Origin of the sequence: Rhizobium sp. Root483D2, from assembly GCF_001426685.1 — a bacterium.
In the GTDB taxonomy this organism is placed as follows: domain Bacteria; phylum Pseudomonadota; class Alphaproteobacteria; order Rhizobiales; family Rhizobiaceae; genus Pararhizobium; species Pararhizobium qamdonense.
Genome location: NZ_LMFB01000020.1, coordinates 1 through 57259, shown reverse-complemented (window position 1 = coordinate 57259; position 57259 = coordinate 1). Strand labels below are relative to the sequence as shown.

Here is a 57259-nt window from a genome sequence, read left to right as displayed (position 1 = left end):
GCCGCCGAAATCCTCATCGACATGGCCATTCACGGCAAGCAGCCGCGCCCGATGACCATCAAGGTCGACGGCCCGCTGGTGCGGCGCGGCACCACCGGCAAACCGGCCTAAACGCGGCCTGATCGCAGAAACGACTTCATTTCCCGCTCAATCTCGTGTTGAAGAGACGAGGATACGATGGAGACGGGCAAGGCATGCAAGCGATGAAATCCTGGAAGCGCCGGCTGCGCAAATGGCGCAATCGAATGGCGAAGCGATTTCTCGCCACCCGCATGGGCCGCGACATGCTCGTCAGCGCCGTCAGCCCGAAAATCCTGTCAATGACCGCCGATTGCGGCGATCACCTGATGACCTTCTCCCCGCATGATTACATCGGCCGGAAAATCTACCGCAAGGGCCATTTCCAGCGCGAAAATGTCGACCGCTTGCTTTCCGTTCTGCGCCAGCGGAATTTGCTGGCCAAGGACAAGGTCCTGCTCGAACTCGGCGGCAATATCGGCACGCAGACCATCTATTTCGCGCTGAGCAAGGCCTTTCGCCACATCGTCACGGTGGAGCCGGACCCGCGCAACTTCAAGCTGCTCAGAACCAATATCGACCAAAACAACCTCAACGAAGAGATCACCGCGATCAACATCGCCGCCGGCGAATGCGAAGGCACGCTCGATTTCTTCATGCACCGGGACAATCACGGCAAGAGCAGCGCACTGCGCCAGAGCGACCGCGATATTCAGATCAAGGTTCCGGTTGAACGGGTGACCGCCATGCTGACCGAAGCGGGCGTACCGCCGCAGGATATCGGGCTGGTCTGGATGGATATCGAAGGCTATGAGCCGGTCGCAAGCCGCTCGATGCAGCCTTTGCTGGAACGGCGCGTGCCGCTCTACATGGAATTTTCCCCGGTCTTCTACGGACCGGCAGGATCGCGCGACTTCGTCGCTTATCTCGCCGGCTTCTACGAGGATTGCATCGTCTTTTACGAAGACAGCCAGGCTGCCATGAAGGTCACCGCCCTGCCCATCGGGCAGGACCAGTTCGACGTTCTGCTCCTGCCGTAATACCTTTAGCGCTTGCGGTAGAAATAGGTGCGGCCCGGATCGGCGCCAGTGGGCAGCGGCAAAGGCTCGAGTTCGGGATGGTCGAGAGGCAGACCGCTGGCGGCAATCCCGCCGCTCTTCAGCGCCGCAACGATCGACTGCGGCAGCCAGGTCAGGGTCTTTGCATCCTTTTCCGGATAGGCCGTGCCGATATCGGCATGCGCAAATGCGATGTCCAGTCCGGCAAACTGAGCAATCGTTTCCATGATATCGCCCAGGATCAGGTCTGATTCCGGCGGTGTTGAATGCGGATGCGAACCGACGGCGCGGTCGAAAGCGATGATCCGGTTTTCAGGAAACAGCTCGCGCATATGATCGTAGGTCCGCCCGTTTCCAAGCCCGATTTCCAGGATCACGCCATCCGGCGCAACCATGGACGCCGCCTTGATATGGTTGAGAACAGCGCGCTGCGAGTGCATGCGGGAGATAAAACCATCAAGGCGACTCATCAATATCTATCCATTCGTTCAAATCGTGCTGGCTGCGCTTACCACGAGAAGCAGCGATGGGTCGACCGGGACGGCTGGAATTTTGCACCAGGCGCCACTCTTTGACCGCAACGCGATCATCCGTCCTTTGTTTCAACCCGGCGTCAAACCAGTTCGCCTGCCCCGGCGAATATGTTAGCCTTGACCGCATGAGCAAGCTTTCCAGCGAAACATTTTTCAGTGCGCTTCCTGTTTTCGTCGAGTTCGAAGGCGTTGCCGACAGTGGAAACTACCGGGCTTTGCCGGCCGATTGGGCGTTGGCCACGGCCGATATCGTCGATTCCACCGGCGCGATCGAGGCAGGCCGCTACAAGGCCGTCAACATGGCTGGCGCAAGCGTCATCTCGGCCATCCTGAATGCGCTCGGCAATAACGACCTGCCCTTCGTCTTCGGCGGCGATGGCGCGATGGTTGCGGTTCCGCCGTCGGGCGTAGACAAGGCACGCGACGCGCTCTCGGCCGTGCAGGCCTGGGTGGGCGAGGAGTTGCAGCTGACGTTGCGCGCAGCATTGGTGCCCGTGGCCGATGTCATTGCGGCCGGCCTTTCGGTTGGCGTTGCAAGGTTTCAGGTCAATCCGGAGGTCTCCTACGCGATGTTTGCCGGCGGCGGCTCCAGCTGGGCCGAGGCCCGCATGAAGGAGGGCCAGTTTGCCGTTCCACCCGCGCCATCGGGCACCCGGCCGGATCTGACGGGCCTGTCCTGCCGCTGGAACCCGATACAATCGCGCCATGGCGACATCGTCTCGATTATCGCCGTGCCCGTCGGCGCGGAAAATCTCGCCGCATTCCAGGCGCTGGTTACCGATATCGTGGCTCTCGTCGCCGGCGAGGACCGGGATGGGCATCCGGTGGCAGCCGAAGGTCCACAGATCGGCCTGTCGATGGCAGGGCTTTCGGCGGAAACCCGGACGGCACCGAAGAGCAAGCAGTTCGGACACCGGCTTTTCATTCTGGCGCAATATCTGCTGACCGTCGGGCTTTTCCGCCTCGGGCTGACGCTTGGGCGTTTTGATCCCAAGGCATACCGGCAGGATGTCGCCAGCAACACCGATTTCCGCAAATTCGACGATGGCCTGAAAATGACCATCGACGTGGACAAGGACAGGTTCCGCCAGATCGAGGCCCTGTTGCAGCAGGCCGCAACCGCCGGCATTTGCCGCTTTGGCCTGCACCGCCAGGATTCCGCGCTGATGACCTGCATCGTGCCGACCCCGCTTAGCCGCGATCACATGCATTTCATCGATGGCGCCGCCGGCGGCTACGCCATGGCCGCCAGCCGGATGAAGAGGCATAGCGCCCCCGCCCTGTCAGCAACGCCGTAAGAGCTGTAAAGAAGACCGGTCAGGCCTTCAGGATCGTGCCGCTTTCGATGCCGCGCCGTGCAAAGGCATTGCGCGTATCGACGATCAGCGGCGCCCAGCGGGCGAGTGCTGCATAATCCACCGCATCATGGTCGGTTGCGATCAAAACCGCGTCGAAAGCCCCAACCGATTGCTCGTCTAGCGGCACGGAAGTACGGCCTTTGAGTGCCATATATTCGCGCGTCCTTGGAATTTCAGCGACATGCGGATCGTGATAGGCAGCGCTGCCGCCCCGCTCCTCGATCAGTTCGATCAGCTTCAGCGACGGGCTTTCGCGGATATCCGGCACGTTCTTCTTGTAGGCAAGACCGATGACCAGCACTTTCGAGCGGCTGAGCGCCTTGCCTGAGCGGATATCCAAGGCTTCGGCAAGCCGTCCCACCACATGGCGCGGCATGGCCGAATTGATCTCGCCGGCAAGTTCGATGAAGCGGGTCGGCAATTCGTATTCGCGCGATTTCCAGGTGAGATAGAACGGATCGATCGGGATGCAGTGCCCGCCGAGACCGGGGCCGGGATAGAACGGCATATAGCCGAACGGCTTGGTCTTGGCGGCGTCGATGACTTCCCAGATATCGATCCCCATCGCCTCGTAGACGACCTTCAGTTCGTTGACGAGGGCGATATTGACGGCGCGGAAAATATTCTCGGTCAGCTTCACCGCCTCGGCCGTCGCCGGTGACGATACCGGCACGACCGTGTGGACGACAGCGCCGTAAAAAGCCTTCATCAGGTCCGCAGCCGCCTCGCCGTCACCGGCCACCACCTTCGGGATGCTCGACGTGTGGAAATCGAGATTGCCCGGATCCTCGCGCTCCGGCGAAAAACCGAGGAAGAAATCCTGCGCGGATTTGAGCCCGGTCTTTTCCAGGATCGGCCGGACCACCTCATCGGTCGTGCCGGGATAGGTGGTGGATTCCAGGACGATCAACTGGCCGGGCTTCAGCGTTTCGGCAATGCGGTCGCAGGTGCGGGTGATGAACGACAGATCCGGATCGCGATGTTTCGTCAAAGGCGTCGGAACACAGATGACGATGATATCGCACGCTGCAAGCTGGCTGAAATCGGTGGTGGCGCAAAAGCGGCCCTGCGCCGTCTCCGCGCTCAAAACAGCGTCCGGCACTGCCGCGATATAGGATTGCCCGGCATCGATGGCGACGATCTTTTGCGGATCGATATCGAAACCTGTGACGGAAAAGCCGTTGCGGGCAGCGGTGATCGCCAGCGGCAAGCCGACATAGCCGAGCCCGATCACACCGGCACGGGCGCTGCGGTCTGCGATCTTTGCAAGGAGAGCCTGGCTCACGGAAGAATGGACGGTCAAATGCGTGTTCTCGACTGATCGTGACGCGCTGAAGCGCCTTTTGCGGATGCAGGTCAGTTGAGGATAAAATGTCCTGAAGTCAAGGACCGCACCCGCGACGCCTTCGACCACAGCCGGAACTCTGAAAAGACGCAGCTCCGGCCAAGACCGGACACCGAAGGAGATCACCGGATCAAGAATAGACCATCCCGCTTAAATGATTGATCTTTCCGCTTCCGCCGGCTGGCCGCCACAGCAGGTATATCCCTGCGCACTTTACCAGCCCAAGGTCATGGACACAGGAATTTCCGTGGGATAGTCTCTTTTTCGAGCCACCGGCATTCAATCGGGAAACGCGTCCCGCTTGCGCGCGGACCGTTATGAAACAAGGACACCTGCTGGCATGAAATCAGGCACGGACCTGCTGCGGATCGAGAATTTGAGTATCTCGTTCGCGATGCTCGGCGGTCAACTGGACGCTGTCCGCAATGCCAGCCTGCGCGTCCTGCCGGGCAAGGTGACGGCGCTGGTGGGAGAGTCCGGTTCGGGCAAATCCGTCATCAGCCAGTCGGTGATGGGCATCCTGCCGAAAACCGCGTCCTGCAGCGGCCGTATCCTCTTTTGCGATCCCGCCCATAACGAGCAGCCGGTCGATCTTCTGGCCATGCCGCGCGACGGGCGGGAAATCCGCAACCTGCGTGGCAACCGGATCGGCAAGATCTTTCAGGAGCCGATGACATCGCTGTCGCCGCTGCACACGATCGGCAACCAGATCAGTGAATCCCTGAAAATCCACACCCCCATGTCCACCCGCGAACGGCGCGAACGCACCGAGGAAATGCTCGGTCTCGTCGGCTTTCACAAACCGGCGCGCGCCTTCGACATGTACCCGTTCGAACTGTCTGGCGGCATGCGCCAGCGCGCCATGATCGCCATGGCGCTGATCTGCAATCCGTCGCTCCTGATTGCCGACGAGCCGACGACGGCCCTCGACGTGACCATCCAGGCGCAGATCCTGCAATTGCTGCGCGGGCTGCAGACCAAGCTGAACATGGCGATGCTTCTCATCACCCATGATCTTGGCGTCGTCGCCAATGTCGCAGACGAGGTCGTGGTCATCTATCACGGCGAGATCATGGAGGCCGGCCCGGTCGAAACGATCTTCCGCAATCCCTCGCATCCCTATCTCAAGGGGCTGATGGCCGCCGTTCCCCATTTCGACATGAAGCCCGGCGAACGCCTGAAGGCGCTGCGCGAGGTTCCGGTCGATACCAGCAGCCTGTTGGGAAAAAAGAAGATTATCGCACCGGACACAGCGCTGAAGCCGGAAGTCCTGTTGTCGGTGCGCGATATCAGCAAGACCTTCACCACCCGCAAATCGAGCTGGCTGAACAAGGACACGTCCCCCGCAACCAAGGCTGTCGATGGCGTCAGCTTCGATATCATGCGCGGCGAATGTCTTGGGCTGGTTGGCGAAAGCGGCTGCGGCAAGACCACGCTCAGCAAGATTTTGATGCGCGCGGTGACGCCGGACACGGGCGCGGTGATGCTCAACAGCAGCGATGGCCCGATCGACGTGTTGAATGCACAAGGGTCCGGATTGCAGGAGCTGCGTACCAAGGTGCAGATGGTGTTCCAGGACCCGGTCTCCTCGCTGTCGCCGCGCATGACGGTGCAGAATATTCTGAGCGAACCCCTGGAAATCCATGGCCGTGGCAGCGGCAAATCTCGCATCGAGACGGTGACCGCGCTGCTGAAAGCCATCGGCCTCAACGAACGCCACCTCAACCGCTATCCGCACAGTTTTTCCGGCGGCCAGCGCCAGCGTATCGGGATTGCCAGAGCACTGGCGCTCGGGCCGGACCTGTTGATCTGCGACGAACCGGTCTCGGCCCTCGATGTCTCGGTTCAGGCGCAGATCCTCAACCTGCTCAAGGATCTGCAAAAGGAGCTGGGGCTCACCTATCTCTTCATCTCGCACAATCTGGCCGTCGTCGATTACATGGCCGACCGGATCGCCGTCATGTGCGGCGGCCGGATCGTCGAGATCGCACCGCGCGAGGCGTTGATGGAAACGCCCGTTCATCCCTACACGAAATCGCTGCTCGCCGCCGTGCCCTTTCCAGATCTCGACCGGCCGCTCGATTTCTCGATGCTCAACCCGAGCGGCGCTGCCGACAAGCGCAGCTGGGGCAAGCATTTTTCCGATGATGGCGACGCAACCGTGCTGGGGACGGCGGACCTTGGCAACGGCCATCTTGTTTTGGCGCGAAAGACCGCCGATGTCGGGGAGCTCGTACCATGATCACACGGCGCACCACCCTTGGCCTGCTTGCCAGCGTTCTGATACCAGGCGTCGCCCGGGCCGTTCCGGAACCGCCCTTTCTGCGGCCCAATCTGCGGGCCCAATCCCTGCCCAACCTGCGGGACCGACTTCCGAAGAACCCGAGGCGGATCAATCTTGCCGCCATGGGCCGGCAGCCGGGCCAATATGGCGGCACCGTGCGCATGCTGATCGGCAGCCAGAAAGACATCCGGATGATGACGATCAACGGCTACGCCCGTCTGGTCGGCTACACCGAGGACCTCGAATTCCAGGCCGATATCCTGGAAAGCTTCGACGTGCAGGAAGGCCGGATCTTCACCTTCAAGATCCGTGACGGCCACCGTTGGTCGAACGGCAGCTACCTGACATCAGAGGATTTCCGCTATACCTGGGAAGACGTCATCCTCAACAAGGACCTGCGCAAGGGCGGCATCCAGCGCGAGCTTCTGGCCAATGGCGAAGGACCGGTTTTCGAGGTCATCGACGACCTGACCGTGCGCTATACCTGGAAGGCACCCAATCCGGATTTCCTGCCCGGCCTTGCCGCCGCAAGCCCCGTCGTCATCCTTCTGCCATCCGCCTATATGCGGCACTTCCACGAGAAATATCAGGACGTTTTCCGTCTCTCGGCCCTGATGAAACAGTACCGGGTCAAGAAATGGGCCGATCTGCACATCAAGATGTCGCGCCAGTACCGGCCCGAAAACCCCGACCTGCCGTCGCTGGATCCGTGGGTTGCGCGCACCACCCCTCCGGCCGAACAATTCGTGTTCGAGCGCAATCCCTTCTTCCACCGGGTCGACGAAAACGGTCTGCAGCTGCCCTATATCGACCGCTGGCTGCTCAATATCAGCTCGTCGGAAATCATCGCGGCCAAGACCGGTGCGGGCGAAACCGATCTGCAGACCACCGGTGTCGATTTTGCCGATTACGCCTTCTTCAAGGATGCCGAGAAACGCTATCCGGTGAAGGTCAATCTCTGGAAAAGAACGCAAGGTTCCAAGCTTGCCCTTCTGCCGAACCTCAATTGCGGCGACACGGTCTGGCGCGATCTGTTCTGGGACGTGCGCGTCCGCCGCGCCCTGTCGCTGGCGATCGACCGGCACGAGATCAACATGGTGAGCTTCTATGGCCTCGCCACCGAGAGCGCCGATACCATTCTGCCCGATAGCCCGCTGTTCAAGCCGGAATATGCCGCCGCCTGGGCCAGCCACGATCCCGATCAGGCCAACCGGCTGCTCGACGAGGTCGGCCTTACGCAACGTAACAGCGACGGCATACGGCTCCTGCCAGACGGGCGCGAAGCCCGGATCGTCGTCGAGACCGCCGGCGAAAGCACGCTCGAGACCGACGTCCTGGAACTCGTCAAGGACCATTGGGCGAAGATCGGCTTCTCGCTGTTCATCAAGACCTCGCAGCGCGACGTCTTCCGCAGCCGCACCATGGGCGGCGAAATCATGATGTCCATGTGGTCGGGCATCGAAAACGGCGTGCCGACTGAGGAAATGAACCCCGGCGAGCTGGCCCCTACGCGCGACGACCAGATGCAATGGCCGGTCTGGGGCATGTATTACCTGTCGATCGAACAGAACGGCAAGCCCCCGGAATTGCCGGAAGCGACCCAGCTGGTCAATCTCGTGAAGGAGTGGAAGAGGAGCGTCGAGACCGAAGACAAGACGCGTATCTGGCACGAAATGCTGGATATCTATACCCAGAATGTCTTCTCGATCGGCATCGTCAATGCCACGCTGCAGCCGGTGATGCATTCTGCCCATCTGCGCAACATTCCCGAAAAAGCCCTCTACGGCTTCGACCCGACCTGTTATCTCGGGGTCTATATGCCAGACACGTTCTGGTACAGCGAAGAGGTTAGCTGACCATGTTGCGTTATATTTTCTGGCGTATCCTGGCGATGATCCCGACGCTGGTGATTGTCTCGGCGCTGGTCTTCACCATCATCGAGCTGCCGCCGGGCGATTATTTCGAAAGCTACATTTCCGAGCTTCGAGCCCAGGGCGAGGCCGTGGATATGGCCGAAATCGAGGAATTGCGGGCGCAATACGGTTTCGACAAGCCGCCGGTGCTGCGTTATTTCTATTGGGTCGCGGGTCTCGTCCAAGGCGATTACGGCTATTCGTTCGAATATCAGCTGCCGGTCAACGAGGTGGTCGGAGACCGGCTCTGGCTGACGGTGCTGGTGTCCTTCGTCACCATCATCTTCACCTGGCTGATCGCTTTCCCGATCGGCATCTATTCCGCCACCCATCAATATAGCTGGGGCGATTATGGCCTGACCTTCATGGGCCTGATCGGCATTGCCATTCCCAACTTCATGTTCGCGCTGATCCTGATGTATTTCGCCAATATCTGGTTCGGAACATCGATCGGCCATCTGATGGACCAGAAATACCTGTCCGAGCCGATGAGCTGGGAAAAGGCGAAATCCATTCTCGAACATCTGTGGATACCGGTCCTGATCGTCGGCACGGCGGGCACGGCCGGCATGATCCGACGTCTGCGCGCCAATCTTCTCGACGAACTGCAGAAACAATATGTCGTGACCGCCCGCGCCAAGGGCTTGCACCCGTTCCGCACCCTGATCAAATATCCGCTGCGCATGGCACTCAATTTTTTCATTTCCGATATCGGATCGATCCTGCCGGCCATCATTTCCGGCGCCGAGATCACCGCCATCGTGCTGTCGCTCGAGACGACGGGACCGATGCTGATAAAAGCGTTGCAAAGTCAGGATATGTATCTGGCCGGCTCGTTCCTGATGTTCCTCGCATTCCTGACCGTGATCGGTGTGCTGATCTCAGATATCGCGCTTGCCTTTCTCGACCCGCGTATCAGACTGCAAGGCGGTAGCACCAAGTGACGGTATCCCTTCCCAAATCCGGCGAACCGCTGTCGCATTACGTCTCGACGGCGCCGTTTGATCCGCATTCCGTCGATGTGATGAGCGCGGAACAGTCACAGATCCATCAGGCGTCGCAACTGCGCCTGATGTGGTGGAAATTCAAGAAGCACCGGCTTGCGCTGTTTTCGATGTATTTCCTCGTGATCCTCTACGCAGCGATTGCCATCGTCGAATTCCTGGCGCCCTATAACCTGCACACCCGCAACGTCGATTTCATCCATTCGCCGCCGCAAAGAGTGCATCTCTTCGACAACGGCAATTTCGTCGGCCCCTTCGTCTACGGGCGCACAATGACGCTCGACATGGACACGCTGCGGCGCAACTACACCGAAGATCGTTCAAAGGTGCAGCCGATCCGCTTTTTCTGCAGCGGCGACAATTACCGTTTCTGGGGATTGTTCGAGGCCAACACGCACTTCGCCTGCCCGGCTCAAGGCGGCGAACTCTTTCTGCTCGGGAGCGACCGGCTCGGCCGCGACGTGCTGTCGCGCATCCTTTATGGTGCGCGGATATCGCTGACCATCGGCCTGCTCGGCATCACCATGAGCTTCGTGCTCGGCATCACCATCGGCGGGCTTGCCGGCTATCACGGCGGCGTCTTCGACCTGATCACCCAGCGCATCATCGAGGTACTGCAATCGATCCCGAGCATTCCACTCTGGATGGCTTTGGCGGCGATCATGCCGGTCACCTGGAGCCCGATCCTGATCTATCTCGGCATCACCGCCATTCTCGGCCTGCTCGACTGGACGGGGCTTGCGCGCGCCGTGCGCTCGAAACTGCTTGCCCTGCGCGAAGAGGATTACGTGCTGGCCGCCCAGCTGATGGGCGCCGGTTCCAGCCGCATTATCGGCCGCCATCTCGTTCCCGGCTTCATGTCGCACCTGATCGCCACCGCGACGCTGGCGATCCCCGGCATGATCCTTGGCGAAACGGCGCTCAGCTTCCTTGGCCTTGGGCTTCGTCCGCCGATCACCAGCTGGGGCATTCTCCTGACCGAAGCCCGCAGCGTCAGCGTCATTGCTTTTTATCCCTGGCTGTTGTTTCCAACCATTCCGGTCATTCTCGTGATTCTGGCGTTCAACTTTTTGGGCGACGGATTGCGCGATGCGGCCGATCCGTACAAGTGAAGTGGATACCGATATGCTAAGGACACTCCTTGCGGAGATGGGCAGCGCCATGGGAGATAAGAGGCTCCGCTCATGACGCGCCGGATCGAAGATGCACGCATCCTGATGTACAGCCACGATACGTTCGGGCTTGGTCACCTCAGACGGTGCCGCACGATTGCGCATTCGCTGGTCGAGGATTATCGCGGCGTCAATATCCTGATCATTTCAGGCGCGACCATCGCTGGCGCCTTCGACTACCGCGCCCGCGTCGATTTCGTAAAGATCCCCAGCGTCATCAAGCTTCGCAACGGCGAATATACCTCGATGGACAGGCATATCGACCTGCACGAGACGATGAAGATGCGCCGGTCGATCATCCTGCACACGGCAGAAACCTTCCAGCCGGATATTTTCATCGTCGACAAGGAACCGATGGGCCTGAAGGGCGAAGTCGAGGACACGCTGGCCTACCTGAAGAAACAGGGAACGACACTGGTTCTGGGCCTGCGCGAGGTCATGGATGCCCCGCATCTCCTGGATGCGGAATGGAAGCGCAACGACGTGATGCGCAAGATCGGCCAGTTCTACGATAGCGTCTGGGTCTACGGCCCGCCGGATTTCTATGATCCGCTCGTCGGCCTCGACGTGCCGCAGGCGGTGCGCAACAAGATGGATTTCGTCGGCTTCCTGCAAAGAAGCGTGTCGCAGGACGTCGAATCCGAGCACAAGCCGAAGGGCGACTATATCCTGATCACCACCGGCGGCGGCGGCGATGGCTCCGACCTGATCCACGATGTGATCGATGCCTATCAGGAAGACCCGACGCTGACCCACAAGTCGCTGATCGTGCTGGGTCCCTATATGCCGGTCAAGCAGCGCCACAAGCTCCTGATGAAATGCGCCAAGATCCCCTCTCTCGAGGTGATCGAGTTCGACAATCGCATGGAGGAACTGATCGCCGGCGCCAAGGCCGTGGTGGCGATGGGCGGCTACAATACCTATTGCGAGATCCTGTCCTTCGACAAGCCGGCGCTGATCGTTCCAAGGGTGATGCCACGGGAAGAGCAGCTCATCCGCGCCAGCCGCGCCGCGGAGCTTGGCCTGATCGACATGCTCTTGCCCGAGGAAGCGGCCGATCCCTTGCGCTTTGCCGCAGCACTCAAAGCCTTGCCGGATCGCGATCCCCCCTCCAAGAGCGCCAAGGGCATGACGCTCGAGGGCCTCGCGAACATATCGCAGATCGTCGGAGAATGGCTTGGCCGTCGCGATCACGAACATCTGACGGTCGTGAAAGGGTGACGTTGTTTTGACGGACCGCCGCAAGATCGTCGTGGTGCTGAAGGGATATCCGCGCCTGTCGGAAACCTTCATCGCCCAGGAACTGCTGGGACTGGAACGGGCAGGCTTCGCCCTCGAACTGGTGGCGTTGCGGCGGCCGACCGACAAGAAGCGCCATCCGATCCATGACGAAATCCGCGCACCCGTTCATTATCTGCCGGAATATCTGCACGAGGAGCCGGCACGGGTGGCCCGCGCGCTCATCCGCTGTCTTTCAAAGCCCGGCTTCTGGCGTGCCCTGCCCGCCTTCCTCAGCGACCTCCGGCGCGACCGGACACGCAACCGGGTCCGCCGCTTCGGCCAGGCCATGGTGCTCTCGGCGGAATGGCCTGACGGCGGCGAATGGCTGCATGCGCATTTCATCCACACCCCGGCCTCCGTCGCCCGCTATGCCAGCATGATCACCGGCATTGGCTGGACGTGTTCGGCACATGCCAAGGACATCTGGACATCGCCGGAATGGGAACTGGCCGGCAAGCTTGCAAGCACGCGGTGGACCGTGACCTGCACGCAGACCGGCTATGAGCACCTGCGCCAACTGGCCGGCGGCAAGCCGCATGTACATCTGAGCTATCACGGCCTCGATCTCAGCCGCTTCGGCCCCTTCGAGGGCACGCGGCCTGGGTACGACGGCTCCGATCCCGCCCATCCGGTCACCATCGTCAGCGTCGGCCGCGCGGTCGAGAAAAAGGGCTTCGATATCCTGTTGCGGGCATTGAGCCTTTTACCGGCTAGTCTGCATTGGCGCTTCGTGCATATCGGCGGCGGCGATCTCCTCAAAAATCTGCAGGCGCTGGCGTCCGAACTCGGCATTGCCGGGAAGATCGTCTGGCACGGCTCCCTGTCGCAGACCGAAGTGCTGCAGCACTATCGCACCTCCGATATCTTTGCGCTCGCCTGCCGCATCACCGCCGATGGCGACCGCGATGGCTTGCCGAACGTGATCGTCGAGGCGTCCAGCCAGGCCCTGGTCTGCATCTCGACGGATATTTCCGGCATCCCCGAGCTTTTGACCGATGGCGAAAACGGCTTGGTCGTGCCGCCGGAAAACCCGCAGGCGCTGGCCGCAGCGCTGGAAGAAGCGATCCGCGATCCCGCGTTGCGCCAGCAGCTGGGGCAAGCGGCCGAACGCAAGGTGCGCGGTCACTTCGATCATCAGACCAGCATTCACCAATTGAGCGGCCTGTTTGAGACGGAATGGCGGAATGTGCAATGACCGGTAGCGAGCCAAGAGCCCCCCGCGCCTTTTTCTACGTGCAGCATCTGCTTGGCATCGGCCATCTCGCCCGCGCCAGCCGCATCGCCCGCGCCCTCGCCGCCGACGGTTTCGAGGTCACGGTGGTGACAGGCGGCACGCCGGTCAGCGGCTTTCCAGGGCCGCAGGTCCATCACGTCGCCCTGCCGCCGATCACCGCTGGCGATGCCGGTTTTTCCGGGCTCGCCGATATCGACGGCAATCCGGTCGATGACGCCTTCAAGGACAATCGCCGGGAGCGGCTGCTTGCGTCTTTTCACCAAAGCCAGCCCGATATCGTCATCATCGAAGCCTTCCCCTTCGGCCGCCGCCAGGTCCGTTTCGAACTCCTGCCGCTGCTGGAGGCGATCGCGGCGATGGATCAGAAGCCCCTCGTCGTCACATCGCTGCGCGATATCCTGCAGGAACGCTCCAAGCCCGGCCGCGACGAAGAAACCGTCGCGCTCGTCAAACTCTATTTCGACCGCGTGCTGGTGCATGGTGATCCCGCCTTCGCTAAGCTCGAAGATACGTTTCCGCTGGCGGCCGAGATCACCGGCAAGGTGATCTATACCGGACTGGTGGCAGCCCCGCCCCCGGCGCACCCCACGGAAAAGTTCGATATCATCGTCTCGGCCGGTGGCGGCGCCGTCGGCAATGCGCTGATCCGCGCCGCACTGGACGCCGCAAAAGCGATCGGCACGAGTCTGTCCTTTGCTCTGATCACCGGCCCCAACCTGCCGCAATCCGATTTCGACGCGATCAAGGCGGATGCACCCGCCCACGTCAGCGTCCTCCGCTTCCGTCCGGATTTCGCGAGCCTTCTGGCCGGTGCAAAGCTGTCGGTGTCACAGGCAGGCTACAACACGGTCTGCGACATCCTGCGCGCCGGCTGCCATGCGCTGCTCATCCCCTTTACCGCCGGCGGCGAGACCGAACAGACGGTCAGGGCCGAGCGTCTTCAAAAGCTTGGACTGGCGCATGTCCTGCGCGAAGACGATCTTTCGGCTGAGATGATGACGCAGGCTATCCAGGCCGCATTGGCAGCATCCGAACGTCCGCCCCACAGCCTCGATCTCGACGGCGCCCAGCGCACCGCCGAAATCCTGCGCGGACTGCTCTGATCGCTCGGACCGCGGGACCAGGGATCAGCGATCAGCGATCAGACCGTGCCGATCACCATGAAGCGGGTATAGTTCTTCATCTTCAGCGCGCCGGCAAAGGCCACATGGCTAAGCGCCACCTGCTCGCGGAAAGCCTCCAGCGACGGCACGCAGTTGATATGGGTCGGCTCGGCGAAATAGTCGTTCGACTGCAGCAGAACCTGCGTTTTACGCGGCAGCAGCGACAGCCAGCCCGGCAGATCGGCAATATGTTCGCAGCTGGTATTGATGACGAGGTCGGCACCGCGTTTGGCATAGTCGAGCGCATACATATCCTGCGTCATCGCCCGGAAACGCTCGCCCGCATGGGCATTCAGCGTCCGGGCGATCCCGGCCACCTCAGGGTCGATATCGATGCTCTCCAGGAGACCGATGTCGAACCGGCCGTCATCGAAACACATGGCGGGAAGAACGCCGTACCAGCCGCCGAGCAGGACGATATGTTTAAATTTTCCGCCCAGGCTTTCAAACAGCTTCTCGCGTGCCCATATCTTGCTTCCAACCTGCTTGTGGTTGAAGGCCGTGCCGAGGTCCGCATCCGGATATTTGGCGATCACTTTCGCAAGGCCTTCGATCAGAGAGCTTCCCGTATAGGCGGATAGACCGCGGATGATATCGAAGGCACTTTCGTGCCAATCTGTTGTGTTTGCTTCGTTTGGTCGGGTAGTTTTCATCATGCGCGTGTTGTAGGCTGGACTTTTCTGGAGTGCAAGGAATGCAAGTCAACCGGAAGGATGCCACCTCCGTTCCGCCGCCGGTCGAGGCGGGAAAGGACATACCGCATCTGGCCGGTCTGGGCGCAACCATGCGGCAGGTTTTTGCCGCGCATTTCATGCGTGACTGCCCGCACATCCTGGAAATCGGCGGCCATATCCGGCCGGTTACCCCTTACCTCACCCATCACCCGCTATCCGTCACGTCCGTCGATCCGAAGACGCAGGCCTATGAGGCCAGCGAACTGAACGGCAGGCAATGCCATGTGCGGCATATTCCGGCCAAGTTTCAAGAGATCGATTATCATTACCAGCCCGGAAGCTACGGCCTCGTCCTGCTCGGCTATTCGCTGAAACCCTTCGGTCAAAAGGATCCGCTCGGTGACCTTCTGTTCTCGCTGATCGACAATGCGGGAACCGTCGTCATCGAATATGCGCCGGAGCTGGAACGCGCCGCCTCCCAGGTCCCGCACATCGTCAGCCGCCCGGCTGTGACGATCCGCAGCCAGTTCGATCTTCATCTGCACGACCCGGAGATCGCCGGCACGCCCTATGCGGCCCGGCGCTTCTACGTCCTTGACACCCGTTACACGGCCAGTTGAATCTCCCCATGGAAAAAAGCATAGCGCGCTACATCTGGACGCACACGAGAGGCCAGCAGCTCTGGATCCTCCTGGTCGTCGCCGTCTCGATGATCCCCTATTTCCTGTCGTTCGACCTGCCCAAGCAGATCGTCAACGGGCCGATCCAGGGTGAGGGTTTCGATCAGCCCGGCGCCACCCAGACCTTCATGGACCTCAGTTTCTCGCTGCCATGGACTGGAGAGATCTCGCTGTTTGGCGGGCTCGAGCTGACCCGCACACAGACCCTGTTTGCGCTCAGCATGGTCTTCCTGCTGCTGGTCATCATCAACGGCCTCTTCAAGTTCTATATCAATACCTACAAGGGCCGTCTCGGCGAGCGGCTATTGCGCCGCATCCGCTTTGAACTTGTCGACCGTATCCTGCGTTTCCCGCCCGGCCAGTTCAAGCGCATGAAGGGCGCCGAAGTGTCCAGCATGGTCAAGGATGAAGTCGAGCCTCTCGGCGGCTTCACCGGCGATGCCTTCGTCCAGCCGGCGCTGCTCGGCGGCCAGGCGCTGACCGCCCTGTTCTTCATTTTCATGCAGAATACCTGGCTCGGGCTGATCGCCGCCGTCATGGTCGGCGTGCAGGCAATCATCATTCCGCGCATGCGCCGCCGCCTGCTGGTGCTTGGCCGCGAGCGCCAGATCACCGCGCGCGAACTCGCCGGCCGGGTCAGCGAAATCGTCGATGGTATCGGCACCATCCATGCCTATGACACGTCCAATTACGAGCGCGCCGACATTGCATCCCGCCTCGGCCGCATCTTCAAGATCCGCTATGATCTCTACCAGTGGAAATTCCTGGTCAAGTTCATCAACAACTTCCTCGCCCAGCTGACGCCGTTCCTGTTTTATTGTATCGGCGGCTATCTGGCGCTGCAGGGCCGTCTCGACATCGGTCAGCTGATCGCCGTCATCAGCGCCTACAAGGACCTGCCAGGCCCGTTGAAAGACCTGATCGACTGGGACCAGACCCGCCAGGACGTCCAGGTGAAATATATCCAGGTCGTCGAGCAGTTCAGCGTCGACAAGACCATCGACCCGGCCATTCAGACAATGGCCATCACGAATGCCGGCGCGATGAAACATCCGCTGGCAGCCGTCAACCTGTCGGTCGCAGACGATAGCGGCGCCAAGCTGCTTGAGCGCGTGTCGGTGCAGATCCATCCCGGCGAAACCGTTGCCATTGTCGGCGGTGCTGCCGGCGGCGGCGATATGCTGGCGGAAGCGTTTGCGCGTCTCACCTGGCCGGAAAGCGGCAAGGTGACGGCGGGCGGCGACGATCTCCTGGAACTGCCGGAATCAGTGACCGGACGGGCGATCTCCTACGTCTCCTCCGATGCCTATTTCTTCTACGGCACCCTGCGCGACAATCTCCTCTACGGCCTCAAACATGCGCCGATGAAGGAAGCCACCTACGAGGGCACCGGCGCCACCCATCGCAAATGGCAGATCAACGAGGCGAAACTGGCCGGAAACCCGGACTATGACGTCAACAGCGACTGGATCGATTACGACGCCGCCAATGCGACCAACCGCGACGATCTCTTCGCGCCGGTTCTCTCGGTGCTCGATACGGTGCAGCTGTCGAAGGACATTCTCGATCTCGCCCTACGCAGCACCGTGTCTCCCGGCGACCACCCCGGCCTTGCCGAGGGCATTGTCGAGATGCGCCACGCACTTCGCTCGGAACTTGAAGAGGCGGGGCTGAGCAGCCTTGTCGTGTCCTTCGAGCCCGGCGCCTACAATACCGAGGCAACCGTCGGCGAAAACCTGTTGTTCGGCACGGCCACCGGCCCCGCTTTGATCGGCAAGGCCATCGGCAAGAACGCCTATTTCCGCTCCGTCGTCGGCCGCTCCGGTCTCGACCGCATCCTGTTCGACATGGGCTACAGCATCGCCGAAAACGCGGTCGAGCTGTTTGCCGATCTGCCGCCGGATCATCCGTTCTTCCAGCAGCTCACCTTCATGACGGCGGACGATATTCCCGACTATCAGCTGCTGCTGCAGAAGCTGAAGGGCAAGGGTTTCGACGCCGCATCCGAGGACGACCGCGGCCAGATCATCCGGCTGAGCTTCCGCTATGTCGAGCCCCGCCATCGTTTCGGTCTCCTGACCGAGGAGCTGATGGCCAAGATCGTCGATGTGCGCCGCCAGTTCCATGACGGCCTGCCGGACACGATGCGCGGCGACATCGAGCGCTACGATCCCGAACATTACCTGGCATCGGCAAGCCTGATGGACAACATCCTGTTTGGCCGCATCAGCCACAAGCATACCGATGGCTCCAAGCGCATCCGCTCCATCGTCAGCTCGCTGTTGAACTCGCTCGGGCTTCTCGAGCGCGTCATCGCCATCGGCCTCGATTTCAATCTCGGCGCCGGCGGCAAGCGCCTGACGGCGGTGCAGCGGCAAAAGCTCAATCTGGCGCGGGCGCTGGTGCGCAAGTCGGAATATTACATCTTCAACCGGCCCCTGCCCGGCCTCGACCATCGCCTCCAGGACGAGATCGTCCGCGATGTGCTGAAGCTGGTGCGCCGCGACGGCCGCAATCCGGCCGTGATCTGGGTCCTGTCGAACACGGCTCTGTCCAGTCTGTTCGACCGCGTGCTCGTCTTCGACCGCGGTTTGCTGGTGGAAGAAGGAACGCATGCAGCGCTGGTTGAGAATAACGGTATCTTTAAGGAGCTTGTGTCATCATAATGTCAATGGTGGAGCCCATGCGTGCGACGGGGATGCAGGCATGGACAATCTTCCCCATGGCGAGACCGGTGGAGATGACCGGTTGATGACCGGGGAAGCAGAAAATTGGGAATGGGCACGATTATGCTGTTGAAGGATGAAGTTCAAATGCTGCGGCGGGTGCCGCTGTTTTCGAATGTCGAACCCGGCAAGCTGAAGCTTCTCGCGTTCACGTCCGACCGCGTGAGCTACGATCCCGGCGAAGCGCTCTTCCATCAGGGCGATACCGGTGATGCGGCCTATGTCGTCCTGGCCGGCAAGGCGGACATCCTTGTCGATTCCTCGACCGGCCCGGTCAAGATCGCCGAAGTCGAAACCAATTCGATCGTCGGCGAAATCGCCATCCTCTGCGATGTCTCGCGAACCGCAACCGTACAGACGACGACGGCCGTGGAAGCCCTGCGTATCCGCAAGGACCATTTCCTCAAGCTGCTCACGGATTTCCCCGAGATCACCATCGAGATCATGCGCGTGCTGGCTGACCGCCTCAGCCACACGACGAGCGAACTGTCGGAAGCCCGCAGCCGCGCCCGCAAGGCCGATTAGCGCTCGCATTTGTCACAGCGTTAGAGCGTGGACCGATCCGCTTCGATCGCGCCGTTTGTCCGGCTGATGCTGAAATTGCCCGACGGCAGGCCGGACATGTAGTGCGTCAACATCCGGAAAATCAGCGCGAACTGCGCCTGCACCGCGCCCGGCTCATCGCCGCCGCGATCGGCAAACAATTGCGCGACCGCCCGATAAGCTGCGATCTTGTCCGCGCCGATCCAGCCCAATGCCAGTTCGCTCCCCATCCGCAGCCGGTACCAGTCCGCCAGAAAATTCAGAGCGGAAATGCCCTGCAGCGCGCCGGTCTCTGCCTTGGTCAAACGCGCCGCCAGCCTTTTCTGCAGGTCTTTGTCGTCACGCGCGGCAGCGATGGCCGCCATCGCATCGCCGGCGGCAACCGGCTCTACGATCAGCGCCAATATTGCCAGATCGGCAAGGTCGAGACTGCGGATCAGAGCCGCAATCTCTTTTGGCCATTCCCGCTTGAGGTAACGCCGTCCGACCAGATGGCCGATATGCTCGAAGAGGAAACCACCATAGTCCCCGGCATCGAGCATGCCGCCGGCCTCCAGCCGCGACGGCACAACCTCGAGCCGGTAGGCCTGGCGCAGGTCATCGGCGAGCGGCATCGCCTCGATCCCCACCGTCTCGATGCGAAACGTCTCGTCGCCGATATCAAGCACTTTGTAGGCACCGGGAAAGGCCACGAGCGAGGGCATGGCGATGTTGGTGAGGAACCGTTCGCCGCGGCGATATTGCGCGGTGTCGTTGACATGCAGATGGCCGCTGAAATGCATGTCGATCCCGGCCTCGATCAGCGCGCCGGCAACATCGTCATGCGGAATGCGTTGCGCCATCCCGGTTAGCCCGAGCAGCGCCACCTCGTCCTCGACGGTTGCATCGAGCGGGTCGAGAACGGGATAGTGCGAAAATGCCAGCAGGCACTTGCCCTTAAGCCGCGCTCGCCGCGCGACATCCGCCATCCAGTCGAGAACGAACCGCTTGTGAACCAGCATCGCGTTCCAGCCGGCGCTGGTGCTGTCGGCGAAGTCACCGTCCTCGCCCGGCGCTACGCCATCGACAGGCACGAAGACATTGGCGTCGATCATCAGCAGCCAGACGCCGGGAAAAGGCTCGACCAGATAGGATGCATCCATCAGCCGGCGCGCCGTCTGTCCGTCCGGCGAACGAACCTCATAGATCCGCGCGGCCGGATCGCCCTTGGTCCCGAACGGCGTTTCCCAATGAAGATCGCCGGGCTGCGGGAAAAAGCCGAAGTCCGCCATGTCGTTGAGGCCGTCCGGATAGCCCTTGCAATACATATCGCCGCTGGCGATCACCGCATGCGCGCCCCGGTCGCGCAGATGCGGGTCGCTGCTGAGAAGGCTGTAGCTGCCATCCGCATTGAGAAACCGCTTGGCGCGGTGGCGGCCATCGGCGCCGAAAATATCGTGATTGCCGGTGGTTGCGTAAAACCGCATGCCGAAGCGTGCCGCATAATCGTCAAGCACCCGCTTCACGCCGCGCACCGTCTCCACCTGCCCGTCATCGGAATAGTCGCCGAGCAGAACGACATGGCGAATGCCGCGCCCGGCAATATCGGCAAGCGTATGGTGGAGCGCGAAATAGCTTTCGTTGAAGACCCTTGTCGAGCGGGCGGTGTCGGCAAGCAGCCGGAAGGTCAGCCGGCGGCCATCCTGAACGATGCCGGGAAAGCCGTAATCTGCATAGAGATCGTGAAAATGCGCGTCGGCGACAATGGCGATGCGCGGATGCGTTGCGGGCGGCATTCTGTCGGTATTTTCCGTCTGCACGTTCAAACCGGATTCGTTTCTCTTCGTCTCTGGCATATGTGGAAAGAAAAAGCGAATTGAAGTCTCGCTTAACCCAAGCAGTTTCGTTACCATGGCGAAAATGCGGCTTGGTTAATCAAGCCCGATAAAAAGACGGCCTTAAGGGTTATGTGGGACAGTTGCAAACGGAAGGGCAAAGTATTTTTCCGTGACTGAGGCGAGAGAGTGAACGAAAACGTGTTTCGGGTGCGGTTATGGGGAGTGCGGGGCAGCCTCCCGGTCTCAGGGACCGAATTCCAGACCTATGGCGGCAACACCATCTGCATCGAGATGCAATGCGGTCCTCACCGGCTATTGTTCGATGCCGGCTCCGGCCTGATGCCCGCCGGCCAGGCGTTGAAATCCGAGGGCATTTCCGATTTCAACCTGTTTTTCACCCACTGCCATTACGACCATATTGTCGGCCTGCCCTATCTGCCGGCGCTGTTTGATCCGCATGCCTCGGTCACCCTCTGGTCCGGACATCTGGCCGGACGCATGTCCACCCGCCAGATGATCGGCGAGTTCATGCGGCCGCCATGGTTCCCGGTCGAGCCGGATATCTGCCGCGCCTCGATCAACTGCCGCGACTTCCGCTCCGGCGATACGCTGGTTCCCTATCCCGGCGTGACGATCCGCACCGGCAGCCTCAACCATCCCGGCGGCGCCATCGGCTACCGCGTTGAATGGAACGGCCGCGTCGCGGTGCTGGTCACCGATACCGAACACAAGCCCGGCACGCTCGACCCCGCCGTGCTGGACCTCATCGATGGCGCCGATCTCTTCCTCTACGACTGCATGTATACCGATGACGAGATGCAACGCCATGTCGGCTATGGCCACTCCTCCTGGCAGCAGGCCATCCGGCTCGCCAAGACGGCAAAAGCCAAACAGGTCGCCTTCATCCATCATTCGCCGCTGCGCACCGACAGCGAACTCGATGAGATCCAGCGGCTTGCCGGCCGCGAATTCAACGGCGCCATCACCGCCCGCGACGGCCAGGTGATCGACCTCTGAGCCAAGGGATCTCTATCCCGTCGATGCGCGCTGTTCCCGCAGAATATCCGCAACCGGCGTCCAGCGGCAGGCAGGATGGTTCACCGTCGCCTGGAACAGCGCTGCCATGAAATCCCACACGGCCTCGTCATGAACCAGGTGGTGGGTCAAAAGCCCCATCGTCCCGCCCTGATCGAACATCACCCGCATGCGCGCGGCGATTTCCAGAGCCAGCGTCCGGGGATCGCGCCCGCCGCGCGTTCCGTGCCAGTCCATGACATCCACATGCGTGTTGATCAAAGGCAATGCGGCCGGTTTTTCCGGGCCGAACACCGAGAGCGCCCAGTAGCCCAGGCCGGGCAGCTGCGCAATAAGGCCCGCGTCGATCCGGTTCCAAGGCGGGATCAGCATCGGCACGAACCGGCTGCCATGAAGAGCGGTGAGCCGGTCAAAGCCCTGGCTCAATTCCGCAAGCACCGTATCCGCCAGCCGATGGCGGCCAAGCTCCTGCTTCTTTTCCGCCGGGCCCGCATGGTTGCGGTGCGACCAGCCGTGGACGGCAACGGAACAGGATGGCTCCCCCTGCAGCCGGCCGGCAAGGGCCTCGCCCGTATGCGCGGGAATGACGGCGAGCGTCAGGGGCACGGAAAAGGCGCTGGAGACATGCAGCAACCGGTCGAGCGCCGCCGTCGGCTCGATCGCGTCGTCATCCCGCAGCCAGAACTGCGCGACTTTTCCCGCCTGCTGCCAGCGGTCGAGTTCGCCGGCAAGAACGGCTTCGAGTTCATTCATCATCGCACCTGCTGCACATAATCATCGAGAATGACGCCGAGCCGGGACGCCGCCGTGCCCAGCGAACGCTCCTCACCGGCGAAGGTCCTGGCCGCCTCTGCAAGCGCCGTCCGCTCGGCACCGTCCGTCAACAGAAGTCCGATCGCCTGCGCATAGGCATCGATATCACCCGGCGGTGTCAGCAACCCTGTCCGCCCCTGCATCACCACTTCGGGCACACCGGCAATCTCTTGCGCGACAACGGGCAGGCCGGCGGCCTGCGCTTCCAGATAGGCCAGACCATAGGCCTCGCCGCATCCCGGCCAGACATAGAGCGCGGCAGACGACAACAGGCCGGCAATCTCTGTCGCCGTCTGTTCGCCGTGCCAGATGATCCGGCCCTCATCAAACCCGGCAAACAGCGAATGCACGTCTGCGGCACGCGGCCCATCGCCGGCGACAGACAATTGCCACGGCAAATGCGTCAGCCGTGACAGGGCTTGCGCCAGCATCGCGTAACTATCCATCTTGTCACCGGACCGCATCATCGCCACGCTGATCAAGCGGCCAGGTCGAGGTTCCGGCGATCGTTCGAGAAACAGCGCCGGGTCGAGAAACGGCGGCAGCATGGCGAGGCGCGCGGCGGGCGCGGCAGCCGCAAGCCCGTCGCTGTCGCGGCGCGTCAGGCAGATATTCACCGATGCCTGCTCGACGGCATCCAGCACATGCTGCTGCATCTGCTGCCAAAGCCCTGTGTTGCGCCTGTTGGAATAGGACGCCTCGGCCGTCACATAGCCAAGCCCGAATTCCCGCGCCAGCGCCGGGCCGATCAGATCGGGCGCCTTGTAATAGGGATGGTAGCAGAACCAGAGATCGGGTGCGCCGTGTTCGCGCCAAAGCGCCGAAAGCCGTACCCGCTCCGCCTGCGCGACCTCTGAGCGGGCAGCATTCGCGTCCGCTGCAGCATCCGGCAGGAACGCCCGCACCTCGGAGGCGATCTCCACCGTGTGCCCGGCCTTCACCAAGGCCGCCATCAGCAAACGTGCCATCAGCCGGTCGCCGGAGGGAACGGGATGGTTGGGGGATTTGAGCGGACTGTAGAAAGCGATCTTCATCGCCTGCGGTTTTAGAGCGCTTCATCCTGAAACGGAAGCGATTCCGTCACCCGTTTTCAGCCGAGCGCCAGTTCCGTCTGCGCATCGAAGAGATGCCGCGCATCCTCGTCAAAACCGAAAGACTGCTGCATTCCCACCGTCAGCCTGGTGCGGGGCGGAAGGCAGGCGGTCACCCGCTGCCCGCTGACCCGGCCGGTGACGACCAGCTCCGGTCCCGTCAGCTCGATGACTTCGATGGCGACCTCAAGGGCCGGACGGTCCGCTTCGTTGGTGGCCAGCCGCAGCGCTTCCGGGCGCACGCCGAGCTTGACCCGCCGTCCTGCGGGTGCGGCATTCTTCAGCCGCGCCGGCAGCGCGATCGTGGCGCCCGATCCGTCCAGCTGAACGCCCTCGCCCGTGACCACGCCATCCAGCACGTTCATCGGCGGCGAGCCGACGAAACCGGCGACATAGAGCGTGGCCGGACGGTCATAGACCTCTTCCGGGGTGCCGAGTTGCTCGATCCTGCCATTGCGCATGACGGCGATGCGTGTTGCCAGCGTCATCGCCTCGATCTGGTCATGGGTGACGTAAACGATGGTGGTACCCAGCATCTGGTGCAGCCGCTTCAGCTCGGTGCGTGTCTCCATGCGCAGCTTGGCATCGAGATTGGAGAGCGGTTCGTCGAACAGGAAGACCTGCGGCTTGCGCACCAGCGCCCGGCCGATCGCCACGCGCTGCCGCTGGCCGCCGGAAAGCTGGCCGGGTTTGCGATCCAGCAGGTTCTCGATCTGCAGCAGTCTCGCCGTCTCCTGCACGGCCTTTTCCCGCTCCGCCACAGGCACCTTGCGCATTTCCAGACCGAAGCCGATGTTGCGATGCACCGACAGGTTCGGATAAAGCGCATAGGACTGGAACACCATGGCGATGTCGCGGTCCTTCGGATGGACGCCGAGGATCGAGCGCCCGCCAATCCGGATATCGCCGCCCGATGCTTCGGCGAGACCCGCAATGATGTTGAGCAGGGTCGACTTGCCGCATCCCGATGATCCCAGCAGGACAAGGAACTCGCCGCTTTCCAGCGAGATGTCGATGCCTTTCAGGGTTTCGATCGCGCCATAGGTCTTGCGGATATTCTCGATTTCGAGCGCGCTCATGATGCGGTCTCTCCGGTAGCAGTCACAACAGGTCCGCCATAGCTGCGGGGAAGCGTGGAAATGGCGCGGGAGGCGACCGCCGTGCCCGCCTGCAGACAATCCTGAAGCGCCCGCCCCCCGGCCAGCGCCGCAAGGAAAGCCGCGTTGAAGACATCGCCGGCACCGATCGTATCGACGACCTCGACGCGCGGGGCCGCCGCAGACACCAGCGCGCCATCGCAACCGATCGCAAGCGCCCCGTCCGGGCCACGCTTGATGACGACAATCGCATCCTTGCGCATATGGCGCTTGAGCTCGCGGGCGGCTTCTCTTGCGTCGGCGAGGCCCGAAAGCGTCGTTGATTCCACCTCGTTCAGCAGCGCACAGCCGCACCGGGAAAGCCAGCCCAGCGTCGCCTGCCGGTTTTTCTCCGTCCAGCCATCGAGCGGCCAGCCGGTATCGAGCGCAAGCGTGATGCCATGCGTGTCGGCCCAGTCGAAGAGCGCCGCATAATCCGCCGTCAGATCGTCGGTGAGGAACGAGCCGCAGAGCAGCACGTAGCCGCCGGAGAGGCGGGCGCCGTCAAGGGCCGACAGCACGCAGTCCAGCGAAAGCCGGGGCAGATGTCCGCGTGTGGTGAAGAATGTCCGCTCGCCGTCCGGATGGGTGATGCCGACCGACAGCGTCGTCCCTTCCGGCCGCACCGGCCATTTTTCCGCCCGGCCGCCAAAGGCCTCACGCAGCCAGCGGCCGAACTCGTCGGTGCCGGTATTGGCGGCAATATCGAAATCGATGCCGAGCGCCGCCCAGGCAAGGGCCGCATTTCCGGCCGAACCGCCCACCCGCAATTCATCATGATCGACGATGATCTCGGTCCCCGCCTTCGGCCAGGGCTCCGCCGGTCCAAGGATCAGGTCGACATTGACGTTTCCGATCACGGCAAGCGGACGCATGTCATTCACTCCGGGTGATCTTTGTGGAGCGAACCGGCGTTCCGGCATTCTCGACGCGGGCCTCGGCAAAGGCAATCATCAGGCGCTGGGCCACCGGCAGCATCGCAAACACGGCGGCAAGCCCCGCCGCTGGCTGAAACCGCAGCGTCTCCGCGCCCTCCACAGGCTCTTGACCGGACGCATCGAACAGGACGACGGGCGACCCGGTCGCAACCGCCGACAAAGCCATTGCCGTCACCAGATCTGCGGTCGCATCATCGCCCCGAAACAGCACGACACCCATCTTCGGCCCGAGCATTTCCATCGGGCCATGCCGAAGCTGCCCGCCCTCCAGCGAAAAACAGGGATAGCGCGACAGCTCGGTCAGGCCGAGCGCCAGCGCCTCCGCCAGCCCCTGCAGACGCCGCCCGGAAGTCACCACGGTCGCGACATCGCTGAGGGCGGCCAGCGCTGGGGTGATGTCATGCGTTGCAGGCGCCGCAAGGGCCGCCAGCGCCGGCGCCGGGTCCTCGCCGAGCGCCGACAGGATTGCCAGATGCAGCGCGAAACTGACGGTTAAACTGCGCGTCGCGGCAAAGGCAAGCTCGGTGCCGCCAGCGCCGACGAGGCAGGGCGCGGCCTTTCCGAGGAAGGAGGATGCTTCGAGCGTCAGGCCGAACGTGTGCTCCGATCCGCCGGTCTCGGAAAACCAGCGTAGCACCTCGGCGCTCTCGCCCGATTGCGAGGTGATCAAGACGGTCCGGCCCTCGATCGCCAGCGGCATGCCGAGCTGCTCGGACAGGGGGATGGCAATCGCTTCGATCCCCAGCGCGCGGTACAGCGGCTCGACGGTGCGGTTCACCGCATGCGAGCCGCCCATGCCGAGCAAAAGCAGGCCAGAGGTTTCCTGTAACGCGGCGGCGATCTCTTTGGCGCGCTCCGTTGCGCCTTCGAAGGAGGCGATGGCATCTGCGTTCTGGCGGGCCATTTCGCGGTCGATCGCCTGCAGCCCGCCCGGGCGGTTTTCCTGTAAAGTCATCATCATCATCCCTTGACGCCGCCGCTGGTCAGCCCGGAAATCAGGGCCCGTTGCATCACAAGACCGATCACCACGGGCGGCAGGGCGGCCAGCACGCCAGCGGTTGCGATCAGTCCATAATCGGAGACCCGGCCACCAGCGAGATCGGCGATGGCGACGGTCAGCGTCTTGGCGCGCAGGTCGGAGGTAAACAGCAGCGCGTAGAAGAATTCATCCCAGGCGAGCAGGAAGGCAAACAGCGCCGACGTCGCCATCACCGGGGCGGCCAGCGGCAGCGTGATGATGCGCAAGGTGGCAAACAGCCCCGCCCCGTCCATCATTGCCGCCGCCTCGATCTCCTTGGGGATCGCATCGAAGCCGGATTTCATCAACCAGGTGGTAAACGGTGCGAGAATGGTGAGATAGACGAGCGCCAGCCCGAAGACGCTGTTGAGCAGGCCAAGATGCGCAAGGCCGAAATAGAGCGGCACCGCCAGCGCCACCGGCGGCAGCATATAGGTGGCGATCACCATATAGAGCGACCAGCCAACCGACGGCGTGCGCGACACCGCCCATGCGGCGGGAATGGCCAGCACCAGAGCCGCGATCGTCGCCATCCCGGCAACCAGGATGCTGTTGACCAGCGATGCGACAAAGGCCGCGCCTGCGCTGTTTTCCACGCTGGATAGCAGCACGCCATAGCGCGAGAAATCAACAGATTGCGGCCACCAGACGAGCGGCTTGGCCGTCAGATCGCCAGCCGGCGAAATGCTCATGATGAACAGCCAGACCACTGGCGCCAGAATGACGATCGCCAGAAGCAGCGCGCAGGCATGGAGGAAGAACGAGAACAGGAAACTCTTGCGTTCCATCAGGCAGTCACTCCCGCAGTGCGCCGCACCAGCATGGCATAGGCAGCCGCCAGAACAGCCACGAGTAGCGTGACGATCAACGCCAGCGACGCTCCCGATCCGGCGCGCTGGAAGGAAAATGCTTCCTGATAGACCAGGATCGACAGCGTGCGCGTGCTGTTGGCCGGCCCGCCACGGGTCATCACCCAGATGATGTCAAACACCTTGAAGGCCTCGATGGTGCGCAGCACCAGCGCCACGATCAGCGGCCCGGCAAGATAGGGCAGGATGACGAAGCGGAATCGGGCAAAAGGTCCAGCGCCATCCACCAGCGACGCAGCGGTAATATCGCGCGGCACGGCCTGCAGCGCCGCCAGCGCAATCAGCGCCACCAGCGGAAAATTCTTCCAGCAATCGGCGATGATCAGCGACGCCAGCGCCGTGCCGGGCTCGCCGAGCCAGGACCGGTAGGCATCCAGCATGCCGATCTGGGTAAGCGCGGCGTTCAGCGCGCCATATTCGGGATTGTAGATCAGCCGCCAGAGCGTGGCATTGACGACGGTCGGCAGCGCCCAGGGCAGGATCATCAGCGCCCGCAGCACGGTGCGGCCGTAAAATTGCTGATTGAGCAGAAGGGCCGCCAGAACGCCCAGAACCATCTCGGCAAACACGGACACGACGGCAAAGATGGTGGTGGTGGTCAGCGTGCGCTGGAAATTGGCGCTGGTCAGCGTCTTTACGTAATTGTCGATGCCGACGAAATTGCCTGCAGTCCCGACCAGCTTGGCATCGGTGAAGGAGAGCCCGACCGTATCGGCAAGCGGCCAGCCGATCACGGCGATCATGACGGCGAGCAGCGGCAGCATCAGCAGCCATGCGCGTGTGGTCATCGATGTCCCGGACATGGGGCAACTCTTCCTGAAAAAATCATGGGATGCAAGGGCGATGAAAGAGCACGGGCGGCAAGCATATGCCGCCCGTAACGTGGTGGATGCGTGAAGAGCGAACCCTTGGAGCCTTAGAGACCGCTATTGTCGGCGGCGGTCTTCAAGGCATCTTCAGGGCTCGTCTGGCCAAGCAGCGCTTCCTGGATGGCCTGCTGCAGAGCGACCGAAAGTTCCTGGTATTTCGGAGTCGTCGGGCGCGGATACATGGCGGCCAGCGATTGCTTGGCAGCGCCGATCAGCTCTTCCTGACCCGCGCTGACAGCTGCATCCTCGTAGGACGACGCCCAGATCGGCAGGCTGAGCTTGGCATACTGGTTCTGCACGGCCTGCGAGGTCATGAAAGTAATGTAGTTCCAGGCCTCGTCCGGATGCTTGCTGGTCGCTGTGATGCCAAGGCCCATCGAGCCGTTGACGGCCGAAACCTCGCTCTTGCCAGAAACGCCCGGTGCCGGAACGACGCCGACCTTGCCGGCCACCTTGCTGTCCTTGCCCGTATTGGCGAGGTTGTACATATAGGTCCAGTTGAGCGCGAACGCGGCTTCGCCGTTTTCAAACACCTTGCGGACGTCCTCCTCGAGGAATTCCTTGGAATTCGGGTTGGAGATGCCGGACGAATAGCTCGTCACCATGTATTTCAGCGCATCGAGGCCGCCACCGGTCTGGAAGTCCGGCTTGCCGTCCTTCAGGAAATCGCCGCCATAGGCGCTGACCAGGGTAGTATAATCGCAGATCGCGGCTTCCGCCTGCGACCAGCTCCAGGCGATCGGGGTGGCCAGAAGGCCCTTGTCCTTGATGGTCTTGGCCTGTTCGGCAAGCTCATCCCAGGTCTTCGGCGGCGTCTTGATGCCTGCCTTTTCCAGGATTTCCTTGTTGTAGAACAGGTATTTCGTATCGAGGATCCACGGCATGCCGTAATAGGCGCCGTCATACTGAACCGTCGTCCAGGCGCCGGGCAAAACGTTCTTCTTCATGTCCTCGGTGACGCGCGAGGACACATCGACCAGAACCTTGTTGCTGGCATATTCGGCAGGCCAGATCACATCGAACAGAACGACGTCATAGCCGCCGCCGGACCCTTGCGCCAAAACCGTCTTGTCGTGCAGGCCTTCATAAGGAACGAATTCCAGATTGACCTTGACGTCCGGATTGGCCTTGGCAAAGGCGTCGGTCATGGCGCGGACATCGGCTTCGCTATAGGCGGCCTGCGCCATGAACAGCGCGTTGAGCGTCGTCTCGGCATAGGCGTTGCCCGCAAAGAATACGCCGGCCAGCGCAGCCCCCATAAGCGCGTTGCGTTTGGATTTCAGCATGTCTTTTCCTTCCCGTGAAAACAACAGTCGTCTCGTCAGCGCGCACACGCACGCGCCGTTCCGTCAAACCGCTCAAAAGCGGCATCCGGCATGTCTTGTCGAAGTGCTGCGCGGCATCTAGGACTGGTCCCGTAATGCCGTTCGTTCCCTTAAAAGCTCTGCGGCTCTTTTTATTAAGTCAATTGCTTTGACTTAATTCTTGTTCAATATTCTAATGGTGTCAAGGGGATTTCGCGGGATGAACGAGATGCGGCCAATCCGGGCCAAGAGCGGCACCAATCAGGAGGGCACCAGCGCCCATAACCGCCGCGTCATGATCGACGCGCTGCGGCTGAACGGGCAATTGTCGCGCGCCGATCTCGCCCGCGCCACTCGGCTCACCAAGCAGACGGTGTCCAACATCATCGAGGATCTGGAGCGAGACGGACTGGTGGTCTCGCTGACCGCGGTGCGCAACGGCCGCGGCCAGCCCTCCACCCCCTACCGTCTTGTGCCGGACGGCGCCTTTGCCATCGGCCTGCAGATCGACCGGCATGTGACGCGCGCGATCGCGGTCGATCTCGTCGGCACCGTTCTGGTCCGCGCCCAGGCAAACCTGCCGCCGGGCGGCCCGGCCAATGGTGCCAAGGTCATTCTCGACCTGATCGAACAGGTCCGCACGGACCTCGCCGCCAGTGCCGAGCAGGCCGAAAAACGGCTGGTCGGCCTCGGTGTCGCCATGCCCGGCCCCTTTGGGCTCGCGACCGACAATGACGATCAATGGATGATGGCCGCCTGGCAGAATTTTCCGCTGCTGGAAACGCTGGCCGCCGGCACCGGACTGGAAGTGGCGCTGCAGAACGATGCCGCCGCCTGCGCCACCGCCGAACGCATGGTGGGCGCCGCCCACGGCATCGATCACGCCGTCTGCCTCTATGTCGGCTACGGCATCGGCGCCGGCCTCATTCTGAACGGCGAACTCTATGCTGGCGGCAATGGCAATGCCGGTGAAATCGGCATGGTGCTTCTGCCGCCGACGTTGCAGCGCCCGGGCCAAACATCGCTCGAACACCGGGCCTCGCTTGCCTCGCTCTATCAGCACCTTGCCGCCGATCCCTCCGATCCGGGCCTGCCCGAGCGGTTGAACATGCTGGTCACGACCGGCGACCCGGCCATGGCCTCCTGGATCGATGCCGCCGCCGCAGAGTTGCGCTGGGGGGTGCAGATCATCGAGACGATTTTCGATCCGCAGACCGTCATCCTCTGCTCCACCGGCCCGGAGGCGCTGACCCGCAAGCTGCTGGAGGCCATCCATCCCCTGCTTCCCTCCAACGCGAACCGTCCGGGCCGCGCGATCCCGCGCCTGCAACTGGGCATGACCGACCCGTGGTCGGTGGCGCTGGGCGCAGCCGCCGAACCGATCAGCCGCGCCTTCGACCCGCGTTTTTCAGCCATCCTCAAGACACGCGCCAACGCGCTCGACTGACCCTTACGCTGCGCGAAAAGCCATGACGAAGCAGCCGAATGCGCCGATCGACGACAGCGTGCGCACATGGTTCCAGCGGACCCAATCGACAAGATAGGCCGACGACCAAAGACGCGCCGCCTCGTCACTGCCCGGCTGCAGGGCTTCGAGCGTATTGTTCAAAGGCACATTGGCGGCCATCGTCACCGCGAGCACGCCGCCGAGGAAGAGCAGCCCGCCGGCGACGAGATAAAACCGCGCCGGACCGCCATGGATGAACCCGCCGGCGACCAGCACGAGCGACAGCAGCGCCGTTCCCATGAAGACGAGGAGGAACAGCGGATTGAGGATCACCACATTGATTGCCTGCATCGCGGCAATGCCCTGTTCGGCGGGCAAGCGCGCCAGCGCGCCCATGATGCAAACCGAGAAGATGAAGAACAGGCCCGCATTGAGCCCTGCCCCGATCACGGCCGAAAAGATCAGCCAGGGAAAAAATGCCGCCATCATTTCAGGTCCTCCCAGACACCGGTTGTTGCAGTTTCACGCACATAGTCCGCAAAATCGCGCGGCGGACGGCCAAGCGCCCGGATGACGCCGTCCGTCAGGCTTTCGTTGCGCCCATCAAGCACGTTCATGAACAGATACTCGATCAGCCAGATGTAGCCGGCCGGAATCTGCGCCTCCCTCAGCATGGCAACATAAGTCCTGATATCAACCGTGGTGAACCGGATATCGCGTCCGCTCTGCCGGGCGATCTGCGCCACGGCCTCGCCGAATGTCATCAGCTGCGGACCCGTCACCTCATAGGTCTTGTGCCCATGCTCCGGCTCTATCAAAGCAGCCACCGCGACATCGGCGATATCATCGGCATCGATAAACGGCTCGCGCACATCCGCAACCGGCAGCACCAGCTCACCTGCCAGAATGCCGTCCAGCAGGAAGGCCTCACTGAAATTCTGGAAGAACCAGCTGGCGCGGATGATCGTGTAGCCGATACCGGATTGCTTCAGCGCTTCCTCCGCCGCCAGGGCCTCGTCCTCGCCGCGCCCGGAAAGCAGGACCAGATGCCGCACACCCTTTTCCAGCGCCAGCCTCGACAAGGTTCCGATCGCCTCGACAGCGCCCGGCACCGCCAGATCCGGCTGATAGCTGACATAGGCCACATCGACACCGTCAAGCGCTGCTCCCCAGCCCGACGGATTGGTCCAGTCGAACGCAGGAACCGTGGAGCGCGACGCCAGCCGGACGTCCCTCCCCTTTGCCAAAAGACGCTCCGCCACACGGCGGCCGGTCTTGCCGCTGCCGCCAAGGATCAAAATCGTTTCGCTGCTCATCATCCCGCTCCCGTCGAAATCCTAAATGTGATTAATCCTCACATTTGCTAAATGTGATAAACCCTCGTATTTTGATCGTCAAGTGGAATTTCGAAAGGACAAAGATTGGCCATCGACCAGACAGCCCCCGCGCCGGTACCCGAGGACGACGGCGCCATGCGCAAATCGCCGACGCAAAAGCGCAGCCGCGAGAGGGTCGAGCATATTCTGGCCAGTGCATCGCGGCTGATTGCCGAGCGCGGCAGCGACACGATGCGGATGAGCGAAGTCGCCGAATTGAGCGGCATTTCCATCGGCTCGCTCTACCAGTACTTCCCCGACAAGGCGGCGATCATTCAGACGCTCGCCGAACGCTACAACGACGTCTCGCGGGCCTGCATCGCCGATGGCCTGGCGCATGTGAAGACGGTTGAAGACCTGCGGCAGGCCTTCTCGGCGCTGATCGACGAGTATTATAATATCTTCCAGGCCGAGCCGGTGATCCGCGACATCTGGTCGGCGATGCAGGCTGACAAGAGCCTGCGGGATATCGAACTGGCCGAGAGCCGGCAAAATGCCGTCCTCCTTGCCGCAGCGCTGAAACGCGCCTTGCCGGACGAAGATCTTGACCGGCTCAAGGTGCCGGCCCTTCTCATCATGTATCTCGGCGAATGCGTCATGCGGCTGGCGATTTCGACCGGCGAGACCGAAGGCCGCGCGTTGATTGAAACATACAAGCGCATGGCCTATCGGAGCTTCGACGACACGTCACCTTCCAGAGGCTCTTGACACCGGGAGAGTGATAGCCATATAACTGAGTACGTACTCACTCATTGGACTTCACCTTGGCCCGCCCCTTAAGCGAAGACAAACGCAACGCGATCCTGAACGCCGCCACGCAGGCCGTGGCCGCCCTCGGCATCGGTGCATCGACGGCCGGGATCGCCAAGGGTGCCGGTGTCGCCGAAGGCTCGCTGTTTACCTATTTCAGTACCAAGGACGAGCTGCTCAACCAGCTCTATTTGCATCTGAAATCCGAGTTCCGGACGATGCTGATCGCCGGCTATCCCGGTGACGCTGATGTCAAGGATCGCTGCCGGCACCTCTGGGACCGCTCCATCGATTGGGGTGCCGCCAGCCCGGCAAAACGCAAGGCGATGCGGCAGCTCGCCGTGTCCGGCAAGATCACCGGGGCCATCCGCAAGGCCGGCGCCGAAGGCTTCCGCGATATGGAGGCGATGCTGAACGAGGGCTTCGACACCGGCGTCCTGCGCCCTCAGCCGATCGCCTTCATCGGTGGCATCATCGAATCGCTCGCCGAGATGGTGCTCGAATTCATCGCCGGCGATCCCGCAAAAACGGAAAGCTACAAGAGCGCCGGGTTCGACGCTTTCTGGGGGGCCATCGCCGCCCGGTAGAATGCTTAATTTTCACTCCAAAAATGAGTGAGTAATCATTCATTATTTTACCAACAAAGGAACATGACATGTCTAAAACATGGTTGATCACCGGCAGTGCCAACGGTCTTGGCCGCACCATTGCCGAAGCCGTGCTGCGCCACGGCGACCGCCTCGTCGCCACCGCACGCAATCCGCAACAACTGTCGGCCCTCAAAGAACAATATGGGGATCAGGTCGCCATCACGGCGCTCGATGTGACCGATGCTGCGGCCGCTGACGCTGCCGTGCAGTTCGCCGTCGATACGTTCGGCAGGCTCGACGTGCTCGTCAACAATGCCGGCTACGGCAATGTCGCGCCGTTCGAGCAGACAACGCCCGAGGCCTTCAAGGCGCAGATCGACACCAATTTCTACGGCGTCGTCAATCTCGCCCGCGCGGCCCTGCCGGTCATGCGCGGCCAGCGCTCCGGCCATATCATCAACATTTCCTCGGTCGGCGGCCGCATCGGCACACCCGGCCTCAGCGCCTACCAGTCGGCCAAATGGGCCGTCGGCGGCTTCACCGAAGTTTTGGCCATGGAAGCCGCAGCCTTCGGCGTCAAGGTCATCGCGGTCGAGCCGGGCGGCATGCGCACCAATTGGGGCCAGGTGGCGCGCGGCAGCGTCCCAGCCATCATGCCGGACTATGAGCCGAGCGTCGGGGCAATAACCAACCTGCTGAAAGCCTATGTCGGCAAGGAATTCGGCGATCCCGGCAAGGTCGCCCAGGTCATCCTCGACCTCGCCAGCCGCACCGATCTTCCACCCCACCTCCTCCTCGGCAGCGATGCCCTCCATATGTTCAAGCAGACCGAAGCCGCGCGCAGCAAGGCCGCCGCAGACTGGGAAGCCGTCAGCACCTCGACCGATTTCGAGGGCAGCGATTTCTCGGTTTTCGCTGACCGTATGGAAGGTTGAGCATTCGGACGGACTGTGATGCGGAGTTAAGTCCGCACCATCAAGGTGCCGACAAGGGCACTCCTCAATTGAGAGGTGATTTTTGATCCTCCGCACCTCAGGACTATCGACTGTGAAAAGCGGCTGGCGAAGGATCTCCCCCTTCTCCCCGGCGGGGAGAAGTGCCGAGCGCATGCGAGGCGATGAGGGGGCGGTTCGGCAGGTTCGGAGCACTTGGCCCCCTCATCCGGCGCTGTGCGCCACCTTCTCCCCGCTGGGGAGAAGAGCGAGGACGCCGAGGGCTCCTGTGCTCATGGCGTTGCCGATCTTGCAGATGGCGCGGCGATCAGCTCGCGCTGTCGGATTGCCGACAATCGACTGTGGAATGCGGGCGCCGCCACGATCTCCCCCTTCTCCCCAGCGGGGAGAAGTGCCGAGCTGACGCGAGGCGATGAGGGGGTCTTTCCGCGAATTCGGAGCGAACCGCCCCCTCATCCGGCCCTGCGGGCCACCTTCTCCCCGCCGGGGAGAAGAGAAGAAAGACTGTCCCTACGCTCCCGACAAGATACTCTCCGCCGCCTTCTCCGCGATCATAATCACCGGCGAATTGGTATTGCCCGAAACGATCGCCGGCATGATTGAGGCATCGGCGATCCGTAATTTCGAAAGCCCGTGCACCCGCAACTGCGCGTCGACCACGGCCATCGTGTCGCTGCCCATCTTGCAGGTGCCGACGGGATGGAAGATCGTCGTGGCGATGTCGCCGACGCGGCGGATCAGGTCCTCGTCGCTCTGAAACTGCGTGCCCGGCAGCATTTCCTGTGGGCGGTATTTCCGGATGGCACCGGCCTCCATCAGCCGGCGGGCGTGACGGATCGAATTGGTGGCAACGATCCGGTCGCCGGCGGTCGAAAGATAGTTTGGCCGGATCTCCGGGGCGGCGGCAAGCTCCGGTCCGGCGACATGCACCGTGCCCCGGCTTTCCGGCCGCAGGTTGCAGACGGAAACGGTCACGGCGGGATACCGGTGCAGCGGCTCGCCCAGCCGGTCGGTGCTCAAGGGCTGGACGTGATATTCGAGATCGGCGGTCGCCACGGCCGGATCGCTCTTAGCAAAGATACCGAGCTGGCTCGGCGCCATCGACAGGGGACCCGACCGGCGCAGCATATATTCGAGCCCCATGCCGGCGCGGGTGAACAGGTTGTGATAGAGCTGGTTCAGGGTCTTGGCGCCCTCGATGCGAAAGACCGTGCGGATCTGCAGATGATCCTGCAGGTTCTCGCCGACGCCCGGAAGATCATGGGTTGGTTCGATTCCGGCACGCGACAGCACATCCGGACGGCCGACGCCTGACAGTTCCAGGATTTTCGGCGAATGGATCGCTCCAGCCGACAGCACGACCTCACGGCCGGCATGGGCGACATGGGTCTGCCCGTTCAGCCGGAAGCGCACGCCCGTGACCGCCCTGCCGTCGAATTCGAGCCGCTCGGTCTCGGCCCCCGTCAGCACGCGCAGATTGGCCCGCTTCATCGCCGGGCGCAGGAACGCCTTGGTGGTGTTCCAGCGCAGGCCGCCGCGCTGGTTGACCTCGAAATAGCCCGATCCTTCATTGTCGCCATCGTTGAAATCGTCGGTCTTGCGGATGCCAAGCTCTTCGGCGGCATCGCGAAAGGCGTCGAGGATCGGCCAGGACAGCCGCTGTTTTTCCACCCGCCACTCGCCGCCTGCCCCGTGCATTGAAGACTTGCCGCGATAATTGTCCTCGGACTTCAGGAAATAGGGCAGAACATCGTCCCAGCCCCAGCCGGCATTGCCCGCCTGCCGCCAGCCGTCATAATCCGCCGCCTGCCCGCGCATATAGATCATGCCGTTGATCGACGAGCAGCCGCCGAGCACCTTGCCGCGCGGATAGGGGAGCGACCGGCCGTTCAGCCCGGCTTCGGCCGCGGTCTTCATCATCCAGTCGGTACGCGGATTGCCCATGCAGTAGAGATAGCCGATCGGCACATGCACCCAGTGATACCGGTCGGTGCCGCCGGCCTCGAGCAACAGCACGCGGTTCTTCGGATCGGCCGAGAGCCGGTTGGCGAGAACGCATCCCGCAGACCCGGCGCCGACGACGATGAAATCGTAGCGTCCCGCATCGATTGCTGCATCATTCACACGCATGGTCACGCCGCCACTCCAGCAACAATGGGCTGCACCGCCGTCAGACGCCGCCAGAGCGGCGCCATCGCTTCGGCAATATCCTTATAGAGAGCGTAGCGCCTGGCATAATGCGCCTCAAGCGAGACGTTCGGACGGTAATGCCGCTCGGTCTGCACCATGGCGGCTGCACCCGCAGCGAAATCGGCAAAAATGCCGACGCCGGTTCCGGCCGCAATGGCGGCCCCGAGCGCCCCGGTCTCGCGCGAGCGGGCGACGGTGACGGGAACGCCGAGCACATCGGCAAAGATCTGCGGCCAGATCAGGCTGCGTGACCCGCCGCCCGACAGGACGGCTTCGTTGAACACGGCACCCGCCTTGCGGATCGTCTCGATATGCTGGCGGTGGCCGAAGGCGACACCTTCCAGCAGCGCCCGGACGAGATGCCCCTTGGTGTGCCAGCCGGCAATGCCGTAAAACCCGGCGCGCGCATGGCCGTCCTGCTGGGCGCCGTAGAGATAGGGATGGTAGAGCGGATCGTCTGCCGAGGGTTCGACTGCGCCTGCCAGTGCGCAAGCTGCATCAAACGGCGAGACCCCTTCCGTGTGCGCGCCTTCGAAAAATTCCTTGACCAGCCATTCGAGATTGGCAGCCGAGGTGGCGCTGTTTTCCATTGCCATATAGCGGCTGCGATCGAAGGTCGAGGACATGAACACCGGTCCGTCGAGATCGGGGCCGTCGATGATCACCTGGTTGATGCTCCAGGTTCCGGCGATGATCGAGGCGCTGCCGGTGCGCGTCACGCCCGAGCCGAGCGCGGAAGCGACGACGTCGAACAGCCCGCCGATCACCGGCGTGCCGGCAGCAAGCCCGGTCTGCGTGGCAACCTCGTCCGTCACTGTGCCGGCAATATCGGCGCTTTCGATCAGCGGCGGCAAAACGTCCATGCAGTCGCCAAGGCCATAGGCCTCCATCAGCGCCTGGTCGTAGCGGCGCGCGGCAAGATCGAGCAGCCCGGCGCCGGACATGTCGGAGACTTCGCTGACGCGCTCGCCGGTCAGGCGGTTGACGATGAAATCCTTGGAAAAGAACACCGTGCCGATCCGGCTGAACTGCTCCGGCTTGTAGCGCTTCAGCCAGGCCAGCAATGTCGGTGTCTGGGATGGCCACGGACGCTGCCGCGCGATCGGCTGGGTCAGATCGCCCACGCCCTCTCCCGCCCATTGCTCGACAAGACCGGTCGCCCGCGTGTCGATCGACTGGATGCCGAGCAGCGGCGCGCCATCGCGATCGAGCGCATAAAGGCCGTTCCCATGCCCGGCGCAACCGATCGCCGCGATTTCGTCCGGCTTTATCCCTGCCTTTTCGATGCAGGCGCGGATCACCTGCCGCGCATTGGTCCAGAGCTCGTCGAGGCCACGCTCGACATGGCCGGGGCTCGGCATGCGGCTGTGCCCTTCCTCGGAAGCCGCCGCGATTTCGTTGCCCGCCCGGTCGAAAATGACGGCCTTGATGACCGTGTTTCCGGCGTCGAGCCCCAAAAGATAGTGTTTCATTCTCAACCCCTCCCAAGGCTCTGACAGTTTTGCGCAATTTTGGCCGAAAACACAGGCCCAACTTCCCCTTCTCGCCAACGGGGAGAAGGTGGCCCGAAGGACCGGATGAGGGGGCGGCAAGCTCTGAATTTGCCGCCCCCTCATCGCCTCGCTTCCACAAGGCAGTTCTCCCCTGTGGGGGGAAGAAGACGCGACGCCCTACGCCTGCTGATAACGCGCAAATGCCTCTTCGCCGCTCGCATTCTCATGGATGATCGCCATCAGCCCGCGCACCACGGCACTCGGATTGGCATGCTGGTAGATGTTGCGCCCATAGACCATGCCCATGGCGCCCTGGCGCATCAAGGCTGCGGATTTGTCGAACACGGCGCTCAAGTCTTCCTTGCCGCCGCCGCGCACCAGAACCGGGCACCGGGCCGCTTCGACGACACGGTGGAAATCCTCCGCATTGTCGGTCGGGTCGGCCTTGATGATATCGGCGCCCATTTCGCGCGCCAGACGCGTCAGCGTGACGATCTTGTCGGCATCGCCATCGACCATGTAGCCGCCCTTCTCCGTCACCGGCTGCATCACCAGCGGCTCGATCATCAGCGGCATGCCATATTTGTCGCAATCGGCCCTGACGCGGGAAATATTCTCAACGCATTGGCGAAACAGGTCCGGCTCGTCCGGCAGCATGAACAGGTTGACGACGACGCAGGCCGCATCCATCTCGATCGCGCCGATCAGCGGCTCGGCCTCGTTCTGCAGCACCGCCCACATGTCGCGGTGGCGGATGCGGTTATAGGGATTGCCCATGTCGATGCGCATCACCAGCGCCGGCTTGTCCTTGCCGGGAACGTCCTGCAACAGGTCGGCCTGGCCGTAATTCATCTGGATCGCGTCCGGTGCTGCAGATACCAGCGCGGTCACGACGGCCTCAATATCCTCAAGTCCGTTGAGGAAGGACGGTTCGTTGCAGACGCCGTGATCGATCGCCACGTCGAGGCAGCGGCCGTTGCCGAACAGCCGGTTCATCCGGACTTTGCTGTTGTGTCGCATTGTGTACTCCTTGGTTCGTTCCTTGCGGAAAGCGTATCGTGGTCGACGCCGTGGCGCCCGGTGAGAAGGGTGAGAAAACGGTCGCGCTCGCTGGCGCGCTGCCCCGATGTCCAGCGCTTTTCCTGCGCCAGGAGATCGAGCACGGCGTCCATCATGTCGAGCGAAACTTCGCCCGAGACCGCCAGCGTCGTCCGCCGCAAGAGGAGATCGTCGAGATGCTCGACCGCTTCATCGCGGATGAGGAAATGTAATTCCCGCACCGAGTACCCGGCATGCGGCATCGCCTGGTCCGGTCCTGCGGCGATGAAACCGGCGACCGCCTCGGCATCCGTGCCGTAGCGGGAAAACAGCTCCGCCATGCGCGCATAGGAAAGGCCGCTCTTCGTGGCGATACCCGCAAGCCAGACCGGCGCATTGGCCGGAAACGCCCGCCCGCCGCCGATTGCCCGGTCGGTGGTTGCCACGTGACGGCGGCGGCCCAGCCGTTCCAGCGCCATGTCGGCTGCCATTTCTCCGAAAGAGCGAAACGTCGTCCATTTGCCGCCGATCATGCACAGCACCGGTGGGCTACCATCCGTGGATTCGACGACCGTGCAGAAATGGTCGCGCGGAATGCGGCCGGTGAAGCTGTCATTGCTGGCCGGAAGCGGCCGCACGCCGGCAAACTGGAAGACGATCTCGTCGGGCCTGATCTTGATATCGGGCAGCACGAAGGCGAGCGATTGCAGGATGTAATCGCGCTCATCCGCCTCGCAGCGCACCGTTTCCGGATCGTCGACGCGAATGTCGGTGGAGCCGACAAGAACCTTGCCGAGATAGGGAAAGAGGATACAGATGCGCCCGTCCTCGTTCTCGTAATAGATCATATGATCAGCAAGCGCCTCGCGCAGCGCGTCATTGTCGATGATCAGATGCGAGCCCTTGGTGCCGCCCATCAGGGGTGCGGGCCGCGCGTCCGGCGAAAACAGGCTTTGGTTGGCAATATCGATCCAGCCGCCGGTGGCATTGATGATCAATGCGGGCTCCACGGCCACGGACGCGCCGCCGATCTGGTCCTCGACACGGTACTGACCATCCTCCGTGCGGCGCAATTGCGCATAGTTCAGCGCCGCAGCCCCGAACTTGGCAGAAAGCCCATCTTGCAGCAGTTCGATGCCAAGCCGCTCGGGATGGCTGACCCAGGCGTCGAAATAGGTGGCCGAACTCTTGATGCCGGGATGCAGCGCCGGCCATTTTTCAAGCGTCGTGCGCCGCCCGCGAAACTGGTGGCGCGGCATCATCGCCCGCTTGCGCGTCAGGAAATCGTAGATGCTGAGCCCTGCCTTGATGGCGATCGCGCCCCGGCGGCTCGGACGGCGGCTGAGGCCCAAAAACCGGACGATGCCATTGCCAAGGCCGGAAAAGATATCGAAGACCGGCACCGTCGTCGGCAGCGGCGCGACATAATGCGGCGCGTTGCGCAACAGCCGGTCGCGTTCGACCAGCGATTCCTGCACCAGCTTGAATTCGCCGTTTTCCAGATAGCGCAGCCCGCCATGCACCATGCGCGACAGGGCCGAACTGGCGCCCGAGCAATAGTCGTGTTTTTCGACAAGCAAGACGTTCAGCCCCTGCAGCGCCAGCTCCCGAAAGACGCTGATGCCGTTGATGCCGCCGCCGATGACGCACACGTCCACCTTCGGGCTCTGGCGGAGCCCGTCCAATATCTCTTCACGTTTCATGATGGCGATCCGCTACCTGTCCATATCAGTCAGTTTCGCCGTTATGGCCGTATCGATGGCGGCCAGGTCGGCCGCCTCCAGCCGGATGGTCCCGGCCCATGCATTGTCGATTGCCTGCGCCGGATTGCGCGCGCCGCACAGCGCAAAGGTCACGCCCGGCTGCGCCAGCGTCCAGGCAATCACCGTCTGGGCGATGCTGGCCTCATGCTTTTCCGCAACCGGCCGGATGGCATCGGCAAGCGCCGTTGCCTTCTGACGGTTGCCGACCGAAAAGCGCGGATTGTCCTTGCGCTGGTCGTCGCCGGAAAACACCCGGTCCGCACCGATGGTGCCCGACAGCAGACCCAGCGCCAGCGATGAATAGCTGAGCGTTGCAATGCCGTTGGCCGTCGTCTGCGGCAGAAGATCTTGCTCGATCTCGCGGTCGATCATGCTGAACCGTTCCTGGATCGCATCCAGACCACCAATCGCAATATAGGCATCCAGCTCCTCGCGGCTGACATTGCTGGCCCCGATCGCCCGGATCTTGCCGGATGCGCGCAGATCTTCCAGCGCCCGCATCGTCTCCTCGACCGGTGTCGTCGGGTCCTGCCAATGGGTGATGTAGAGATCGATATGGTCGGTGCCGAGCCGCTTCAGGCTGTCTTCGACCTCGTGCAGGATCGCATCGCGGCCGAGATAGCGGTGCACCGGCTTGCCGTCCTGATCGAAGAAATGCCGGCCCTTCTGCGTGTGCCAGACAAGCCCGCATTTCGTGGCGATCACCGCCTTGTCGCGCCGCCCAGCCAGGGCCTTGCCGACGATTTCCTCGGAGCGCCCGAGCCCGTAGGCCGGCGCGGTGTCGATCAGGGTCACGCCCGCATCGAGCGAGGCCTGGATTGCGGCGATGGATTCGTTTTCATCCGTCCCGCCCCACATCCAGCCGCCGATCGCCCAGGTGCCGAGCCCCACCGCCGAGGCGGAAACGCCGGATTTGCCGATCTCGCGTGTCAATTGTTGCCCGCTCATGCCCATTTTCCTTCGCCATTCGCCAGTGCCAGTACCCGCGCACCCGTTGCCTCGTCGGTCACCAGCGTATCCAGATGATTGCCTCTGAGAACGCTGAGGATCGGTCCTGCCTTGTTCGGCCCGCTCGCCACCCCGATCTTGGTGGGGATCGAGGCGAATTCGGGAAGTGTCAGCGAGACCAGCGACCGGTTGAGGCTGTAGTCGCAAACCTGGCCGTGATCATCGAGCAGATGCGCCAGGAGTTCGCAGGAAGCGCCGGAACGCTCGATGGCTGCGCGGTCGGTGCTCGATGACGGATGCAGGTCATAATAACTCGAGTCGTCCGACAGGATCGAGCCGATGCCGACCACGGCGATCTTCGCCTCGCGCGCCCGTTTGAATACGTCGGCGACCGAGCGCATGTTGATCAGCATGCCGCGCTCGGCCGCACTATCGGCAAACAGCGGCGCATGGATCTGGTAGGAGCGACCGCCGAGACGGTCGGCCATCATCGTCGAGACGTGGTTGACGTCGGTATAGTGCTTGCCCTGGACGCATCCCGTCGCAGGGATCACCTCGACATCGAAGCGGCGCTGCGCCTGCAATCCCGCCACGACGGCGCTGACGCCCTTGCCGCCGGTGATGCAGATCGTATCGCCATCCGTAATCTCTTCGAGCAGCAGCCGGGCTGCCGCCTCGCCGACGGCCTGAAGCGCCGTCTGCGGATTGTCCGATACCGTCGGCACGACCACGGCGCGGCCGATGCCGCCGAGCGCCCGAAGCTGCTCTTCCATGTCCACCAGCGGCTCGACCGGCGACTTGATCTTGATCTCGACCAAACCAAGCTGGCGGCCGCGCTTGATCAGCCGGTTGACGGTGGCGTGCGAAATGCCGAGCTGGTCGGCGATCTGCGCCTGGGTCAGGCCTTCGAGAAAGTGCAGGACGAGGGCCTGGTGCATCTGCCGGGCGATGACGATTTCCTCGCGCGGCGCATTGGCCGGCTTGAGCTTGACGATGGGCATATCAGGCAGCCTTCCGCTTGTGCAGGAAATGGTCGATCGAGACGGCGGCGAGCAGAATGCAGCCTTTGATCATATCTTGCCAATAGACGGAGACATCGAGAAGGATCAGCGAACTGGTGACGACCGAAAGCAGGGCGATACCGAGGATCGCACCGAGGATCGTGCCCGACCCGCCATTCAGCGAAGCCCCGCCGATCACCGCAGCCGCGATGATGTTCAGCTCCATGCCGACGCCGAAGGTCGGGGTCGCGGCGCCGAAGCGGGACATGTAGATGACGCCTGCAACACCCGACAGCGTGGCGCAGAGAACCGTCACCCAGAACTTCACCTGATTGGTCTTGATGCCGGAATAGAGCGCCGCCTTCTCGTTGCTGCCGGTGTAGAACACCTTGCGGAAGGCCGTTGCCCGGCGCAGCAGGAAATCGAAGAGCACGACGATGGCGACGAAGATCAGGATCACATAAGGGACACCGGAGAACGTGCCCTGCCCGACCGCCTTGAACGAAGGCGGCAAGGTGAACAGCGACAGCGGCGTGCCCTTGGTGATGATCAGGCAGATACCGCGCACGATCACCATTGCCGCCAGCGACGTGATGAAATGGTTCAAGCCCACCACCGTCACGAAGAAGCCCATGACGCAGCCGATCAGGCCGCTGGCAAGGATGCCGATCAACGATGCGCTCCAGGGATCAAGCCCCATCAGGAAGAGCGATCCCGACAGCACCATGGAGAAGCAGACGACCGAGCCGACCGACAGGTCGATACCGCCGACGATCAAAAGAATGGTCATGCCGACGACGACGATGCCTTCGACCGAGAAGGACATCAGCATGGCCCGGAAGTTGCCGAGCGTCAGGAAGTGCGGCGAGGCAAAGCTCATGGCGATGCAGAGCGCCAGGATGATCGCGATCAATCCCGCCTCCCGCATCGTGCCCAACCGTTTCCAGCCGGGCGCGCGTGCCTGATGTGCCGTTGTCAGTGTAGCGTCCGCCATGACCTTGTCTCCTGCCCCTGCTTGTTCTTTACGCGGCATGCTCTGATGCCTTTGAAGTGTTGTGACCGCCGACCCCCGAGGCAAGGCGCATGATCGCCTCTTCCGTCATCGTCTCTCCTTCGACTGCGCCGGCAACCGTGCCCTCGCGGATCACCAGAACGCGGTCGCAGAGACCCAGCAATTCCGGCAGTTCCGACGAGATGACGACGATGCCGATGCCGGAGCGCGCGAGATCGCGCAACAGCCGGTGGATTTCCGATTTGGCGCCGACATCGATGCCGCGCGTCGGCTCGTCCATCAGGATGACCTTGGGATTGACCGCCAGCTGCTTGGCAATCGCCACCTTCTGCTGGTTTCCGCCCGAGAGGGACGAGACCGGCATGCCGATGCCACCCATCCGCACACCAAGCCGCCTGGTCAAATCCCGCGCACGATCGGCTTCCGCCTTGGCGTTCAACAGGCCGAGCGGCCCGGTCAGCGATTTCAGGTCGAGAACGGCAATGTTCTGGGCGATGGACAGTTCCAGAAAGACGCCGGATCCCTTGCGGTCCTCCGACAGATAGACGACACCCGCCTTGACCGCCTGCGCATAGGATTTTGCCCGCAGCGACTGTCCATGCAGTTGCACCTCGCCCTCGTCCACCGGCCGCAATCCGCAGATGCCCTCGGCAATTTCCGTGCGCCCCGAGCCGATTAACCCGCCGACGCCGAGAATTTCGCCCTTTCGCAATTCAAAACTGACATCCTTGAAACGGCTGCCATCGCTAAGACCACGGACGCTGAGAATGGTCTCGTTCGTCTGCTCGGCTGGCGCCTGTTTTTCCGGATAGAGCTGGGTGATCTCACGCCCGACCATGCGGCGCACGATGTCGTCCGGTGTCAGGTCCGCAACATTCTCCGTGGAGACATAGCGCCCGTCACGAAACACGGTGACCCGGTCGCACAGGCTGAAAATCTCGGCCATGCGATGGCTGATATAGATGATCGAAATGCCCTGCGCCTTCAGGTCGCGGATGATCCCGAACAGGACCTGGGTTTCCGATTCCGTCAGGGCCGCTGTCGGCTCGTCGAAAATCAGTACGCGGCAATCGAGCGTCAGCGCCTTGGCGATCTCGACCAGCTGCTGGCTGGAAATGGGCAGTTCGGCGACCTTGCGGCGCACGTCGATCGGCGCCAGCCGGTTCATTACGGCCTGCGCGTCGCGCTCCAGCCTGCCATAATTCATTAAAGGCGAGCGGCGGCGGTTGGTGGCCGCCATGAACATGTTCTCGGCCACCGTCGCATCGGGGCAGAGCGCGATTTCCTGGTGCACGAGCCCAAGCCCCAGCGATTGCGCCACGGCCGGCGACGTCACCTTGACCGGCGCGCCATCGACGAGCACCTCGCCCTGCGTCGGCTGCAGTACGCCTGCGATGATGTTCATCAGCGTCGATTTGCCCGCGCCGTTTTCGCCGCAGAGCGCATGGACCTCACCCTTTTCCAGGCTGAAGCTCACGTCCGTCAGCGCCTTCACGGCACCGAAGTGCTTGCTGACATTGCGGATTTCCAGAACCGGCACCGGCGCCATGATAGTCTCCTCCTCCAAGCTTGCGGTGGCTGTCCGGAACATCATGCCCCGGACAGCCGGCACCTACAGCGCCGCGCGTCTTCTCAGACGCGCAAGGGTCGCTGTACGCTTTGGCTCGCTGCATAATTTTTCCTGAAATCGATTCCGATTGAAGGAATTATGCACGGAGCTTACTCCTCGATGCCCTTCGTGCCACGCCGCTTCAGGTACTTGTCCCAGTAGAAGTCGTCGGCATTATCAGCGGTGACGATCGACAGGCCGTTATCGACGAAGGGAATGCTCATCGGGTTGAAGCCGACGCGCTTGGCGTCGTTCATCGGGTCGATCAATTCCGGATGCTTGGCGAGCCACAAAAGCATGAAGCCCATGTAACCCTGCATGCCCTGGTTCGGGTTGATCGAGCCGAACACTTCGCCCGCCTTGATCATGTCGAGAATGTTGGCGTTGACGTCGGCGCACATGACGAGGATCTTGCCGCCATTTTCCTTGTTGGCCTGCGAAGCGCCGATGGCCGAGTTGGCTTCCGGCATGAACACGGCGCCAAGGTTCGGATTGGCCTGCACGAGGCTCGAAAGCGCCTGATAGGCCTTGGTCGGATCCTGGTTGGAAGCCGCGCGGCCGACCAGCTTCATGTCCGGATATTTTTCCGTCATGCGGGCGATGAAGGCGGCGATGCGCTTGTCGTGGTTGTCCTGGCCCGGATTTTCCAGAACGGCATATTCACCCTTGCCACCCATCTTCTCGGCAATCGCGTCGGCGGCATAGGTGCCTTCGCGGGTATTGTCCGAGGTAATGAACGAGATGCGCTTGGAGAGCGGCGCATCGGCTGCGAAGGTCACGACAGCCGTGCCCTGGTCGATGGCGCGGTTGATCGGCTCGATGAACGGATCGGAGTTCATCGGGTGGACGAGGATGCCGGCCGGGTTCTGGGCCAGCGCCTGGTCGAATGTGGCGATCTGCTTGTTGACGTCATATTCCGGCGTACCGGTATAGGCGGTCTCGCAGCCGAGCTGCTGGCCTGCCTGCTTGAACATCTCATAGACCGGGAACCAATATTCGACGCCCGAGACCATGACGTTCATGACGTATTTTTCACCCGGCTTGCAGCGGAACGGGTTGTCCGTTTCCGCACTGGCAACACCAGCGAAGAGCGTCGATGCAAGGACCGCCAATGCGGTCGTGCTTAAAAATTTGCGCAAGATTCCTCCTTGAGGCCGAAGCCCCTCCCAAATACCCGGCGGCGCCTGAGCGGCGGCCCGATGCTCCAATGAAGACCGGAGTTCCTCCTCGAAATCCGGTATGGGCAGATAATCGCAACAAAGGGATTATGTCAATATAATTCATAGCATGAAATATATTTCACACGTGTGCGTCGCGGTGCCGTGTTGAACGCAGAACCGCATTTGCCCTGAAGGAATACCTTCCGCGCTTCTTCATCCACTCCTCCATTGCGCCCGCAAATATCATCACACGGCGTTCAGGCTGCTGTCAGCCTGAAACGCCAAAACGAGCATCATCGAAACGGGCGCTGGTGGAATGATGCACAAGATCTTGAAGCTGGTTGGGCTGGCGGGCTGCGCGGCAGCGGTGGGGCTTGGGACCTATCTCTTCGCCATCCAGGCGCTTGGCAATTTTGCCGTGGTCGTTCCCGGCGCGCTCTATCGCTCGAACCAGCCAACGGCGCTGCAGGTGGCCGATTATGCCGAGCGTTACGGCATCAAGACCATCGTCAACCTGCGTGGAAGCAGCGAAAACGCCACCTGGTATAAAAACGAGGTCGCCACGGCCCGCGATCTCGGCATCCGGCATATCGACTTCAAGATGGTGGCGACCAAACAATTGTCGGTGGAGGAATCGCACCGGCTGGTCGCCCTGTTGCGCGATGCCCCCAAGCCCATTCTCATCCACTGCAAATCCGGCGCGGACCGCACCGGCCTTGCCTCCGTCATATATCTCAACCGGATCGCCGGTGTCGACGAGGACATTGCAGAGCGGCAATTATCGATCCGCTATGGCCATTTCAGCATCCCGTTTTTCTCGCCCACCTATGCGATGGACGAGAATTGGGAAAAGCTCGAAAAAGTCTTCGGCCTCTCGGGCTGATCACCCGCCATCCGGCCACGACGTGCCGTTTCAGGCCGAAACACTCTTCGGCCGGGCGATATCATTGACCCCTTCGGCATCCGGCGCATGGCCGTAGCTCATCTTGCGCATCTGCTCGATGACCCTGGCCATTTCATCATCGGGAAGCACCGGCGGCTCGCCCAGCGTCAATGCCTGCACATACATGCGCGACAGGGTCTCGATCTCGATCGCCAGCCAGAGCGCCCCATCCAATGTCTTGCCGAGCGAAATCTGGCCGTGCTGGCCGAGCAGGCAGGCCAGCCGGTCCTTCAGCGCCACCAGCGCATGATCCGACAGGGCCTGCGTGCCGAACGTGGCATATTCTGCGCAACGCACCGTCGTTCCGCCAGCGACGCCCGTCATGTAGTGAAAACTCGGGATCGTCTTGTGATGGCAGGCAAGGGTCGTCGCGTAGATCGAATGGCAATGCAGCACGACATTGATATCCGGCCGGTTCTTCAGGATATCGCGATGGAAGCGCCATTCCGATGACGGGCGGCGGCCCACATAGCTGCCGTCGAAATCCATCTCCACCAGATCGTCCGGCGTCATCGTGTCATAGGCGAGCGACGACGGCGTAACGAGGAAACCGTTTTGCGTGCGCACGGACAGGTTTCCCGCCGTTCCCTGGTTGATACCGCTGGAATTCATCCGGCGGCAGGTTTCGACCATATCGCGGCGCAGTGTCGCGATATCGGTATGATGCGTGCTCATTGGGAGGACCTTTCGTAAAGCCTGTTGGATTGCGTGGCCTGTGCGGCCAGGACCCGCCAGCGGCGGGCATAGGACGCCAGATCGGCGGATGGATGATCGAAAACCGGCGGCTTTTCGAGCGCGATGGCCGCGCGCGCCGGGCGCGTTCCGTGGCTGGCAAGCAGCGCCGTGCCGGAAGCAACGCCATAGGTGTCGAGATTGGAAACCGTGTCGCCCTTTGGACGCAGCGCTGCCACCAGCCCGGCATAAAGTGGATCGCGCAGGAAGCTGCCGTCGAGGATCACCCGCCCGCTGCTTCCCAGCGCATCGAGGCATTCGACGGTCAAAAGTGCCGTGTAAAGAACTGCCAAGGCCTTGCGCTCGGCCGCATCGGCAGGCTGCGGGCCGGCAATATACCCCTTGCCCGCGCTGCCGGGAAACAGGCCATCATCATCGCCAAAGGATGGCAGCGCCATCGTGCCCTGCGCGATCATCCGGCTGACAACAGCGGCATCGGCATTCAGATGATCGCCGTCACCGGCGACATGGCTGAATTCGCGTCCGCCCATGGTCAAGGCGCCACCAACGGGGTTGCCATCGACATCGCTGTTGCAGGTCATGCCGCGATGTTCGTCCAGCCGGGCAAGCGGCGTCTTGCCGCTCAGCGCGACGATCCAGGTGCCGGTAGAAACCACGGTCGCCTCGTTAAACCCGGCCGCCTGGTAGCGGTAGAAATTGGCGCTGCTGTCATGAATGCCCGCCAGAACCTTGATCCCGGGCGGCAGGCCATAGCGCCCGGCAAGCACCGGCCGGATCGTCCCGATCGCCTCCCATGCCCTGGCAAACGGCGGTAAAAGATCCCGCCATCCCTGCGAATGAACGATCGGCGACCAGTGCCGTTCGGCCACATTCCACAGATGTGACTGCGCGCCGAGTACGGTCGCCTCCGATACCGCCACGCCCGAAAGCCGCCAGGCCCAGTATTGCGGCACGCCGAGAAACCAGCGCGCCTGGGAAAAGCCCTCAGGCTGCGCCTGCTGCATCCAGAACATCTGGCGGGCATGATGGGTGGCGCCGTGCATCATCGCGCTGCCCCGGTCGAAAAACGAGCCGGACAGAGGCGCGTACTGCCTACGGATATCCTCCGGCAGCGCCTGCTCGTAGTCGATCATCGGCAAGGCGGTGCCATCGCCCGCATCCGGATCCGGTCCAACGAGAACGCCGCCGGAGCCATGGCCCGACGAGACGAAGGTCGATACCGGATGGCGCCTGGCTAGACCTGCGAGAGTGTCGAACACCCAGCCGCCGAGCGTATGGAGATCATGATGCCGCCACGGCCTGTCGCTGAGCACCGGATTGGGAATGGACAGCGTTTCGAGGATGGCGCCGGATGCGGTGACGGCATTGAGCTTCACATTGGTCTTGCCGACATCGAGAACCGCGACAGTCGCCGCCTGCCCGTCATCCCTTCGATCGTTCCAATGCCCGTCCGCCATGTCCATATCCCGCGCCCGCATGTCCGTGCGGCTGTCCCCGCCAACGCGGGAACAGCCTTGTCATATCGTCAGATCAAGCCGTATTGCCGCGCTTTGTTGCGCAGGAACGGCAGGCCGTTGCCCATCACTTCGGCTTCGTCCTTTGCGACCGGGCGCCAGACCGCAAGCCCGTACGCCACCTGCGGCGGCATGTTGATGAAGCTTTCCATCGCCAGGCCACCCTTGAAGCCGATGGCGGCGAGCGCTGCATAAATCTCGTCCCACGGCACGTTGCCATAGCCCGGCGTTCCCCGGTCGCTTTCGGAGAGGTGGATATATTTGATGTGATCGCGGGCATCGAGAATGCCGTTGGCAGCGCCCTTTTCCTCGATGTTCATGTGATAGGTATCGAGATGCACGAAGACATTGTCGGCACCGACGCGCTCGATCATGTCGACGGCCTGCTTGCCCGTGTTGATCAGATGGTTCTCGTAGCGATTGACCGCCTCGACGCCGAGCTCGATGCCACGGCTTTTGGCATGTTTGGCCGCCGCCTGCAGCGCCCGCGCAATATTGTCATATTCCTTTTCGGTCGGCGGAACGCCGGTGCGCTCGCCGATGCCGCCGAAGATGACGCCGGACAAGGCTTCGGCCCCCATATCCGCCGTCTTGTCGATCGCGACCTTCAGATGCGCGACCGCCTCCTCCGGATGCACCGAGGCCCAGGCATGTTCCGGTAGGCCGAGCGAGCAGACCGAGCGCAGCTTGTGTTTCTCAAGCAGCTTGCGGCTATGTTCGGCATCGACGGCCGGCGCATCAAGAAGTGCGATCTCGATGAAATCCATCTCGTATTTGACGGCGGCGGCAATCGCTTTTTCCGCCCCTGCATGATCCCATTTCATGGTCCACATGCTGGTATGAACACCAAAACCTTGCATGGTCTTATCCTTTTTTTCGCTTGAGAGATTTGAAGTGGCCTGCGGCAAACCGCAGGATCATCACCGTGATGAGCAGGATGCCCCAGACGGCCGTGGCCAGATGCTGGTTGGCGCCCATGATATTGAGGCCCGAGGACAGGAGCTGCAGCACCACCAGCGCCACGGCCACCGGGATGACCCGGCCAAAACCACCGAACGGATTGACCCCGCCCAGGAAACAGGCAAGCACCGTGATCAGGAGATAGGATTCACCGTGGCCGACGCGCACGGAGTTGAAGCGGGCCAGCATGATGATGCCGGCAATCGCGCACATCGCCCCCGAAAGCGCATAGACCAGCACCAGCACCTTGCGCGTATTGACGCCGGAATAGCGCGCCGCCTCGATATTCGAGCCGATCATATAGGTGTTGAAGCCAAGCTTCATCCGCGTCAGGAGCAGATGCCAGATCAGCACACAGCCGATGAAGACGAGAAGCGGGATCGGAAAGCCGAGAATGCTGCCATGGCCAAGCGGCTGCAGGAATGCCGGAAACCCAGAGACATCGCCGCCGCGCGTCAAAAACTCGCCAAGCCCGCGCAGGAAGATCATCATCGATAGCGAGACCAGGATCGGATGGGCGCGGGTATAGGCAATCACTAGCCCCATCACCAGGCCGCTGAGCGCGCCGACACCGATCCCGAGCACGGAGCCGAGGAAGAACGCGAATGGGCCGGCATCGGCACCGCCATTCTGCTGCAGCACCCAGGCAACCGTCAGCCCGGCAATATTGGCGGTGAAGGTGATCGCAAGGTTCAGACCGCCGGTCAGAACCGGCAAAAGCATGGCAAGGGTCAAGAGCCCGAGTTCCGGCAGCTGGAAGGCGACGGAGCCGAAGGTCGCCCGGCTGAAGAATTGCGGCGAGGCAAGGCTGAAGACCACGATAACGGCGATCAGCGCAAAACCCGGCCCGGCCATATCCGGCCCCAGCGCCGTCCTGATGCGGTTGAGGATTGCGGTCATTTGCGGCCCTCCTCCTGGCGCATGAACGGCAGCAGTTTTTCGATGCTGGTATTGGACAGGGTGATGGCGACGAGAATGATGGCGCCGACGATCATCTTGAAGGCATAGGGCGAGACCCCCGCCAGGTTGAGCCCGTTCTGGGTGATCGAGATCAAAAGCACGCCGAGCACGCAGCCGAGAACCGATCCCTTGCCGCCGCCAAGCCGCGCACCGCCGAGCACCACTGCGGCCAGCACATCCAATTCGCGGCCGTAGAGGGCATTCGGAACCACTTCCTGCGCATAATGCGCCTGGATCAGCCCGCCGATCCCGGCCATCAGCCCAAGCCACCCGAACGCGATGAACTGCATGGCGCCGATATTGATGCCGAACCTTCGGGCCCCTTCTGGATTGTCGCCGAAGGCATAGAGCTGCCGTCCGGTCGTGGTGCGGGTGATGAACACCCAGGTGGCCACCACGCAGATCAGCATGACCAGCACCGGCAAGGTGATCTCGATCCAGCTGCCATCGGCCATCTCATGCTCGAACAGCACGACGCGCGACGTCAGCCAGTCCGGCAGGTTGTAGATCGACACCCCGCGGGTGAAGAACATCAACAGCCCGAAATAGATATTGAAGGTGGCGATGGTGGCGACGATCGAGATGATCCGGAACCTTTGGATCAAAAAGGCGTTGATGGCGCCCAAAAGCACGCCAAGCGCCCCGGCGATCAAAAGTCCGCTGATCCAGCCGCCGCCGCCCATCCAGCCGAGCATGAGGGCCGCGACATACTGGACGACCGATGCCGCCACCGCGAACGAGATGTCGATGCCGCCGGCAATCAGCACAACCAGCAGGCCGACGGCGAAGATAATGTTGACGGAACTGGTATTGATGAGATCGAACGCATTGCCGAGCGAAAAGAACCGGTCTGTCGCAAGCGACAGGAACAGGCTGATGATGGCGATGACGGCAAGCAGCGCAAATTCCGTCGCATGGGATTGAACGGTTTTACGCATAGACGGCCGCCTCGATTTCGGCGAGCGAGCACTGCGCCGGCATGAACTGGTTGACGATCCGCCCCTGCGCCATGTGCAGCACGCGGTCGGCATTGAAATAGACCTCCGGCACCTCGTCGGAGATCAGGATGATCGCAAGACCGGTCTCGGCGAGCTTCGCGACGATATCGAAGATGCCGGCCCGCGCGCCCACATCGACGCCGACGGTCGGTGCATCGAGGATCAGCAGTTTCGGATCGGTGGCCAGCCATTTGGCAATGGCGATGCGCTGCTGGTTGCCGCCGGACAAGGTGGAGATCGCATCGCCCTGCTGCCCGATCTTGACGCCGAGATCAGTGACCCACTGCGCCACCAGATCGCGCTTGCGGCTGTCGGACAACAGCCCGCTGGATGTGATCTTGCCGAGGGAAGAGATCACCAGATTGTCGGCGATCGATTGCGGCTGGATCAGCCCGAGCGACAGCCGGTCTTCTGAGAGATAGGCGATCCCCGCCGCAATCGCATCGCGGTTGGACGAAAAATGCACCGGCTTGCCGTCCAGCCTGACGGTGCCGGATCGCGGTTTCAGCATGCCGAACAGCGACAAGGCCAGTTCCGTGCGCCCGGCTCCCAGCAACCCGGTAATCCCCAGCGTTTCGCCGCGCCGCACCGTGAAGGAAATGTCCTCGAACTCGCCGGGCCTCGACAGCCCATCGACCTCCAGCACCACCGGATTGTCGCCGGCATTGCGGGCGCGCACGGTCTGGTCGAAGGTCTTGCCGGTCATCAGTTCCGTAATACGCGACTGGGTCATGCCCTCGGTTGAATAGGCGCCGACCAGCGCGCCATCGCGCAGCACCGTCAGCCGGCTGGAAATCTCCAACACCTCCGCCAGCCGGTGGCTGACGAAGACAACGGCGACGCCGGAGGCAGAGAGGGTGCGCACGATATCGAGGAGATGGTCGGTTTCCGACTGCGTCAAGGAGGCCGTCGGCTCGTCCATGAACACCAGCTTTGCCTCGCCGACCAGAGCGCGCGCGATCGCCACGATCTGGCGCTGGGCAATGGCGTAGTCCTTCAGCGGCCGGTCGACATCCAGCGTCACGCCGAGCCGCGCCAGCGCCTTGACCGCTTTTTCGCGCATGCTGTTATAATTGACGAAACGCGGCCAGCGGCCGAGCAGCGTCTGGAAGGAAATGTTTTCCGCAACCGTCATTTCCGGAAAAAGTGCCAGATCCTGCCAGATCACCTGGATGCCGGAATTCTGCGCCGTCACCGGCGACATATGCGCATAGGTCTGCCCGTCGAACGTGATCTCCGTGCCATCCTGCGGACGGTAGACGCCGGTGATGATCTTGATCAGCGTGCTCTTGCCCGAGCCGTTTTCCCCCGCCAGGCAATGCACCTCGCCCGGCAGGACGTCGAAGCTGACATCCTTGAGCGCCTTGACGCCGCCGAACGTCATGTTGATGTTGCGCAGGGACAGAAGCGGCTTTTGGCCACTCTCAGCGCTTTCGCGTCCACTCATCGGTTCAACCTGTGAAAATGCGGGATAGTTCGAAACGTCCGGGCACCGCCGGACCGGCCGAAGCCAGCCCAGCAGCCCGGGAGAACGTGTTTTGGGACGTTACAGGCCCATGCCTGCCAGCTCGTCCACGGTATCCTTGTTGATCGGCAGGAGCTGATCGACAATGATGTCGTTTCCGGCCGGCTTGATCACGCCGAGACCCGGAATGTCGTCCCCGTCCTTGACGCTTTCGCCCTTGATCAGGCGATCGGCCATGGTGACGAAGACTTCGCCGGCCTGTTTCGGATTCCACATGAAGCCGCCGGAAATCGCACCCGACTTGATCAGCTTCTGACCCTGGCCGGGTGAGAACGGCCCAAGCACGAAGATTTCACCGGTCTTGCGGCGCTCTTCGACGGCACGGCCGGCCCCGATCGGACCCTGGCTGCCAAAGGCAAGGAAGCCCTTGAGGTCGGGATGGGCGGAGATCAGGTCAAGCGCCGTCGAGCGGCTCTTGTCGACGTCCTCGGCCACGCCGTAGCGTTCGCCGACCAGTTTCATGTCGGGATAATTGGCTTTCAGATAGGCGACGGCCGCATCGGCCCAGGCATTGTGCAGGGGAACGGTGAGCGAGCCGACGAACACGGCATATTCGCCCTTGCCGCCCATCTTCTCGGCGAGCAGTTTGGCATGCGCTTCGCCGAAACCGGTGGACGAGGCCAGCTCGAAATTCCAGTCGGCACCCTTCTGGCTTGGCGATTCATGCGTGATGACGAAAATGCCGGCGGCCTTGGCCTTGGCAAGAACCGGCTCCAGCACCTTTGCATCGTTCGGCACGACGCCGATGACCTTGACCCCTTGCGCGATCAGATCCTCGATGGCGCGCACCTGTAAAGCAGGGTCAGCGCTGGTCGGGCCGACCATGAAGGCATCGAGGCCAAGCTTGGCGCCCTGCTCCTTGATGCCGGCATCCATCGCGTTGAACCACGGGATACCGCCGATCTTCACGACGACGCCCACCTTGTCGGCTGCCATGGCCGCAAACGAGACGCCAAGCGACAGCGATGCAGCAAGCGCTGCAATCATAAACTTTTTCATGCTCTCCTCCTCCAAAACGTTTCCGCGCAGGCAACAGGACCAGGCCATGACAATGGCGGTCGCAGTCATTTCACCTCAGGTTGGCGCTGGAAATCGCATCCTCCACGTGACCGCCTCCTCAAGCGGACCCCGACATGCACAATCGATATTTCTTTTTTGCACAATCGATGGTGCAAATAATATGTTTTGGATTTAAACTTTCGTCAAGAGGAAATTGCCACTAAGGAAAAGAAGGGAGGATGGGATGAAGCACCAGGGAAAAAAGAAGGCGACGATCTACGATCTCTCGGTCCTATCAGGCTGTTCCGCCTCCACCGTCAGCGCCGTGCTGAATGGCACCTGGCGCAAGCGCCGGATCAAGGAAAGCACGGCCGAGCTGATCCAGACCCTTGCCGAAAAGCACCAATATACCGCCAATCTGCAGGCGCGGGGTTTGCGCAATTCCCGCTCCGGCCTGGTCGGCCTGCTTTTGCCCGTGCATGACAACCGCTATTTCTCCTCCATGGCCCAGGCCTTCGAGGCGCAGGTGCGCAGCCACGGCAAATGCCCTGTCGTCGTCAGCGCCTCGCGCGATCCGCAGGAAGAGCTGGCGACCGTCGAAACGCTGATTTCCTATTCGATCGACGAGCTGTTCATCGCCGGCGCCACCGATCCCGATAGCGTCCATGGCCTGTGCGAAGCCGCAGGCATCCGCCATATCAATATCGACCTTCCCGGAACCAAGGCGCCATCCGTCATCAGCGACAACTACCAGGGCGCCCGCCTGCTGACGCAGGCGATCATCAAGCGTTTCGACGATGCCGCCGTGCCTTTGAAGCCGGAAGAGCTGTTCCTGTTCGGCGGGCGCAACGACCATGCCAGCCGCGAACGCATTAAGGGTTTTCGCGATATCAAGACGGAAATGCTGGATGGCGACAGCGATGCCTGCATCCAGCCGACCGGCTATTCGCCGGACATGACGCAAAAGGCCTTCGAGGCCTTCTATGAGCGCGAGGGAAAACTGCCGCGCGGACTGTTCATCAACTCCTCGATCAACTTCGAAGGCCTTTTGCGCTTCATGGCGCAGCACCCGCACGAAACCTTCGCTGATCTTGTCGTCGGCTGCTACGACTACGACCCGTTCGGCTCTTTCCTGCCCTTCCCGGTGATCATGATTCGCCAGGACACCGAAAGCATGCTGGCCAAAGCCTTCGAACTCATCGAAGAACCCCGCCCCGCCGTGAAGATCCACCTCATCCAGCCCGAACTCGTCCACCCCCGCACCGCCCTCAAGGGACCGCTTGATTCCATCCGCGACATCGACGCGTGATGGGTGCGGCAGGCAGATGCATGGCGCCTATTCTGCGGATAACAGATCTTCCGATCAGGCACTCACCTGCGCCTTAAACGCCAAAAAGCCCGCGGACATTTCTGTCTTGCGGGCTTGTTGTGTTTGGTTGCGGGGGCAGGATTTGAACCTGC

General features: G+C 62.2%; 50 protein-coding genes (1 of these 50 cut by a window edge). 20 read left to right on the top strand and 30 right to left on the bottom strand.

Annotation, left to right across the window (positions count from 1 at the left end; translation table 11 throughout):
- A protein-coding gene (locus tag ASD32_RS19120) for a LacI family DNA-binding transcriptional regulator (RefSeq protein WP_060639644.1) crosses the window boundary here: on the top strand, positions 1-111 show its final stretch. 966 nt of this gene lie to the left of the window's left edge; the window shows 111 of its 1077 coding nt (coding positions 967-1077); its start codon lies off the left edge, out of view; the stop codon is at positions 109-111.
- An 83-nt stretch (positions 112-194) separates the two neighbouring features.
- Positions 195-1058, top strand: a complete 864-nt coding sequence (locus tag ASD32_RS19115; protein WP_060639643.1) for an FkbM family methyltransferase — start codon at positions 195-197, stop codon at positions 1056-1058.
- Positions 1059-1063: 5 nt separating this feature from the next.
- On the opposite strand, the gene ASD32_RS19110 is transcribed toward ASD32_RS19115, so the two are convergent.
- Complete coding sequence (locus ASD32_RS19110) at positions 1064-1546, bottom strand: class I SAM-dependent methyltransferase (RefSeq protein WP_060639642.1); 483 nt, start codon at positions 1544-1546, stop codon at positions 1064-1066.
- A 188-nt stretch (positions 1547-1734) separates the two neighbouring features.
- Between ASD32_RS19110 and ASD32_RS19105 the strand changes: the two genes are divergently transcribed.
- Positions 1735-2907, top strand: coding sequence for a DUF3095 domain-containing protein (locus ASD32_RS19105; RefSeq protein WP_060639641.1), 1173 nt, complete (start codon positions 1735-1737; stop codon positions 2905-2907).
- 19 nt (positions 2908-2926) lie between these two features.
- Here ASD32_RS19105 and ASD32_RS19100 read toward each other — a convergent pair whose 3' ends face one another.
- A complete protein-coding gene (locus tag ASD32_RS19100; protein ID WP_060639640.1) occupies positions 2927-4270 on the bottom strand; it encodes a nucleotide sugar dehydrogenase in 1344 nt (447 codons plus the stop codon).
- 382 nt (positions 4271-4652) lie between these two features.
- Here ASD32_RS19100 and ASD32_RS19095 point away from each other — a divergent pair, with 382 nt between their 5' ends.
- From ASD32_RS19095 to ASD32_RS19065, 7 genes are all read left to right on the top strand, one after another.
- The gene (locus ASD32_RS19095) at positions 4653-6554 is read left to right on the top strand and encodes an ABC transporter ATP-binding protein (RefSeq protein WP_060639639.1); all 1902 of its coding nucleotides are present in this window, start codon (positions 4653-4655) and stop codon (positions 6552-6554) included.
- Positions 6551-8452 carry an ABC transporter substrate-binding protein gene (locus ASD32_RS19090; protein ID WP_060639638.1) on the top strand — a complete coding sequence of 634 codons (1902 nt, stop codon included), beginning with the start codon at positions 6551-6553 and terminating at the stop codon, positions 8450-8452. Before ASD32_RS19095 ends, ASD32_RS19090 begins: the two co-directional genes overlap by 4 nt.
- Positions 8453-8454: 2 nt before the next feature.
- Positions 8455-9453, top strand: a complete 999-nt coding sequence (locus tag ASD32_RS19085) for an ABC transporter permease (RefSeq protein WP_060639637.1) — start codon at positions 8455-8457, stop codon at positions 9451-9453.
- Positions 9450-10625, top strand: a complete 1176-nt coding sequence (locus tag ASD32_RS19080; RefSeq protein WP_060639636.1) for an ABC transporter permease — start codon at positions 9450-9452, stop codon at positions 10623-10625. The genes ASD32_RS19085 and ASD32_RS19080 overlap by 4 nt, the downstream gene beginning before the upstream one ends.
- Before the next feature lie 72 nt (positions 10626-10697).
- Entirely contained in the window at positions 10698-11906 is a 1209-nt protein-coding gene (locus tag ASD32_RS19075) for a glycosyltransferase family protein (RefSeq protein ID WP_060639635.1), read from the top strand.
- Between the two features lie 7 nt (positions 11907-11913).
- On the top strand, positions 11914-13161 hold the full coding sequence (locus ASD32_RS19070) for a glycosyltransferase family 4 protein (RefSeq protein ID WP_060639634.1): 1248 nt from the start codon (positions 11914-11916) through the stop codon (positions 13159-13161).
- Positions 13158-14303, top strand: a complete 1146-nt coding sequence (locus tag ASD32_RS19065; protein WP_060639633.1) for a glycosyltransferase — start codon at positions 13158-13160, stop codon at positions 14301-14303. Before ASD32_RS19070 ends, ASD32_RS19065 begins: the two co-directional genes overlap by 4 nt.
- A 38-nt stretch (positions 14304-14341) precedes the next feature.
- On the opposite strand, the gene ASD32_RS19060 is transcribed toward ASD32_RS19065, so the two are convergent.
- On the bottom strand, positions 14342-15019 hold the full coding sequence (locus ASD32_RS19060) for a class I SAM-dependent methyltransferase (protein WP_060639632.1): 678 nt from the start codon (positions 15017-15019) through the stop codon (positions 14342-14344).
- A 38-nt stretch (positions 15020-15057) separates the two neighbouring features.
- On the opposite strand from ASD32_RS19060, the gene ASD32_RS19055 reads away from it, so the two are divergent.
- The 3 genes from ASD32_RS19055 (at position 15058) to ASD32_RS19045 (ending at position 18968) form a co-directional block, all read left to right on the top strand.
- Positions 15058-15657, top strand: a complete 600-nt coding sequence (locus ASD32_RS19055) for a hypothetical protein (RefSeq protein WP_060639631.1) — start codon at positions 15058-15060, stop codon at positions 15655-15657.
- Between the two features lie 8 nt (positions 15658-15665).
- Positions 15666-18383, top strand: coding sequence for an ABC transporter ATP-binding protein (locus ASD32_RS19050; RefSeq protein ID WP_060639630.1), 2718 nt, complete (start codon positions 15666-15668; stop codon positions 18381-18383).
- 123 nt (positions 18384-18506) lie between these two features.
- Positions 18507-18968, top strand: a complete 462-nt coding sequence (locus tag ASD32_RS19045; protein WP_060639757.1) for a Crp/Fnr family transcriptional regulator — start codon at positions 18507-18509, stop codon at positions 18966-18968.
- A 20-nt stretch (positions 18969-18988) separates the two neighbouring features.
- Here the strand turns inward: ASD32_RS19045 and ASD32_RS19040 are convergent, their stop codons facing one another.
- The gene (locus ASD32_RS19040; protein WP_060639629.1) at positions 18989-20761 is read right to left on the bottom strand and encodes a metallophosphoesterase; all 1773 of its coding nucleotides are present in this window, start codon (positions 20759-20761) and stop codon (positions 18989-18991) included.
- A 228-nt stretch (positions 20762-20989) separates the two neighbouring features.
- On the opposite strand from ASD32_RS19040, the gene ASD32_RS19035 reads away from it, so the two are divergent.
- Complete coding sequence (locus tag ASD32_RS19035; RefSeq protein WP_060639628.1) at positions 20990-21820, top strand: MBL fold metallo-hydrolase; 831 nt, start codon at positions 20990-20992, stop codon at positions 21818-21820.
- 12 nt (positions 21821-21832) lie between these two features.
- Here ASD32_RS19035 and ASD32_RS19030 read toward each other — a convergent pair whose 3' ends face one another.
- The 8 genes from ASD32_RS19030 to ASD32_RS18995 all read right to left on the bottom strand — a co-directional run bounded on the left by ASD32_RS19030 (position 21833) and on the right by ASD32_RS18995 (position 29858).
- Positions 21833-22591, bottom strand: a complete 759-nt coding sequence (locus ASD32_RS19030; protein ID WP_060639756.1) for a polysaccharide deacetylase family protein — start codon at positions 22589-22591, stop codon at positions 21833-21835.
- Complete coding sequence (locus tag ASD32_RS19025; RefSeq protein WP_060639627.1) at positions 22591-23685, bottom strand: glycosyltransferase family 4 protein; 1095 nt, start codon at positions 23683-23685, stop codon at positions 22591-22593. Before ASD32_RS19025 ends, ASD32_RS19030 begins: the two co-directional genes overlap by 1 nt.
- A gap of 56 nt (positions 23686-23741) precedes the next feature.
- Positions 23742-24821: a sn-glycerol-3-phosphate ABC transporter ATP-binding protein UgpC gene (ugpC, locus tag ASD32_RS19020; protein WP_060639626.1), complete on the bottom strand. Its 1080-nt coding sequence runs from the start codon at positions 24819-24821 to the stop codon at positions 23742-23744.
- The gene (locus ASD32_RS19015) at positions 24818-25753 is read right to left on the bottom strand and encodes a PfkB family carbohydrate kinase (RefSeq protein WP_060639625.1); all 936 of its coding nucleotides are present in this window, start codon (positions 25751-25753) and stop codon (positions 24818-24820) included. Before ASD32_RS19015 ends, ugpC begins: the two co-directional genes overlap by 4 nt.
- A 1-nt stretch (position 25754) precedes the next feature.
- Positions 25755-26777, bottom strand: a complete 1023-nt coding sequence (locus tag ASD32_RS19010) for an SIS domain-containing protein (protein ID WP_060639624.1) — start codon at positions 26775-26777, stop codon at positions 25755-25757.
- A complete protein-coding gene (locus ASD32_RS19005) occupies positions 26777-27622 on the bottom strand; it encodes a carbohydrate ABC transporter permease (protein WP_060639623.1) in 846 nt (281 codons plus the stop codon). Before ASD32_RS19005 ends, ASD32_RS19010 begins: the two co-directional genes overlap by 1 nt.
- Complete coding sequence (locus ASD32_RS19000; RefSeq protein WP_060639622.1) at positions 27622-28506, bottom strand: sugar ABC transporter permease; 885 nt, start codon at positions 28504-28506, stop codon at positions 27622-27624. The genes ASD32_RS19005 and ASD32_RS19000 overlap by 1 nt, the downstream gene beginning before the upstream one ends.
- A gap of 113 nt (positions 28507-28619) precedes the next feature.
- Positions 28620-29858, bottom strand: coding sequence for an extracellular solute-binding protein (locus ASD32_RS18995; RefSeq protein WP_060639621.1), 1239 nt, complete (start codon positions 29856-29858; stop codon positions 28620-28622).
- A gap of 238 nt (positions 29859-30096) precedes the next feature.
- Here ASD32_RS18995 and ASD32_RS18990 point away from each other — a divergent pair, with 238 nt between their 5' ends.
- Positions 30097-31323: an ROK family transcriptional regulator gene (locus tag ASD32_RS18990; protein ID WP_060639620.1), complete on the top strand. Its 1227-nt coding sequence runs from the start codon at positions 30097-30099 to the stop codon at positions 31321-31323.
- Between the two features lie 3 nt (positions 31324-31326).
- Here ASD32_RS18990 and ASD32_RS18985 read toward each other — a convergent pair whose 3' ends face one another.
- Positions 31327-31809, bottom strand: a complete 483-nt coding sequence (locus ASD32_RS18985; RefSeq protein WP_082546834.1) for an anthrone oxygenase family protein — start codon at positions 31807-31809, stop codon at positions 31327-31329.
- Positions 31809-32642 (bottom strand): NAD(P)H-binding protein, encoded by an 834-nt coding sequence (locus ASD32_RS18980; RefSeq protein WP_348270746.1) that lies wholly within the window; start codon positions 32640-32642, stop codon positions 31809-31811. The genes ASD32_RS18985 and ASD32_RS18980 overlap by 1 nt, the downstream gene beginning before the upstream one ends.
- 153 nt (positions 32643-32795) lie before the next feature.
- Here ASD32_RS18980 and ASD32_RS18975 point away from each other — a divergent pair, with 153 nt between their 5' ends.
- The 3 genes from ASD32_RS18975 (at position 32796) to ASD32_RS18965 (ending at position 34974) form a co-directional block, all read left to right on the top strand.
- Positions 32796-33407: a TetR/AcrR family transcriptional regulator gene (locus tag ASD32_RS18975; RefSeq protein ID WP_060639754.1), complete on the top strand. Its 612-nt coding sequence runs from the start codon at positions 32796-32798 to the stop codon at positions 33405-33407.
- Positions 33408-33463: 56 nt separating this feature from the next.
- Positions 33464-34036, top strand: coding sequence for a TetR/AcrR family transcriptional regulator (locus ASD32_RS18970; protein ID WP_060639753.1), 573 nt, complete (start codon positions 33464-33466; stop codon positions 34034-34036).
- Positions 34037-34104: 68 nt separating this feature from the next.
- Complete coding sequence (locus tag ASD32_RS18965) at positions 34105-34974, top strand: SDR family NAD(P)-dependent oxidoreductase (RefSeq protein ID WP_060639618.1); 870 nt, start codon at positions 34105-34107, stop codon at positions 34972-34974.
- 528 nt (positions 34975-35502) lie between these two features.
- Here ASD32_RS18965 and ASD32_RS18955 read toward each other — a convergent pair.
- The 9 genes from ASD32_RS18955 to ASD32_RS18915 all read right to left on the bottom strand — a co-directional run bounded on the left by ASD32_RS18955 (position 35503) and on the right by ASD32_RS18915 (position 47185).
- On the bottom strand, positions 35503-37128 hold the full coding sequence (locus tag ASD32_RS18955; RefSeq protein ID WP_060639616.1) for a GMC family oxidoreductase: 1626 nt from the start codon (positions 37126-37128) through the stop codon (positions 35503-35505).
- Complete coding sequence (locus ASD32_RS18950; RefSeq protein ID WP_060639615.1) at positions 37125-38654, bottom strand: FGGY-family carbohydrate kinase; 1530 nt, start codon at positions 38652-38654, stop codon at positions 37125-37127. Before ASD32_RS18950 ends, ASD32_RS18955 begins: the two co-directional genes overlap by 4 nt.
- A gap of 198 nt (positions 38655-38852) precedes the next feature.
- Positions 38853-39695, bottom strand: coding sequence for a class I fructose-bisphosphate aldolase (locus tag ASD32_RS18945; protein WP_060639614.1), 843 nt, complete (start codon positions 39693-39695; stop codon positions 38853-38855).
- Positions 39668-41416, bottom strand: coding sequence for a glycerol-3-phosphate dehydrogenase/oxidase (locus ASD32_RS18940; protein ID WP_060639613.1), 1749 nt, complete (start codon positions 41414-41416; stop codon positions 39668-39670). The genes ASD32_RS18945 and ASD32_RS18940 overlap by 28 nt, the downstream gene beginning before the upstream one ends.
- 12 nt (positions 41417-41428) lie before the next feature.
- Positions 41429-42424 carry an aldo/keto reductase gene (locus ASD32_RS18935; protein ID WP_060639612.1) on the bottom strand — a complete coding sequence of 332 codons (996 nt, stop codon included), beginning with the start codon at positions 42422-42424 and terminating at the stop codon, positions 41429-41431.
- Positions 42421-43425: a sugar-binding transcriptional regulator gene (locus ASD32_RS18930; RefSeq protein ID WP_060639611.1), complete on the bottom strand. Its 1005-nt coding sequence runs from the start codon at positions 43423-43425 to the stop codon at positions 42421-42423. The genes ASD32_RS18935 and ASD32_RS18930 overlap by 4 nt, the downstream gene beginning before the upstream one ends.
- Before the next feature lies 1 nt (position 43426).
- A complete protein-coding gene (locus ASD32_RS18925; protein WP_156383241.1) occupies positions 43427-44419 on the bottom strand; it encodes an ABC transporter permease in 993 nt (330 codons plus the stop codon).
- A gap of 28 nt (positions 44420-44447) precedes the next feature.
- Complete coding sequence (locus ASD32_RS18920; RefSeq protein WP_060639609.1) at positions 44448-45986, bottom strand: sugar ABC transporter ATP-binding protein; 1539 nt, start codon at positions 45984-45986, stop codon at positions 44448-44450.
- Between the two features lie 170 nt (positions 45987-46156).
- On the bottom strand, positions 46157-47185 hold the full coding sequence (locus ASD32_RS18915; protein WP_060639608.1) for a substrate-binding domain-containing protein: 1029 nt from the start codon (positions 47183-47185) through the stop codon (positions 46157-46159).
- 340 nt (positions 47186-47525) lie between these two features.
- On the opposite strand from ASD32_RS18915, the gene ASD32_RS18910 reads away from it, so the two are divergent.
- Positions 47526-48089, top strand: a complete 564-nt coding sequence (locus ASD32_RS18910) for a dual specificity protein phosphatase family protein (RefSeq protein ID WP_060639752.1) — start codon at positions 47526-47528, stop codon at positions 48087-48089.
- A gap of 30 nt (positions 48090-48119) precedes the next feature.
- On the opposite strand, the gene ASD32_RS18905 is transcribed toward ASD32_RS18910, so the two are convergent.
- From ASD32_RS18905 to ASD32_RS18875, 7 genes are all read right to left on the bottom strand, one after another.
- Entirely contained in the window at positions 48120-48824 is a 705-nt protein-coding gene (locus tag ASD32_RS18905) for a class II aldolase/adducin family protein (RefSeq protein WP_060639607.1), read from the bottom strand.
- Positions 48821-50299, bottom strand: a complete 1479-nt coding sequence (locus ASD32_RS18900) for an FGGY family carbohydrate kinase (protein ID WP_156383240.1) — start codon at positions 50297-50299, stop codon at positions 48821-48823. Before ASD32_RS18900 ends, ASD32_RS18905 begins: the two co-directional genes overlap by 4 nt.
- Before the next feature lie 68 nt (positions 50300-50367).
- The gene (locus tag ASD32_RS18895) at positions 50368-51216 is read right to left on the bottom strand and encodes a sugar phosphate isomerase/epimerase family protein (RefSeq protein ID WP_060639606.1); all 849 of its coding nucleotides are present in this window, start codon (positions 51214-51216) and stop codon (positions 50368-50370) included.
- 4 nt (positions 51217-51220) lie between these two features.
- Positions 51221-52216 (bottom strand): ABC transporter permease, encoded by a 996-nt coding sequence (locus ASD32_RS18890; protein WP_060639605.1) that lies wholly within the window; start codon positions 52214-52216, stop codon positions 51221-51223.
- The gene (locus ASD32_RS18885; RefSeq protein ID WP_060639604.1) at positions 52213-53214 is read right to left on the bottom strand and encodes an ABC transporter permease; all 1002 of its coding nucleotides are present in this window, start codon (positions 53212-53214) and stop codon (positions 52213-52215) included. Before ASD32_RS18885 ends, ASD32_RS18890 begins: the two co-directional genes overlap by 4 nt.
- Positions 53207-54721 carry a sugar ABC transporter ATP-binding protein gene (locus tag ASD32_RS18880; protein WP_060639603.1) on the bottom strand — a complete coding sequence of 505 codons (1515 nt, stop codon included), beginning with the start codon at positions 54719-54721 and terminating at the stop codon, positions 53207-53209. The genes ASD32_RS18885 and ASD32_RS18880 overlap by 8 nt, the downstream gene beginning before the upstream one ends.
- Before the next feature lie 99 nt (positions 54722-54820).
- A complete protein-coding gene (locus ASD32_RS18875) occupies positions 54821-55798 on the bottom strand; it encodes an autoinducer 2 ABC transporter substrate-binding protein (protein WP_060639750.1) in 978 nt (325 codons plus the stop codon).
- Positions 55799-56042: 244 nt separating this feature from the next.
- Between ASD32_RS18875 and ASD32_RS18870 the strand changes: the two genes are divergently transcribed.
- On the top strand, positions 56043-57107 hold the full coding sequence (locus ASD32_RS18870; protein ID WP_060639602.1) for a LacI family DNA-binding transcriptional regulator: 1065 nt from the start codon (positions 56043-56045) through the stop codon (positions 57105-57107).
- Positions 57108-57259 lie beyond the last annotated feature (152 nt).

What these genes read in the sequence shown, in the direction of transcription:
- ASD32_RS19040 (WP_060639629.1), bottom strand. Translation starts at nt 20,761, where the DNA reads ATGCCGCCCGCAACGCATCCGCGCATCGCCATTGTCGCCGACGCGCAT.
- ASD32_RS19010 (WP_060639624.1), bottom strand. Translation starts at nt 26,777, where the DNA reads ATGATGATGACTTTACAGGAAAACCGCCCGGGCGGGCTGCAGGCGATC.
- ASD32_RS19090 (WP_060639638.1), top strand. Translation starts at nt 6,551, where the DNA reads ATGATCACACGGCGCACCACCCTTGGCCTGCTTGCCAGCGTTCTGATA.
- ASD32_RS19060 (WP_060639632.1), bottom strand. Translation starts at nt 15,019, where the DNA reads ATGATGAAAACTACCCGACCAAACGAAGCAAACACAACAGATTGGCAC.
- ASD32_RS19065 (WP_060639633.1), top strand. Translation starts at nt 13,158, where the DNA reads ATGACCGGTAGCGAGCCAAGAGCCCCCCGCGCCTTTTTCTACGTGCAG.
- ASD32_RS18930 (WP_060639611.1), bottom strand. Translation starts at nt 43,425, where the DNA reads ATGCCCATCGTCAAGCTCAAGCCGGCCAATGCGCCGCGCGAGGAAATC.
- ASD32_RS19075 (WP_060639635.1), top strand. Translation starts at nt 10,698, where the DNA reads ATGACGCGCCGGATCGAAGATGCACGCATCCTGATGTACAGCCACGAT.
- ASD32_RS19005 (WP_060639623.1), bottom strand. Translation starts at nt 27,622, where the DNA reads ATGGAACGCAAGAGTTTCCTGTTCTCGTTCTTCCTCCATGCCTGCGCG.
- ASD32_RS18885 (WP_060639604.1), bottom strand. Translation starts at nt 53,214, where the DNA reads ATGCGTAAAACCGTTCAATCCCATGCGACGGAATTTGCGCTGCTTGCC.
- ASD32_RS18950 (WP_060639615.1), bottom strand. Translation starts at nt 38,654, where the DNA reads ATGAAACACTATCTTTTGGGGCTCGACGCCGGAAACACGGTCATCAAG.
- ASD32_RS19030 (WP_060639756.1), bottom strand. Translation starts at nt 22,591, where the DNA reads ATGAATGAACTCGAAGCCGTTCTTGCCGGCGAACTCGACCGCTGGCAG.
- ASD32_RS19025 (WP_060639627.1), bottom strand. Translation starts at nt 23,685, where the DNA reads ATGAAGATCGCTTTCTACAGTCCGCTCAAATCCCCCAACCATCCCGTT.
- ASD32_RS18940 (WP_060639613.1), bottom strand. Translation starts at nt 41,416, where the DNA reads ATGAAACGTGAAGAGATATTGGACGGGCTCCGCCAGAGCCCGAAGGTG.
- ASD32_RS18880 (WP_060639603.1), bottom strand. Translation starts at nt 54,721, where the DNA reads ATGAGTGGACGCGAAAGCGCTGAGAGTGGCCAAAAGCCGCTTCTGTCC.
- ASD32_RS18920 (WP_060639609.1), bottom strand. Translation starts at nt 45,986, where the DNA reads ATGGCGCCGGTGCCGGTTCTGGAAATCCGCAATGTCAGCAAGCACTTC.
- ASD32_RS19115 (WP_060639643.1), top strand. Translation starts at nt 195, where the DNA reads ATGCAAGCGATGAAATCCTGGAAGCGCCGGCTGCGCAAATGGCGCAAT.
- ASD32_RS18910 (WP_060639752.1), top strand. Translation starts at nt 47,526, where the DNA reads ATGCACAAGATCTTGAAGCTGGTTGGGCTGGCGGGCTGCGCGGCAGCG.
- ASD32_RS18975 (WP_060639754.1), top strand. Translation starts at nt 32,796, where the DNA reads ATGCGCAAATCGCCGACGCAAAAGCGCAGCCGCGAGAGGGTCGAGCAT.
- ASD32_RS18985 (WP_082546834.1), bottom strand. Translation starts at nt 31,809, where the DNA reads ATGGCGGCATTTTTTCCCTGGCTGATCTTTTCGGCCGTGATCGGGGCA.
- ASD32_RS19045 (WP_060639757.1), top strand. Translation starts at nt 18,507, where the DNA reads ATGCTGTTGAAGGATGAAGTTCAAATGCTGCGGCGGGTGCCGCTGTTT.
- ASD32_RS19015 (WP_060639625.1), bottom strand. Translation starts at nt 25,753, where the DNA reads ATGCGTCCGCTTGCCGTGATCGGAAACGTCAATGTCGACCTGATCCTT.
- ASD32_RS18990 (WP_060639620.1), top strand. Translation starts at nt 30,097, where the DNA reads ATGAACGAGATGCGGCCAATCCGGGCCAAGAGCGGCACCAATCAGGAG.
- ASD32_RS18890 (WP_060639605.1), bottom strand. Translation starts at nt 52,216, where the DNA reads ATGACCGCAATCCTCAACCGCATCAGGACGGCGCTGGGGCCGGATATG.
- ASD32_RS18905 (WP_060639607.1), bottom strand. Translation starts at nt 48,824, where the DNA reads ATGAGCACGCATCATACCGATATCGCGACACTGCGCCGCGATATGGTC.
- ASD32_RS19085 (WP_060639637.1), top strand. Translation starts at nt 8,455, where the DNA reads ATGTTGCGTTATATTTTCTGGCGTATCCTGGCGATGATCCCGACGCTG.
- ASD32_RS19055 (WP_060639631.1), top strand. Translation starts at nt 15,058, where the DNA reads ATGCAAGTCAACCGGAAGGATGCCACCTCCGTTCCGCCGCCGGTCGAG.
- ASD32_RS19095 (WP_060639639.1), top strand. Translation starts at nt 4,653, where the DNA reads ATGAAATCAGGCACGGACCTGCTGCGGATCGAGAATTTGAGTATCTCG.
- ASD32_RS18895 (WP_060639606.1), bottom strand. Translation starts at nt 51,216, where the DNA reads ATGCAAGGTTTTGGTGTTCATACCAGCATGTGGACCATGAAATGGGAT.
- ASD32_RS18925 (WP_156383241.1), bottom strand. Translation starts at nt 44,419, where the DNA reads ATGGCGGACGCTACACTGACAACGGCACATCAGGCACGCGCGCCCGGC.
- ASD32_RS19000 (WP_060639622.1), bottom strand. Translation starts at nt 28,506, where the DNA reads ATGTCCGGGACATCGATGACCACACGCGCATGGCTGCTGATGCTGCCG.
- ASD32_RS18945 (WP_060639614.1), bottom strand. Translation starts at nt 39,695, where the DNA reads ATGCGACACAACAGCAAAGTCCGGATGAACCGGCTGTTCGGCAACGGC.
- ASD32_RS18935 (WP_060639612.1), bottom strand. Translation starts at nt 42,424, where the DNA reads ATGAGCGGGCAACAATTGACACGCGAGATCGGCAAATCCGGCGTTTCC.
- ASD32_RS18900 (WP_156383240.1), bottom strand. Translation starts at nt 50,299, where the DNA reads ATGGCGGACGGGCATTGGAACGATCGAAGGGATGACGGGCAGGCGGCG.
- ASD32_RS19110 (WP_060639642.1), bottom strand. Translation starts at nt 1,546, where the DNA reads ATGAGTCGCCTTGATGGTTTTATCTCCCGCATGCACTCGCAGCGCGCT.
- ASD32_RS18875 (WP_060639750.1), bottom strand. Translation starts at nt 55,798, where the DNA reads ATGAAAAAGTTTATGATTGCAGCGCTTGCTGCATCGCTGTCGCTTGGC.
- ASD32_RS18965 (WP_060639618.1), top strand. Translation starts at nt 34,105, where the DNA reads ATGTCTAAAACATGGTTGATCACCGGCAGTGCCAACGGTCTTGGCCGC.
- ASD32_RS18870 (WP_060639602.1), top strand. Translation starts at nt 56,043, where the DNA reads ATGAAGCACCAGGGAAAAAAGAAGGCGACGATCTACGATCTCTCGGTC.
- ASD32_RS18995 (WP_060639621.1), bottom strand. Translation starts at nt 29,858, where the DNA reads ATGCTGAAATCCAAACGCAACGCGCTTATGGGGGCTGCGCTGGCCGGC.
- ASD32_RS18980 (WP_348270746.1), bottom strand. Translation starts at nt 32,642, where the DNA reads ATGATGAGCAGCGAAACGATTTTGATCCTTGGCGGCAGCGGCAAGACC.
- ASD32_RS19105 (WP_060639641.1), top strand. Translation starts at nt 1,735, where the DNA reads ATGAGCAAGCTTTCCAGCGAAACATTTTTCAGTGCGCTTCCTGTTTTC.
- ugpC (WP_060639626.1), bottom strand. Translation starts at nt 24,821, where the DNA reads ATGAGCGCGCTCGAAATCGAGAATATCCGCAAGACCTATGGCGCGATC.
- ASD32_RS19050 (WP_060639630.1), top strand. Translation starts at nt 15,666, where the DNA reads ATGGAAAAAAGCATAGCGCGCTACATCTGGACGCACACGAGAGGCCAG.